The organism is Acinetobacter towneri DSM 14962 = CIP 107472 (assembly GCF_000368785.1).
Taxonomy (GTDB): Bacteria; Pseudomonadota; Gammaproteobacteria; order Pseudomonadales; family Moraxellaceae; genus Acinetobacter; species Acinetobacter towneri.
The window spans coordinates 547,123-598,171 of the sequence record NZ_KB849690.1 but is presented as its reverse complement, the minus strand read 5'-3'; the positions used below and the strand labels follow the sequence as shown (position 1 = coordinate 598,171).

The following is a 51,049-nucleotide window of genomic DNA, read 5'->3' as shown; positions in this document are numbered from 1 at the left end:
GGCTCCCACTGCTTGTATGCATGCGGTTTCAGGATCTATTTCACTCCCCTCACAGGGGTTCTTTTCGCCTTTCCCTCACGGTACTGGTTCACTATCGGTCAGTCAGGAGTATTTAGCCTTGGAGGATGGTCCCCCCATATTCAGACAAGGTTTCACGTGCCTCGCCCTACTCGTCATCATTATGTGTGCCCTTTCGTGTACAGGACTATCACCCACTATGGTTGCACTTCCCAGAGCATTCCACTAAAACACACATAACTTAATGGGCTTTTCCCCTTTCGCTCGCCGCTACTGAGGGAATCTCAATTGATTTCTTTTCCTACGGGTACTGAGATGTTTCACTTCCCCGCGTTCGCTTCGTATGACTATGTATTCATCATACGATACCTACCTTAAGGTAGGTGGGTTTCCCCATTCAGAAATCTCCGGATCAAAGGATATTTGCCGCCTCCCCGGAGCTTTTCGCAGGCTATCACGTCTTTCATCGCCTCTGACTGCCAAGGCATCCACCACATGCACTTAATTACTTGACTATACAACCCCAAACAGTCGTTAACACTTACAAGTGAGTGTAACAACAGGCTTGCGCCCACAGTTTGTTGCTTCGTGCACTTAATCACTGTACAGCTTCAATCTAAATTCATATACCAAAACGCTTGATTCAGTTAATTTGCTAGTTCTCATTTCAATTCGTAATTAAACCGTAACACCGAAGCATTATTGTCAATCTTGAATTAAATGAGTTGAACAATTTATTTCAGACTCAATTTTTGCCAATCTGTTAATGAATTAATGCGTCTTCGTCAGACCGCACTAAATACTGTGATATTTAAATCACAGAACTTAATAAACCATCAAATCTAATTATTCGATCTTTTATTAAGTTCTGCAATCTTTAGCTTAAAGCTCCAGTATATGTGTGCCTGCGCACAGCATAGCTGTTTGCTTAAATTTTAAGGAAAAGCAGTGCTTTTCTGATCTTAAAATTTGGTGGAGACTAGGAGAGTCGAACTCCTGACCTCCTGCGTGCAAAGCAGGCGCTCTACCAACTAAGCTAAGTCCCCAGCTTATCATCTGTGATTCGATGTATCGTAAACTGTGTTAAGGCGAATGCTTAACTCGAGCATAGCTCTCGTCTTGCGCTCGGGCGAAACATGTTTCGCTGACCCTCGCTCATGGTGGGTCTGACAAGACTTGAACTTGTGACCCCACGCTTATCAAGCGTGTGCTCTAACCAACTGAGCTACAGACCCTCAGATACATCAATGAAGAACAACTTGTTGTGGATTCTTACCAATCGTCAATCTTTCGTTAAGGAGGTGATCCAGCCGCAGGTTCCCCTACGGCTACCTTGTTACGACTTCACCCCAGTCATCGGCCACACCGTGGTAAGCGTCCTCCTTGCGGTTAGACTACCTACTTCTGGTGCAACAAACTCCCATGGTGTGACGGGCGGTGTGTACAAGGCCCGGGAACGTATTCACCGCGGCATTCTGATCCGCGATTACTAGCGATTCCGACTTCACGCAGTCGAGTTGCAGACTGCGATCCGGACTACGATCGGCTTTTTGAGATTAGCATCACATCGCTGTGTAGCAACCCTTTGTACCGACCATTGTAGCACGTGTGTAGCCCTGGCCGTAAGGGCCATGATGACTTGACGTCGTCCCCGCCTTCCTCCAGTTTGTCACTGGCAGTATCCTTAAAGTTCCCATCCGAAATGCTGGCAAGTAAGGAAAAGGGTTGCGCTCGTTGCGGGACTTAACCCAACATCTCACGACACGAGCTGACGACAGCCATGCAGCACCTGTATGTAGATTCCCGAAGGCACCAATCCATCTCTGGAAAGTCTCTACTATGTCAAGGCCAGGTAAGGTTCTTCGCGTTGCATCGAATTAAACCACATGCTCCACCGCTTGTGCGGGCCCCCGTCAATTCATTTGAGTTTTAGTCTTGCGACCGTACTCCCCAGGCGGTCTACTTATCGCGTTAGCTGCGCCACTAAAGGATCAAATCCCCCAACGGCTAGTAGACATCGTTTACGGCATGGACTACCAGGGTATCTAATCCTGTTTGCTCCCCATGCTTTCGCACCTCAGTGTCAGTATTAGGCCAGATGGCTGCCTTCGCCATCGGTATTCCTCCAGATCTCTACGCATTTCACCGCTACACCTGGAATTCTACCATCCTCTCCCATACTCTAGCCAACCAGTATCGAATGCAATTCCCAAGTTAAGCTCGGGGATTTCACATTTGACTTAATTAGCCACCTACGCGCGCTTTACGCCCAGTAAATCCGATTAACGCTCGCACCCTCTGTATTACCGCGGCTGCTGGCACAGAGTTAGCCGGTGCTTATTCTGTGGGTAACGTCCACTTAGCCCAGGTATTAACCAGGTAAGCCTCCTCCCCACTTAAAGTGCTTTACAACCAAAAGGCCTTCTTCACACACGCGGCATGGCTGGATCAGGGTTCCCCCCATTGTCCAATATTCCCCACTGCTGCCTCCCGTAGGAGTCTGGGCCGTGTCTCAGTCCCAGTGTGGCGGATCATCCTCTCAGACCCGCTACAGATCGTCGCCTTGGTAGGCCTTTACCCCACCAACTAGCTAATCCGACTTAGGCTCATCTATTAGCGCAAGGTCATAAAGAGCCCCTGCTTTCTCCCGTAGGACGTATGCGGTATTAGCATCCCTTTCGGAATGTTGTCCCCCACTAATAGGCAGATTCCTAAGCATTACTCACCCGTCCGCCGCTAGCTCAGTTACCGAAGCAACCTCGCCCGCTCGACTTGCATGTGTTAAGCCTGCCGCCAGCGTTCAATCTGAGCCATGATCAAACTCTTCAGTTAAAATCATTTTGAAGTTTTAATCTAAACTTCCAAATCTGGCTCATCAATTTTCTGACTTAAATTTCGCTCAAATAAACTTCGAGTAATTTAAACCAATCAATCAATGAAATATGTTCGATCAATCAATCAGTAAAAATCCACACAAGTTGTTCTTCATAATCTCTTAATGATCTTCTCGATGCTTCGTCAGCATCAAGCTAGGTCGGCTATATTACGCTTTATTTCTAAAGTGTCAACTGGTAATTTAAATTATTTTAAACTTCCTTTCTAAAACCCAACTCAATCATTCTTAACCAAGTCATTGTTTTATCAGAAGTTTTAATCTTCATCACCGCCAATGGATGTGCATTATAGGTGAAATATTTTGCCTTGCAAGACTTTTTGCAAAAGAAATATATCAGGTGTTTATTTTTTGTTCATTTTTGCTTTTTCTACACACATTTTGAGCAAATTTGCTTTAATACATCGTTTCAATTAACTGTTACTATATACCCATCGGCGATATAACAGCTTTTGCTTACTCAGATTTAAGCGCTAGGATTCTTTATGTATCAACAAAAATATCTTTGGGTGTGCCTTGTTTCTTTAGGATTCATCACCTCAACACATGCGACAACGCCTTCTACTGAAGCAGCTGCTCAAGAAGAAACTGCTGAAGTTATTGCAGCAAATTCATCTTCTGAAACTAAAAGTAGTCGTTTGGATGCGCTTAAAGAATTAAAAAATGTAAAAGCCAAAGATTTAAAAGTGAATGCAAATGCTGCACAACCCGATGAAGTCAAAGACCCACTACAACCTTTGAACCGTCAGATTTATGCATTCAATGATATGTTAGATCGTAATATCGCGCGTCCACTTGCTGTTCAATATACAAAGAAAGTCCCAGGTGAAGTGCGCGGGTCATATCGTCAATTCCGAAAAAACTTGGGCGAACCTTGGAATGCGGTTAACCAATTGATTCAAGGCCGCCCTTTACGTGCCGCAAAAACTTTAGGTCGTTTTAGTTTAAATACGATTACTACTTTAGGCATGGCTGACCCTGCACGTCGTTTAGGTTTAGACACGGAAGAAGAAAATTTTGGTACAACCTTGGGCTACTACGGTGTCCCTTCAGGGCCTTATGTCATGCTACCAATTTACGGCCCAAGTACTTTCCGTGATGGTTTCGGCACACTTGTAGATGGTCAGGCACGTCCACAAAAATACATTTTAGATGGCAATGACCGTTTATATTGGTCGGAGCAAGTTATGCGCGGCCTAGATACGCGCTCGCAACTCCTAGATGTAGAACAAGTATTACAGGGCGATAAATATGCCGCGATTCGGGATATTTACTTGCAACGTAAAAACTTTGAAATTGCGGAAAAGAAAGGACTCGATGCAGATAGTATTTCTTTTGTAGATGATGAAAGCGAAGAACTTTTTGATGATCAAGAAGAAATAAACCCGCCTGAAGAAAGCAAAGAATAATTTGTAAAACATTTTACTCAAGGTGAGTTTTTACTTTCCTTGAGTATTCAGGCATTGTTATAGTAACGCTTTGTTTAGGTTCAGGGTCAACACAAAACTCTATGTATTTCATTCAACCCACACGTGATATTCCATATCTAGAACAGGTGCTCGACACACTTCCTAGTGTGCAAATGATTCACATAGATGACATCAGCTTGTATGACCCAACCATTATTGCAATTGCCGATGTGCAAGATTATTTAACACATCAATGGAATTTACCCACGATTGTATTGGCCTTTGAAGATGAAGGCACAGCATTGGTGCAAGCATGGGAACAAGGCGCTTTAGCAGGTTGGTTGTGGAGTCGTTTACCAGAAAATCCACCACAAGCCTTACGCAAAATAGACGCACAATATAAACGCAATCAAGACAGCCGCGACTTACCTTCAGCTGCTGAACTACAAAAAAAATTACTGCCCAATCCTATCGAACTGTGCAACTACCGTGTAGATACGTTATTTAAGCCTTCGGCTTATTTGTCGGGCGATTGGTTTGATTACTGGAAAATCAGTGATAAAGAAATCATGTTCTATTTAGCCGATGTCTCTGGGCATGGTGTAACTAGTAGTTTACTAACGTCTTGGATGGCTGCATTTCATGGTCGCTCCAAAACACCACGCGAACTGATTAAGAAGCTGAATGGCATGTTGGTTCAAGAAAATATTGAAAAGCATATCACCATGATTAGTGGGATTTTAAATATTGAAACCCACGAACTGCGTTGGTCGAGTGCGGGGCATTATCCACCTGCCATTATTATCGAACCCAATCAAGCACCTAAAATTTTAAATACCAGTAGTTTTCCTTTGGGACTGACTGAAGATTTAGACGTTGAGGAATTTGAGTGCGTATTAAATAAACAGGCGCGGTTTATTATCTGCTCCGATGGTGCGTTAGAACCTTATAGTGGTGGTTTGAATGAACAGTTTGAACAATTGGTCTTTCACTTGCAAAATCAATCATTCCAAGCCCCCGATCATGTAGCAGATGATATTGCGATCTTGAGTTTGTGTCGAACAAAATAACCAATAAATCAGCCAGTTAACTTCTAAACCCAAGATATACGACTGTAAGCCACTTGAGTCTATATAGTCGCTATGGGATAATTATCTAATCCTTCTCTGCAAATGGCATTTATATGTCAACAGGTCATGTTGAATATGCAAGTTTGAATGGAACGCATATCTTTAAGCTTTTTGGCGAAGTGCGTGCCCAATCTTGTATTAGTCTAGACAAACTACTCAGTAAAATTGAACAGCAATCTAATGTGGTGGGTGCAATTGTAGATTTAACCCAAACTACATTTATTGACAGTACAGTTTTAGGTGTATTGGCTAAGCTAGGCTTAAAACTGAAACAAATCCATAACATTCAAGCAGTTATGCTCTCTACTAATCCAGACATTACTACGCTCGCCAATAGCATGGGCTTAGGACAGGTGTTTGTGATTTTAAATTACTGTGGTGACCCAACTGTCTGCACGCGTGAGCTGGTAGAAGAACACGTCACGCATAGCAATATGCTCACTACGGTATTAGATGCCCATAAAACCCTCATGAAGCTGAATGAAAACAACCAAAATATGTTCGAACCTTTGGTGAAACAGCTACAAAAAGAACAAGATAATCTCGATCAATGTGCTGAGCAAAATCAGCAGAACGCTTGATCTTCACTCAGGAATGCTTTGATGACTTTACTTTCTGTTGCTCAAATGAACTCACAAAATGATATTGAGGAAAACTTCAAAATCATTGAAACATTGATTCAACAAAGTAAAGCCGATGGTGCAGAACTGATCGTTTTTCCAGAAAACTTTGTTTGCTTTGCAGCAGGCAAACAATGCGAAACCGCGGCACAGTTTGAAAGTATTCAACAGCGTTTGGAACAGCTTGCACATCAATATCAAATCTGGATTGTGGCGGGTACATTGCCCTGCCCATATCGCCCTGATGGTTCAACAATTGCAGATGGTCGTGTGCGTACGGTCAGTTTATGTATTAGCCCAGAAAAAACTGAAGCACGTTATGACAAAATTCATTTGTTTGATGTGCAAGTTGGTGACTCTGTTGGTGGTTATCAGGAATCTAAGTTTTTTGAACCCGGCTCTGAAGTCGTTGTGGCGAAAACACCGTTTGGCAACATTGGCTTAATGGTGTGTTATGACTTGCGCTTTCCTGAATTGGCCTTAACTTTACGTGCGCAAGGCGCCAATATTTTAACTGCGCCATCGGCTTTTACTTACACCACAGGTCAAATGCATTGGCAATTGCTCTTGCAGGCGCGTGGCATGGACAGTCAATGTCAGGTTTTAGGTGCAGCCCAACAAGGTTGGCATGGTGAAAAACGTCAGACTTGGGGACATTCAGGCGCTGCCAATTCACGCGGACAGTTATTGTCAATGGTGCAAGACGAAGGTACGCAACTGATTACAGTGCCCTTTGATTTAGATGAACAAAGCAAAATTCGAGAGTCGATGCCGTTAATGCAGCATCGTCGTTTATTGCAATTTTAAAATTGAATTTCAATAAAAAGGGTTGATCAACAATATAGTGATCAACTCTTTGTATTTCTTATCTTAACCTTACTTTTTAGCTATTCAGCCGCTTCATTGGTCACGCGCAGCACTTCTTCCAAAGTGGTTTTACCTGCCAATACCTTACGCAATCCATCTTCACGAATCGAACCTGATTGCTGTCGTGCATAATCTTCCAGTTCATATTCCGCGGCATTGCCATGAATCAAACGGCGCATTGCTTCATCCACAGGGACAATTTCATAAATTGCAGTCCGCCCAGTAAAACCTGTATGTGAGCAATGTTCACAGCCTTTCGGTTGCGGAAGTTTTAAATCGCTTGCATCGGTCACACTTTTAAAGAGTTCTTGTTCAAAGTCATCTGCAGCATGCCATGTGGCGCAGTGCGAACATAAGGTGCGCACTAAACGCTGCGCGATCACCCCAATTAATGAACTTGACAGCAAGAACGGCTCGATGCCCATATCTTTTAAACGGGTGACTGCACCAATGGCCGTATTGGTATGTAGGGTAGACAGTACCAAGTGACCAGTTAAGGAAGCCTGCACTGCAATTTCGGCGGTTTCTAAGTCACGAATCTCCCCCACCATCACCACATCTGGGTCTTGGCGCAGCATGGCTTTTAAAGCACGAGCGAAGGTCATATCCACTTTGGTATTGACCTGTGTTTGCCCAATCCCTTCAAGTTGATATTCAATCGGGTCTTCTGCAGTCAAAATATTTTTAGAACCGTCATTCAGGTCTGACAAAGCTGCATATAAGGTCGTAGTTTTACCCGAACCTGTCGGCCCTGTAACCAAAATAATCCCGTGTGGTCGATGTACCAGTTGCTTTAAGCGCTCATAATCATTTTGCATCAGCCCCAAGTGCGTCATGTTTAAACGACCTGCTTGCTTATCCAGCAAACGCATTACCACCCGCTCACCATGCGAAGATGGCAGCGTTGACACACGTACATCGACCTCACGACCTGCTAGTCTGAGCGAAATACGACCATCTTGAGGGATACGTTTTTCGGCAATATCCAGTTTTGCCATGACTTTAATACGTGACACCAATAAAGGCGCAAGTTCACGGCGCGGTTGCACGATTTCACGTAACTGACCATCGACCCGCAAACGGACTGACAGTTTTTTCTCAAAAGATTCGATATGAATATCCGATGCGCCAACCCGAATCGCTTCAGACAGTAAAGCATTGATTAAACGTACAATCGGTGCATCATCTTCCTGATCCATCAGGTCTTCTGCTTCAGGAACTGAATCTGCCAAACTAAGCAAGTCAGGGTGATCTTCCAATCCCGCAGCGACTTGCTGCGACTCGCCTGTATCACCTGCAAAACTGCTGCTTAATAATTGGTGAAATTCCTGATCGCTACAAAGTTGATGCTGTGCAGGATGCCCCAAAAAACGACGCGCCTCCTGAATGGCAAGCATCGGCGTATTTTCACGACGTACAATAAAGGCATGATCGCCCTCATAACGAATTAACACCCCATGGCGTTTGGCAAAGCTATACGGTATTTGTAATTGTTTCAGTACTTGCATCAGCGATTATAATAATGATGAAAAAATTTAATTTGAGTGTACTCTAAGCGTATGACAGCGTGAAGTCTGTTTTCGCTGATTTATCAAGAAAGGGATAGGCCATTGTCACAAAATCATGAGATTTCAGAAACTGATTCGGCTAAATTAAAATGGTGGGGTGACTATGAGTTTGAGCTCAATCGTCCTAAAACGTGGCAATTTGGCTCACTCTTAGTACGTTTGACCCGTGGTATGCAAGAATGGCGTTTGGAATATTATCGCCCGCAGGTTCAATACGATTATGAACAGCAATGGCATAACATTGATGATCCTGAATTTGCCTTTCCACAACCTGTGAAAATTGAACGCTATATGTTCAAATCTACACAAAGTAAATTACAGCTCATGCCTCGTTTGGCAGACCGTTCAGTGGTGATTAAACCTGTCGATCCAATTTATATTCCTGCGGGGCAACGCGGCACCTTGTATATCAGCACACCGTTGTGGATGTCTGCCTTTGTCGATGGTCAACGTGAACCCATTTTTGATTTGCCGATTATTCGCCCGAAAGATACTTGGTTTGGCCCCAATCATCGTACAGGTGAAATTTGCTATGCCACAGCAGTCGATGGCCGTACCGAATTACATCAATTAAAACCACGTGCATTTCGTGCCGTCACGCCGATTGAATTTCACAACACCAGCAATCAACAATTGCGTTTTGACCGAATGAATGTGCCTGTGCCTGCGCTGCCTTTATTTTTCAGCGAAAGTACAGGTCGTTTATGGACTTCACAAATTAAAGTGATGCATGAAGGTTTAGACCGCCCGCCACGAATTCGGATTGAAAATCGCACCCCGCCACATGCAGGTGAAGTGACCTATTTGCAACCACCGCGTGAAACGGCAGGTGCTTTATTTAATATGTTTGATTCATTTTTCTAAGAGGATGTTATGGCAGATTCCAATATTTCCAAAGAAATCACCAACAGCCTCAAAGGAATTTTTACCAGTATCAATACAGATCGTCTGACCGAAATTTTGGTCGCAATTGTATTGTCTTTGATTGGTTTCTTAATTGCACGTTTTGTTTCCAATACTTTTGTACGCACTATTGGCGCACGTTTTAATGCGCATCAACGCTTAGTTTGGCGACGCGGGATTTTTTACTTTATTTTCCTGCTGTTTGTGATGGCGAGCCTGAAAGAAGCAGGCTTTAAACTCAGCGTGTTTTTAGGTGCAGCGGGTATTTTAACCGTGGCTTTGGGTTTTGCCTCACAGACATCAGCATCCAATTTAATTAGTGGTATGTTCCTGATTGGTGAAGGCTCTTTTGAGGTGGGTGATACCATTCAAATTACCCTGATTCGTGGGCATACCATTGAAGGCGAAGTGATTTCAATTGACCTGCTTTCAGTGAAATTACTGACCCAAGACAATATTTATGTGCGTTTGCCCAATGAACAATTAATTCGTGCCCCTGTACATAACCTGTCCAAATTTCCAATACGGCGTGTTCCAATTACGCTCGCCATTAATTTCCATGAAGATATTATTAAAGTACGTGAAGTCTTGCTGAGTGTCGCCAATCAATATCCGCTAGTTTTATCTGACCCAAAACCAGCAGTGACGGTTACAGCTTTCCGAGAGTCTTCAATTGAATTGTTATTTGCAGTGTGGTGTCAGCAAGAAAACTTCTTAAAAGTACGTGATGAAATGCAAGAACGTATTCGTAATGGTTTCTTGGACAATTGCATTGAAATTCCTGTACCAAAAATGGGTTTTGTTGATCATCCATTATCACGCCCCTTGAGCAATGACGAACTTGATCAGTACGCCAATGCTAAAGAACTCAAACGAGAACCTGACTTAAAGTAATCGTTTTGAATCACACCCACTTCGTCATAAATACAACCTGAGCGCCATCTTAAGTTTTAGAAGATGGCGAACTGTTGTTTTTAGCAAGATCAGGTTCAGGAATTGGAGCAATATAGGCAATCAGCAGCATACCCAGTCCTGCCGCAAAGAATGAGAGTACCCGCATAAGAGTGCCAATATTGGATAAATCCAAAAGTACCAGTTTCAAGGTCACCATCACCAAAATACTGCTACCTAGAATCCATAAGGCACGTAATTGCTTGAAACTGGCAATCCACATTGCAATACATGCCAAACTGACCCAAAGTACAGTCAGGCTTAACTGTACGGTGGCATCTTGCCAAACGGCAATTTCGTTGATTGGCGTACCTAAATACAAATGCAAGGCACGCAAAAGAACATAACTACTTAGCCACAGTAAACTCAAGACCATAATTACCGCTGCCAAGCCTTGGTCTAAATGGGTTTTGCGTTGCAGATTCAACATCCACAAAATAGCCACCAACATGGCTATACTAACCAAATCAAATGGATTCAAAATAGGCAGTACATAGCCGTAAAATGCGTGTTCAGTCAACAGTTGTGAACATAGCATCCACATCAACATGAAGATTAAATTGCTACGCGCATACCAAAATTTGCGCCAATCTGAATCCAGTTGTTGCCACCAACACCACGCCGCAAAGAGCAATGGTAAAATCACCACGCTGCTATACGGATGCTGTGGTAACAGCGTTAAACTCGCCATCGCCAAAATGGGTAACAGTCCTAAACTCAGCCATTCTTTGTCGCTGCGGACAGTCCATAAAGGACGCAACCACAACACACTGAGCACGCCTGCAAACAAGGCAAATAGCAGACGTTCAGTACCCGAAACCCAATGCACCGCTCCATCATAGCTACGGCTGAATAATAAACCTGCTGCAGTGAGCGAAACTGGCGTTAGACCTAACCATTTGGGCAATAGCCATGACCATGTCGCTTGACGAGAAAGTAGTACTTCGTTGATAAGTAAATAAATGACCACCACCGCCAAAAGCGTCTGTACGGTTGCAAGTTCTCCATCAAAGTAATCTAAACCTAACCATAGCCATAAACTGGTTGCAGACAACATCATTAAACACAGTACGCTCGTGGTTGCTGTGCTCAGTTGTTGTCTGAAAGCTGCACGGCTGTTGGAAAACACCACAACTGTGGCATAACTTAGGCTCAGTACCCAATAAATACTGCGCTCGAAATAAGGCAACTCGACTAAATAATACAGCCCAGATAAGCCCGCTACGGCAAACAAACCTAGTGCCAAATAACGGCTAATTTTAGAATATTGAATAAAGGCAAAAATAAACACAGCCACGCCTTGTAATGCCCAACCAATGACACTCCATTGTTCAGGCAGTAAAATAGGTGGAATCAACACACTAAAAATCAGCATCAAACTGAAATAACTTTGTGCAATAAATTGTGTCTGCCGATGCTGTTTGGTCAGCCAATACAAACCTGCAAAAACCACCGCAAATAACAAACTAAAGGCTGCCTGCTCTGCTGTTTCTTCAAAATACATCAGATATAAACAGGCATAACCGACAATGGGTGCGCCAAAAATCAAGGCAAGGTCTAAAATAGGTTTCAGCTGAAACGTGGCGACATCTTCCTGTGCCAAAAGCTGACTAAAGCGAAAACCCAACCAAATAAAAATAGCCGCATGCGCCAAAACTAAAAGCGTTAGCACCTGCCGTTCAAAGATATAACCATGATAAAAGGCATAGCTGCCACCCACCACAACCGTCATTAAAAACGCAATTTGATTTAAATATTTCCACGGACGTAAACTACTTAAAATGGCAACCGAAATATTAATCAGCAAATAATAGGCAATAAATTCAATGGCTGTTGCATTACGAACAGGTAAAGTAAACGGTGCGAAATACGCAATCAGCATTGCCATGAGGGCAAGTTCGACTGAATGTTGTTTTAAACTCAGCCAGAGCGTGAGCAACATCACCACAATAAAACACAGACTGGCGATAGCTAAATTTGGAATGACCAAATTGTAATAGGCAAAAAATAAGGTCAGACACAGCCCAGCCAACCCCAAACCTTGCACACCCAAAGCAAAGCTGCGATTTTTGTTGCGTAACAGATAACCGAATACTGTCACTGCTGCACTCACGCCAGCAACGAACAAAAGTTTCACTGCCAAACTAAATTGCCAATGTTCAGTAGCAAAACGTAGCAGTAACACCACGCCTATGAGTAACACTACAATTGCTGCTTTTAATACAGGATTACCATGTATCAGCCATGATTGAGCTTGTTGCAATAAACTGTTACTTGATGAGCGCGACTGAGTTGCAAAAGGTGCAACAGACCTTGAGGATTTGGCTAAATCTGGAGCTGAATATTCTTGATGTAGATACTCTTGGTCTTGATATGGATAAGAAACTTGAGCTGCTTGTTCCCGAACAGAATTCGGCTCGCTCGATAATGTGGAATCAGATTGAATAGCGATGGTTTCAGGTTGAGAAGCGGTTGATATAACACCATCATCCACATTTGCCTTAACTGATGAAAGACTTGCATCAACTTCAGATGTATTGGCTAAAATATGCTCTGCGAATTGCGTTTGAACCTTTTTCTCTTGAGCATTGGTCTTTTGAGGATAGCTCTTTTGAGCATGCGCCTGAAGCTTAGCGGCACTTTGTAATTGCTGTAATTGATACAGTCCTTGCTCCAAACGCTGCAACCATCGCAACAACATAAAAATCCATGCACTTAAAGCAATAGATGTCAGTAAATACCAATCCAGCAATATTCCTAAAAAAGCAATAAAAGCGGCGATATATAAAGGAGTTTTAGAGCTTTGGCGTTGTACTTGTGACTGTGCATCCACAACCTGTTCCAGTGAGTTCTGCACTCGTCCCACAAAAAACATCACGCTGACCACCGCAGCAACTGCACAGATATAACTCAGCATCGGCACACCGAGCCACCATGCGCCAATTGAAATTATGATTAATAGCATGAACCAAATGATTCGAATTTCATTCTGCCCTGTCTGCATTGCTCTTCATTTTATTGATATTGTCATGGCTCCGATCATACAACAGACAGCACGATTCTGAATCAGGATTCATCAGCAATTCGGTAACTGTGCGTCTGCAACACTTGCCTTAAAAATCAGTTTCTGCGACAACTGCAAAAATCACGTACAATAAACTGCTTATTTGCAGAAGGAATCAATCCATGCCACCATTTGTCTTGGTCGATGGCTCATATTTTCTATTTCGTGCCTTTCACGCACTACCACCATTAACCACGTCAACTGGTTTACATACCAATGCTATTCGTGGCGCGATCTCTGCGATTCAAAAGTTGATGCGTCGTACTCAGCCTACTCACATGGCGGTAATTTTTGATACGCCTGAGCCGACTTTCCGTCACGAACTATCGCCAATTTATAAAGGTGACCGCCCAAGTATGCCTGAGGAACTTTCTCAGCAAATTCCATACTTACATGCTTTAATTCGTGCTTTGGGTATTCCACTTTACATGCTACCAGGCGCAGAAGCCGATGATATTATTGGAACTTTAGCCAAACGTGCCGAAGCCGAAGGACAGCAAGTACTGATTTCTACGGGCGATAAAGACATGGCGCAGTTGGTGACTGAAAAAGTTACCCTTGAAGACAGCTTCAAAGAAAAGCCAATGGATATTCAGGCTGTATTTGACAAGTTTGGCGTATGGCCGCATCAAATTATTGATTATCTGACCCTCATGGGTGATGCTTCCGATGGTATTATGGGCGTGCCCGGCATTGGCGCCAAAACTGCTGCAAAACTACTGACCGAATATGGCTCGATTGGTGCGATTTTAGAAAATGTCGATCATATTAAAGGCAAAGTCGGACAAAATATTAAAGACAATGCCGATGGCATCGCGCTAGATCATCAACTCGCCAGCATTGTTTGTGACCTTGATCTGAACTTTGGTTATGCCGATCTAAAACTACAAGACCCTAATGTTGAAGCCTTACGCAATTTATATACCGAGCTAGAATTCCGTAATCAATTACAATCGCTCGATCATCCAAATAATCCAAATAACAGCAATTATAAACAAGCTGCAAAAACAGTCGCCGCACCGACAGCCAATGAAATTGAAACTGAAGATCAAGCCACGCAAAGCAGTGTTGATGATCAACTCGGTGCAGCAACATACCACACCATTTTAGATCAGGCGCATTGGGATGCTTTGCTGCAACGCTTGCAAACTGCACAGCGTTTTGCCTTTGATACAGAAACCACCAGTCTGGATTATCGCGTTGCAGAAATTGTTGGTTTTTCTATCGCGTTCGATGCCAAAGATGCCTATTACGTACCTTTGGCGCATGATTATGAGGGCGCACCACAGCAGCTCAACCGTGATCAGGTTTTGGCACAAATCAAACCTATTTTAGAAAATAATGCGGTGGATAAAATTGGGCATCATTTAAAATATGATGCGCATGTGCTTGAAAATCACGGTATTCATTTACAAGGTTGGTATTTCGATACCATGTTGGCATCTTATGTGCTTAACTCTGTCGCAACCCGTCACGGCATGGATGATGTGGCACGCTTATATTTAAGCCACCTGACCACATCTTATGAGCAAATTGCAGGCAAAGGCGTCAAGCAAAAAACTTTCAATCAAATTGAAATTGAAACGGCTGCGCACTACGCTGCAGAAGATGCGCATGTTACGTATCGTTTATATGAAGTGCTGTCTGCGAAGCTACAAAAGCATCCTGAATTGGTCAATATTTTGCACAACATTGAAATGCCTGTGGCGCGTGTGCTGACCAGTATGGAAGAAAATGGCATTCAGCTTGATCTGAAATTTTTAGATCAATTGGGTGTCGATTTTTCCCAAACCATGCAAGATTTGGAAAACCAAATTGTAGAATTGGCAGGTGAAAACTTTAATGTCAGCTCACCGAAACAAGTGGGCGAAATCCTGTTTGATAAACTCGGACTCAAAGGCGGCAAGAAAACCGCAACAGGTCAATACAGTACCAGTGAAAGTGTTTTGGAAAAAATTGAGCATCCGATCAGTAGTTTAATTTTAGACTACCGTGGTTTATCTAAACTCAAAAGCACCTATACCGATGGCTTACTGAAACAAGCCAACAACGATACGCATCGAGTGCATACCAGTTATCACCAAGCTTTGACTGCAACAGGGCGTTTATCTTCTACTGATCCAAACTTACAAAACATTCCAATTCGTACCGAAATTGGTCGTCAAATTCGTAAAGCCTTTGTCGCACCTGAAGGTCGCGTGTTGTTGGCAGCCGACTACTCGCAAATCGAATTGCGTTTAATGGCACATTTTTCACAAGATGATGCCCTACTCGATGCCTTTAACCATGGACAAGACGTGCACCGCCGTACTGCGGCAGAAGTCTTGGGTATTGCCTTAGAAGACGTAACCTCAGATCAGCGTCGTCAGGCCAAAGCTGTAAACTTCGGTCTGCTCTACGGCATGTCGGAATTTGGCTTAATTCGTCAGCTTGGGTTTACCCGTGAAGAATCACAAAACTACATCAAGCAATACTTCCAGCGTTATCCGGGCATTTATGAATATATGCAACGTACCCGCCAAGTCGCGCTAGAACAAGGTTTTGTAGAAACTATTTTAGGTCGTCGCCTCTATACGCCAGATATTGCTGCACGTAATATGATGGTACGTAAAGCGGCAGAACGTGCGGCAATTAACGCGCCATTACAAGGCTCTGCAGCTGATATTATTAAAATGGCGATGATTGAAGTCGACAAAATGTTACCGCAAGCGCAAGCCAAAATGTTGCTGCAAGTACACGATGAATTGGTATTTGAAGTCGATGCAGATGCGGCAGATGAACTCGCGCCGAAGTTGGCAGAAGTCATGCAATCTGTGGTGGAAATTTCTGTACCATTGGTGGTGGAAGTCGGAAAAGGCAATAACTGGGATGAAGCGCACTAAAGTCGTTGCGCTCTCTTTTTTCAGCACCTTCCTTCGCCTAGAAGGAGGTCAGGATGCAGGTTATTTGTATTTCTGAAGACTCATTAAGGTCGTCAGCCCAAACTTAAACTACAAAAAAAGGACTCAAATCGAGTCCTTTTTAATGTTTTAGGATAATGCGACTTATAAGCCAGTCAGCAATACAATCGCTACCTGATTCATAATAATTTCAGCAATATATAAAGCCAAAAATGCAATAATTGGCGACAAATCAATCATGCCCATGTTCGGCAATAAACGACGAAATGGTGCTAATAACGGCTCTGCCAACTCTTGAATCACCTCAATATACGGGCCACGAGATTGAGTAAACATCACCACCCAACTCAAAATAATGGTGGCAAAAATCAAATAACGACAGAAACGGATTAAATCCTGAATCATGGTCACAAAAGTCAGAATCAGTAAGTGAATTGGACTATTCGGCATCGCACCATTGAGATACATAACACCAAAAATTTTGAGTAGATACAACACCACCAACAAAGCCAAGGCTGCAGAGTTAACTCGACCTTTGCCAACCGTTGGAAAAATACGTCCAAATACATCTACAATTTTGGTGGCTTTAATGGTTGAAAGCACCACAGGGTTATAAGGACTCACCGCTGCCAATTGCATTAAGAAACGGAAGAATACGAGCAAAATCGCTACGTTAATGATAATGCCAAAAATTAGCGCAGAATTTGCACCCATACTTAAACTTTCCTAAAATTTAAATTCATTGTTTTTCAATAATTAAATACTATCACTCAACTCTTGCGCTAATTCTTGACTACGCGTTTTAGCAGCAGCCAATGCCGCCTGAATATTTTGTGAAATTTGCGCATGATCAAACACTTCAATTGCCGCTTGGGTCGTGCCATTTGGTGAAGTTACATTTTTGCGTAATTCTGCAGGTGTATTCGAGCTGGTAATTGCCATTTGTGCTGCACCCAAAGCAGTTTGTAACGTCAGTGCTGTCGCCACTTTTTCATCTAAACCTAAGTTCTTGCCTGCACGAATCATACTTTCCATCAAATAGAAGAAATATGCTGGCCCTGAACCAGATACTGCAGTCACAGCATCAATTTGCGCCTCAGAGTTTACCCAAATAGTTAAACCTGTCGCTGCCAAAACCTGACTTGCCAATTCACGGTCAGTGCTATTGACCTGTTCGGTTGCATACAAACCATGTGCACCTGTTTGCACCAAAGCAGGCGTATTTGGCATTACCCGCACTACACGTTCTGTACGTAATAACTCAGAAATCGTGGCAGTTTCTGCGCCCGCAACAATCGAAATCACCAGTTTATCTTCAAACTGACCGTGCAATGGACGCAATACTTGTGCCAAAACCTGTGGTTTGACTGCAAATACCACAATATCTGCATCTGCAATCGCGGCCAAATTATCCTCAGTGACATGCACATCTTTTTCTTTTAATAATTCACGCACTTGTTCTACAGGGTCTGAAACTGTAATACGGGTTGGCGGCAAACCTCTGGCAATCAAACCACCAATCAAGGCTTGCGCCATGTTGCCACCGCCAATGAAACTAATATTACAATTCAATACTGCACTCATGATTCACGCTCTTCGTTGAGTTCTTTGTCGTTAAGAGACTAAATTCGGTTGCCATCCATCTGCGACACAATAGTCCGACTGTGCAAGCCAAAAGCCTTTGGGGCTAAAAACGCCTAGCATAACATTATCTAGGCTTAATATTTGAATTGTATGACGCGTCCACGGAAAAATTTGTGCTTCCTGAATGGCTTTTTTCAGTGGCCATGTGCCCACCCGACCATACAAATGAATTTTTTCACCACCCAAACGTGGCCGTAAAGTTAACGGACGATTCAGCAAAGTTGCAGATAAACCGACTTTGGCTTGTTGCAGTTGATAACAGCCAGACCACACTTGAAAAGTCTGATCTGCCTGCAAACATAACACTTGTTCTTCTGCCTCAAAATGTTCTGCAGCTAAATACTCCGCTTTCGGCAAACGAAATAATTGTTGCTGATAACGCAGATAATAATAATCCTGACAATGTAATGCCGCTTGTGCATCGGCTTTGGCTTGAATCACCTCACGTTGCAAGCGTTCGACCATATCAAAACTTGGGCGATATTGTGCCTGTCCTTTCATCCATGCCGATAATAGCTGACGTTGCCGTGACAAAGACAATTGTTGTAACTGAATTAAATTCAACTGCGAGTCTGTGCCACATGCAGCTAAATCCTGCGCCAAAACTTCTGCCAAAATGTTTTCAGTATCTTGCATCAAGTTTGCAGTACGCGTCACAGCTTGCTGCATTTTAGGAAAACGCTGTTGCACGACAGGCCACAATATTTCTCTTGCCCAAGCTCGGTCATAATGCACATCCTGATTGCTTGGGTCTTGCACATAATAGAGCTTTAATTCAGCACTCCATTGGCAAATCTGCTCACGCGAAATATCCAATAACGGACGCCAAATACTGATGTCATCACGCACATCGACAGCTTGCATGGCAGCAAGTCCTTGCACACCTGCGCCTGAAAACAAACGCAGCAATACGGTTTCTGCCTGATCTTGCTGATGATGCGCCAATACTAGAACTTCGTTGCTATCTAAGTGCTGCATATAGGCCTGATAACGCGCCTGACGTGCCTGATTTTCTAAATTACCCTCAGACACACTGACTTTTTGCAGCACACACGGCACATTTAAATTTTGGCAGGTGGCTTGCACCAATGTGCCCCACGCTGCGCTTGGACTTTGCAATTGGTGATCAATATAAATCGCGCGTACTTTTTCAGGGCACAAAAACGACAAAAGATGCAGTAGCAGCATGGAATCCATGCCGCCACTACATCCGATTAAAAATTTTGTCTGTGCAGAAAAAGCCTGTAATTGGCTTAAGACGCTAGACCTAAATTGTCGCTGCCAAACTTCATTAAACGCTGGTAACGTTCTTCGCATCGTTGTGTTGCATCCATCGCTTGCAATTCATCCAAAGCTTCTTTTAACACATTTTTCAGACTGTGCATGACTTGTTCAGGGTTTAAATGCGCACCCTCACCTTCATCAACCACGTATTCTACAATACCAATCTTTTGCAGTTTTTCTGCAGTCAATGCCAATGCTTCACTGGCTTGTTCGGCTTTTTCTGCAGTTTTCCACAGAATAGACGCACAACCTTCTGGTGAAATAACAGAGTAAATACTGTGTGACAACATTACCACACGGTCAGCCACGCCAATACCCAACGCACCGCCTGAACCACCTTCGCCCAATACTGTAGCAATTACAGGTACTTTTAAGTTCGACAATTGCGCTAAGCTAGTCGCAATCGCTTCTGCCTGACCACGTTCCTCTGCACCTACACCTGGGTATGCACCCATCGTATCAACAAAAGTGAAAACTGGCAGATTAAAACGTTCTGCCATATCCATAAGACGCTGTGCCTTACGGTAGCCTTCTGGATTACACATCCCGAAGTTGTGTTGTAATTTTTCGCGGGTACTGCGACCACGATGTTGACCTATCACCATGACAGGCTGACCATCAAAGCGTGCCAATCCACCGATCATTGCACCATCATCACCAAATAAACGATCGCCATGTAAGGCATCAAATTCAGTGAAAATTTCACCCACATAGTCTAGAAATTGCGGACGTTCAGGATGACGTGCAATTTGCACGGTTTTCCATGCTTTAGATTGAGCAGCTTTTTTCATAAGTCGACTGTTATCCCTAAATTAACCAAATCTTAATCGACAAATTGTTCCGACTGAATATTCAATTCAATGTCCCAATTCTTGAATTGCACTTGTTCATCGTGCAATTCAGCGACAAGCAATGGCCATTGTTTGGCATCACCCGACACGCTGAGCTGCCATTGTTGCGCATTGCGGATGCTTAATTCAATGGCAGGAAGCATCGCATCGCTACGACTTGCGTTGACCAAAACTGCAAGGCGAAGCAACAAACTTAAGTAAACAATTTTATTGCCACCCGCTTTCAGTGCTTCTGTTTTCGCGTCTTGGCGCAACTTTCGACGATGGTTACCAACCAAATGCGAGAGATAGTTTTGGTCAATTTGTGAGAAACCAGGAATGTCCGAATGTTGCAATAAATATGCACCATGACGATGATAACTGCTGTGACTGATGGCTAAACCAATTTCATGCAGGTACGCAGCACGACGTAATAAGTCACTATCTTCATTATTTAATTTTAATGATTCTGCCACGCTGTCAAACAAATGTTGCGCAGTTTTCACCACACGTCCTGCCTGTTTCGGGTCTGAGTTATAACGCCCCATTAAGGCCTGTACACTGCGGTCACGAATGTCTTCATGCTGGAAACGTCCCAACAAGTCATACATTACGCCTTCACGCAAAGCCCCATCGGAATACACCAGTTTATCGATATCTAATACATCAAATACCGCATATAAAATTGCCAAACCTGCTGGCAAAACTGCTCGACGGTCTTCTTTTAGACCATCAAATTCCATTTCTGATACGTGTTTAAACTTGAGCAAACGGTCTTTGAGTTTTTCTAAACCTTCACGAGTCAGATTTTCCTGCTCATTGCTCCAGCCCATATTTACCGTAATTTGACGACAGGCTTTAATGGTACCGCTCGAACCTGCAACGGTATCCCAACCTGCTTCTTTATAAGTATTTGCAATCGAATACAGTTCTTTACGCGCTGCAACCACTGCTTTTTCAAAACTGCTCTTGCTAATTTCACCATCGGCAAAATAGGCTTTGGTATAGGCCACACAGCCCATTTGTAAAGATTCGGTATGAATTGGCTCAAATTCTTCGCCAATAATCAACTCTGTCGAACCACCGCCAATGTCAATTACCAAACGACGACCACTATTTGCCATCGTGTGCGATACGCCTAAATAAATTAAACGGGCTTCTTCACGCCCTGCAATAATTTCAATAGGTTTAGGCAAAATTTCTGCGGCTTTTTGAATAAACTCATGTCCATTTTTGGCCTGACGCAATGCGTTGGTTGCCACAATACGCAAACGGTTTGACTGCACCGCAGTTAAACGTCCCACAAAACGCGCCAAACATGCCAAACCACGTTGTTGAGCAGCTTCGGTCAAATTCTTATTTTCATCTAAACCTGCGGCCAACTGTACTTTTTCTGACATTGATGCCACTTTTTTTACTTCACCATGATCCACTCGAGCAATCGCCAAGTGGAAACTATTCGACCCCATATCGATGGCTGCGAGTAACTCTTCATCAATTAAAAAATCAGACATTCTTCAAACAAACCTAGACAGAATTGTGCCTAGAGTAATTCACATACACCTAATTTAAAAGCCATTTATCAGCACAATTTGACGACTATTTAAATTTTCCGCATATATGACAATTGTGTTACAGAATTCGCATTTTCGTTTAGCGTTATCGTCACGATCAATTGGACAAATTTGTATTTTGAATGGAAAATCCACAGATTCCCCTACTTTGTTCAAGATGGCTATGTAATACTAACTAAAGCTATCTTAAAAATTATTTGGAGCGTAATCCATGTCTGGCAACATCGTAAACACCACTGATGCAAACTTCGAAGCAGATGTTCTTCAATCGGATACTCCTGTATTGGTTGACTTCTGGGCTGGCTGGTGTGCGCCATGTAAAGCAATTGCACCTGTACTTGAAGTACTTGCAGACGAATACCAAGGCAAAGTTAAAATTGTAAAAGTTGATGTAACCTCTTGCGAACAAACTGCAGTGAACTACAACATCCGTAATATTCCAGCATTATTGATGTTCAAAAATGGTGAAGTGGTTGCACAGCAAGTCGGTGCAGCACCTAAATCTAAATTGACTGCGTTTATTGACGAAAATATCTAAGTCGATTGATCCATCGTCTATTTATAGAGATGATGAAAAAAAATACGCCACGCATTGGCGTATTTTTTTTGCCTACAAATTGACAAGTAGACGTTTCTCTCTTATATTGCATGCTCAGGAAACGCAGGATCTTTCATCCTCTTTCTGAAAAGACACAACACAAAAATGCCGCTCGGCAACAGAAATTGTTTTTCACATTTTTCAATCAAACAATGAATCAGTGCTCTGAATCGTTATTGTGCAAATACAATTGCTTTCATTTTATTGTATGAATGCGGCTAAATGTTGCTCCCTCTCTAACCTGTACCCCAGAATTTTAATTCTATCAGAACCTCTATGAATTTAACCGAACTCAAGAAAAAACCGATTGGCGAACTCATCAAGATTGCCGAGTTTATGGGCCTTGAAGGAATGGCGCGTAACCGCAAGCAAGACATTATTTTTGCCATCTTAAAGCGCCATGCCATGAATGGTGAAGAGATTTTTGGTGATGGCGTTCTAGAAATTCTCTCTGATGGTTTTGGTTTCTTACGCTCAGCTGCAGGTTCATACCTTGCTGGCCCAGATGATATTTATGTCAGCCCTTCGCAAATTCGTCGCTTTAACCTGCGCACGGGTGACACCATTACAGGTACGATTCGTCCACCAAAAGAAGGCGAACGTTATTTTGCTTTGCTCAAAGTCAATCAAATTAACTATGACACCCCTGAAAATTCACGTAATAAAATCTTATTTGAAAACTTAACCCCGCTTTTCCCAACAGAACAGTTGGTGATGGAGTTAGGTAATGGAACAACTGAAGACTTAACTGCACGTGTGGTAGATTTGGTTGCGCCAATTGGTAAAGGTCAGCGTTCAATTATTGTGGCTCCGCCTAAAGCGGGTAAAACCATGTTGCTACAAAACATCGCTCAGTCGATTGTTCGTAACAACCCAGAAGTGTTCTTGATTGTACTTCTCATTGATGAACGCCCTGAAGAAGTGACTGAAATGGAACGCACCGTGCGCGGTGAAGTGATTGCATCAACATTTGATGAGTCACCTGCTCGTCACGTTCAAGTTGCAGAAATGGTCATTGAAAAAGCCAAGCGTTTAGTTGAACATAAAAAAGACGTGGTGATTTTACTGGATTCGATTACCCGTTTGGCACGCGCCTACAACACTGTCGTACCTTCTTCAGGCAAGGTTTTAACAGGTGGTGTTGATGCGCACGCTTTAGAACGTCCAAAACGCTTCTTTGGTGCTGCACGTAATATTGAAGAAGGTGGTTCACTCACCATTATTTCGACTGCACTGATTGAAACTGGCAGTAAAATGGATGAAGTGATTTACGAAGAGTTTAAAGGTACAGGCAACCAAGAGATTACCTTAGACCGTCGTATTGCAGAAAAACGTGTTTTCCCTGCCATGAACATCAAAAAATCAGGTACACGTCGTGAAGAGCGCTTAATGAGTGAAGATAATTTGCGTAAAGTTTGGATTTTGCGTAAATTGTTACACACTCAAGATGAATTGGCAGCAATGGAATTCTTGCTTGATCGCATGAAAGAAACCAAAACTAATGACGACTTCTTTGATCAAATGAAACGTAAAGCAGCCAATTAAACGGCTATAAATATTAGAACACCTAAAAAAGTCATCTTAAAACGATGGCTTTTTTATTTGGTTGACAAAATTTACATAAAGACACAATTGCACGCGGTATATGTAAACTTATTTTTAAGTAAATGATTATAAAAAAATATTTAGTAAAAACCTTTTAGTTTTTAGCCAGTTACCGTGCAACTCTCCAATCTAAAATGCCAAATTAATTGTTATTTTCTGTTAAAAAAGCACGTATTTTTCGCGTTTTTTTGCCTTTTTTTCAATCAACCTAGTAGCAATTCAAAAAGCGCAGTGATAGCATATTCGCAGACCAGTTAGACTGCGCCTGCGTTGTTAGTGCCTAACAAAATTTAGGAATAATAAAAGCATACAACAGACTAACGTCGGTTTTTTTTAATCTCATATTTTAGAGAGTGATGCCATGTTATTCAAAAAAATCGCTATTGCTGCTGCAGTTGCTACTACTTTAGCTTTCGTTGGTTGTGCTAAAAAAACTGAAGAAGCTGCTGCTGACGCTAACGCTGCTGCATCTGAAGCTGTTGTAGCTGCATCTGAAGCTGAAGCTGCTGCTGACGCTGCTGCTGTAGAAGTTGCTTCTGGCGCTGAAGCTGCTGTAGATGCTGCTGACACTGCTGCTGCTGCTGCAACTGACGCTGCTGATGCTGCTGTAGACGCTGCTGCTGCTGCTTCTGAAGCTGCTGCTCAATAATCGATACGATTATGCAGTACAAAAAGAGAGCCGATGGCTCTCTTTTTTATTTCTGAATATTTTGTCTAAAATTTATTTTACTCAGCACAATATCTCCAAATCGCTCAATCCATCTTTTTCAAGTAGATGATTCAGCATATAAAAGCATTTAACCAAAACACTTAACCCCATTCGGCATTTATTTCGATATAACCTTTTGGTTTCTCATCTCCACGCTCAATTCTTAGGTAGCGTCTTGTTCAGCTCTACAGTGTTTTCATTCATATCCATAGTTTGATTCAAGTCTCTCAATTGCAAGATCAATCACTATGTCTTGCTAAATCACAGCGTCTTTCTAAAATCTCTTATAAAAAGCATAAAAAAAAGCAGATCAATCGATCTGCTCATTTCCCACACGCTGGCGGAATTTCTGCCCTGCGCGGAATGTGACTACACGGCGGGCTGAAATTGGAATTTCTTCGCCTGTTTTCGGGTTGCGACCAGGTCGTTGACGTTTATCACGTAACTCGAAGTTCCCAAACCCTGAAAGTTTAACTTGCTCGCCAGAGATCAGTGCTTGGCTGATCTCATCAAAAAATAACTCGACCATTTGTTTCGCTTCACGGCGGTTTAAACTCGTGAGCTCACTTAAATGATCAGCCATTTCTGCTTTTGTTAATGCTGTCATGAAGCCCTCAATGTCGCTTGGTAAGTGTTTTCCAACACTTGCAGAATGTTATCCATACCAGATTTAATTTCAGCATCTTCAAGTGTACGTGTTGGATGTTGCCATAACAGAGCAAAAGCCAAAGAACGCTTGCCTTGTTCAACACCTTGTCCAGTATACACATCGAATAACCAAGTTGAGTCTAACAGCGCTCCACCCGTTTTTTCAATAAGTTGCTGAATTTCGCTTACATTTATCTTATCACTAATTAAAAGCGCAATATCACGTCTAACCGATGGAAAACGTGATAATTCTGTAAAATTAGATACATAAGTTTGCAAAACTGCTGTTTGATCGAGTTCTGCTACCCAAGCCGTGCCTAAATCCAGCTCATCTTCTAAAGATGGATGTAAACGACCAAAGTAACCAATAGACTGACCATCTACCAAAATTTCAGCAGATTGTCCAGGATGCAACCAAGTACGCTCTGAACGAACATACTCTACCTGCACACGACCTGCAGCTAAAATTTCTTCAATATCGCCTTTAAAATCGAAGAAATCCATAGGCTGAGCTTTAGCATGCCAAGATTCTGCATGTTTAGCACCCACCGCAATCAATGCCAAAGTTGGAATTTGCTTCAAGTCATGAATGCTTGCTGCATGTTGATAATCAAAACGTAAACCCAACTCAAAGAAACGCACACGGTTTTGTTGACGATTCACGTTGTACTGAACGCATGGAATTAAGCTGGATAACAACGTTGAGCGCATTACTGCCAAATCGCTTGAAATTGGATTCGCCAATACCAACGGATTCACTGCAGGGTTTAATTGTTTTTCCAATTTTGCATCGGCAAAGCTAAAACTAATTGCTTCTTGATAACCTAAAGTCACTGCGGTTTGACGTAATTGCGCAACTTCAAACTGATCTTGGTATTTTGCTAATTGCACATCAATCACAGGCAAACTGATTTGAATGTTGTCATAACCGTGAATACGAGCAACTTCTTCAATTAAGTCTTGGTAAATTGCCATATCAAAACGATGTGATGGTGGTACAACGCTCCACTGACCTTCAGCTTGAACAGTAACTTCGCAGCCTAAACGAGTTAAAGCATCGGCAATAAATGTAGCATCAACGTGATAACCCAAGAGCTGATCGACTTGCGCTTGATTTAACGCAATTGCTTCACGTGTTGGCAATTGTGCTGCTTGTTCTGCCACTGTAATTGGACCAAATTCGCCGCCAGCAAATTCTGCAATCAGTTGTGATGCACGGTTCATCGCCAATAATGGCAATTCAAAATCGACACCACGTTCATAACGCTGTGAGGCATCGGTATGCAAACCATAACGACGTGCACGACCTGCGATATGCAATGGTGCAAAGAAAGCGGATTCAAGGAAAATTTCTGTGGTTTCATCACTTACCGCAGAAGATAAACCACCCATGATGCCCGCCATCGCCAATACTTTTGCGTCATCGGCAATCACCATCACATCATCTTGCAGCTCAACTTCTTGCTCGTTTAACAGCACCAATTTTTCTGCTGCAGTCGCTTGACGAACTTGAATGCCACCTTGAATTTTAGCACCATCAAAAGCGTGCATTGGCTGACCCAATTCAATCAAGACATAGTTGGTAATATCAACCAAAATACTGTGCTGACGGATACCTGAACGTGCCAACGCGCGCTCCATCCACTCAGGTGTAGCGGCTTTGGTATTTACATTTTTAATCACACGACCTAAATAACGTGGGCAGCCTTCCGTCAAACTTTGTACAGTTTTTTCATCCTGAATAGTTGCCGCTACTGCCTGAATGTCAGGTGTATTCACTGGCAATTGGTTAATCACCCCAATTTCACGGGCAATACCACGAATACTGAAACAATCACCACGGTTTGGAGTAATACTGATATCAATGACATGGTCATCTAGATCAAGATATTCACGTACATTCACACCTACAGGTGCATCTGCAGGCAGTTCCAATAAACCATCAAGTTTATCTTCAAGGTCAATTTCTGATGCGCCGCAGAGCATCCCTTGTGATTCCACACCACGCAGTTTGCCTTTTTTGATTTTAAAGTCGCCTGGCAATACCGCACCAATGGTTGCCACAGGTGCTTTCATACCTACACGCACGTTTGGCGCACCACACACAATCTGCAACGGCTCACCTGAACCAATATTTACCGTAGTCACACGTAAACGATCTGCATCTGGATGCTGTTCAACCGTTAAGACTTCACCCACCACAACGCCTGTAAATGGCTTTGCTGCTGGTGACATATCATCAACTTCTAAACCCAGCATCGTGAGTTGATTCGATAAAGTATCGCTGTCAATGGCTGGGTTAACCCACGTGCGTAGCCAATTTTCGCTAATTTTCATTGATATAAAACCTATAAATCTAAATTTTGAATCCCCTCTACTCCCTCTTTTCAAAGAAGAAGCATCCTGTGTCATATATGGACACCCCTCTCCTTTTAGGAGAGGTCAGGGAGAGGTATAAATTTGTTTTTAAGCAAACTGGCGCAAGAAACGCACATCATTTTGGTAGAACATACGCAAGTCATTGATGCCATAACGCAACATCGCAAAACGCTCTACCCCTAAACCGAAGGCAAAACCTTTATATTTTTCTGGGTCGATGCCTGAAGCGCGTAACACGTTTGGATGCACCATGCCGCAGCCCAAAACTTCCAACCAGCGACCACGTTCATCCATAATATCCACTTCAGCACTTGGCTCTGTGAATGGGAAATAAGATGGGCGGAAACGTACTTTTAAGTCTTTTTCAAAGAATTCATTTAATAAGTTAATCAACAAACCTTTGAGTTCTGCAAAACTGGTATTTTCTGCGACGTATAAGCCTTCAATTTGATGGAACATTGGTGAGTGTGTTTGGTCTGAGTCGCAGCGATACACACGACCTGGACAAACAATACGAATAGGCGGCTGTTGATTTTCCATGGTGCGAATTTGTACGCCCGACGTGTGGGTACGCAATAAATGATTCACATCAAAATAGAAAGTATCGTGCATGGCACGCGCAGGGTGATGTCCTGGAATATTCAACGCTTCAAAGTTGTGATAGTCATCTTCAACTTCTGGGCCCGTTGCCACGGTAAAACCTGCTTTGGTAAAGAATTGGCAAATACGTTCCTGTACCTGCGTAACTGGGTGAATACTGCCGATGCTTTGACCACGACCTGGCAAAGTAATATCAACGGTTTCATTCGCCAGTTTTTGTGCCAAAGCCGCTTGTTGTAATTCAGTTTGACGCGCAGTTAATGCCGCATTGATTGCTTCACGCACAGCATGAATTTGTGCACCAAATTCTTTACGCTGTTCAGGGTCCATTTTACCCAGTGCTTTGGATTGTTCCGCAAGCTGGCTTTTTTTCCCCGTAAATTGCACTCGCACCTGGTCGAGTGTAGCAAGGTCCTCTGCTGCTGCAATTGCAGCGAGCGCTTCATTGGTCAGGGCTTCCAGTGACATAGTAACTCTCAAAAGCAACAATTTAGAAATAATTTAAAAACCCCGTATTCTAACAGTTTTTAGTCGCTTTGATGAAGCTTCGATGTAATGAAAATTAGATTAGCATCTTGAAATACAAAAAGTATAAGATAAAGCCAATCACCACGAGATCTCAACATTATGGCGCTCGATCAGATTTGGAAACAGCAACTTGCCCTTGTGACTTATGGCAATGAATATTTGGCTCAAGATTTAAGTTTTAATCATTGGCTCAAGCATCAAGTGTTTAACCAGCATCAAATTCAGTTTCGTGATTTATTGTCACAACATTTACTGGCACAACACTTTCAAATCTGGTTAGAGCATCTTAAACAACAAGGTGTGCGACGTTTAAGCCTACATCAGGCAAGTATTTTAAATGATGAAAAAAACCCCAATCCAAATGTAGAGTTATTGCCTTTTGCACACTTTATTGTGAGTCACGAGGCACAGCACAAATCTGCTTGGATTTTCGGAAAAGAGCTTGCAGAATGGTATACCGCAGAACAAGATTATATGGCGCCTGTTTCCCAACAGAGCGAGCTACGTCAAGAAGTCATGTGGCGTTATCAATTAAATCACAAACTTGCCAGACAGCTCGATACAGATTTTGCCTCTCCAAACTGGGATGAAATTGATCGCTTTATTCGCTCCGAGTTATTTTTAAATCCTTGTGCTACAGAGTTTGTTGAACCAGAGCAAAGCGCTAAACCTTATTTCGGTGTAGATCTTACTCAAAACGCAACTGAAAGCATGTACCCAACTTTGGCGTTAATTCCCGCAGACTACCCTGCTGCCTATGCACATCAGATGCTGTATCGTTTAGATGCACTGGATCAACACATTCAGAATAAAATCCAGCATCCTTATCATGCCGATGGCACAGAACTTGAACCAAGCGAACAACTCAATTTACGTCATTTTTCTCAGAAACTTGAAGATTTACACGCCAAATTTATCACCAAGGTTGCGAACCATTATCAGACCGCACAGCTCACGCCAGTGCAAACACCTGATCCTTTTGAATCAACGCCTAGCCAAGTACAAAACATCGCTTCACCACAAATACCAACACCTGCAGCTACGCATAAAGTGGGTACATCTGCCGTGATTAAACTGATTTTAATGACTGTGGTTATTTGTGCAGCTGCCTATTATTTTGGTTTATAAGCTTAGGGGCTGTTGACAATTCGTCTATGTTTGCGACAACGCATATTTTTTAGCTGATATAAGGCATGGGACAGGAAATTTAGTCATTCTAAATGACCGGCACATAACGCAATAGCAGCAAAAAATATGCTTGTCCTTCGCTGCGCCTTCCGCTGCAAACAAAGCAGTGCTTGTTTTTGCTCAGGCTGTGGCTAAAAATTTCTCAGATTGAGTTATGAAACTTGGCAGAGACCCTAAATTTCAGGCATAAAAAAAGACCGCAAATGCGGTCTTTCTTTTAAGTCATAAAGACTTATGCAGCTAATGCATCTTTAGCTTTTGTAGCTAAAGCAGCAAATGCAACTGCGTCATGCATAGCGATGTCAGCAAGTACGCGACGGTCGATAATCACTTGTGCTTTTTTCAAGCCAGCGATCATACGGCTGTACGATAAACCATTTTGACGAGCGCCCGCATTGATACGCGCAATCCATAAAGCACGGAATTGACGTTTCTTTTGACGACGGTCACGGTAAGCGTATTGACCTGCTTTGATTACCGCTTGGAACGCTACGCGATATACGCGTGAACGAGCACCATAGTAACCTTTAGCACGAGCAAGAATTTTTTTATGACGGCGATGAGCCTGTACACCACGTTTTACACGAGCCATTTATAATCTCCTTAGATGTATGGGCACATAGCACGAACAGCAGCAACGTCACTCACGTGAACCATTACACAGCCGCGCAATTGACGGATACGTTTAGCAGATTTTTTGGTCAAAATGTGGCGTTTGAACGCTTGTTTACGCTTGAAACCGTTAGCAGTCGCTTTGAAACGTTTAGCTGCACCACGGCGAGTTTTTAACTTAGCCATAACAACCTCTTTAAACACCTGTTCGGCACGTCTGCACCATTGCAAAAACGACCTGCAGGTAAGGGAGCGAGTATTCTAAAGCATCTTTGCTTAAAACAAAAGCATATTGGCTAAATAAAAAATGATCATTACCTCACTCATTTGCCGTAATTCAACTCAGGAAAAAATACTGGAATTGTGAACACCCACTACAATTCAAAATAAAGCTAAAGCTCTGTCAAAAATTGTGCAGATCAACACCCTAAAAACTTGCAATAAGTTGCGGATTACCCTTGCGATTATCCACAATTCCATCAATACTTCGCCTCGTCTTGTGTGAGATAAAAAAGACCGTAATATGATGAAAACATCTTTATATATAACTCTATTGCTTGGACTCAGTGCGACGCATCTTTTTGCAAAACCACCGCAGCAGAAATCGACACCAAAAGCCACACTCGAAGTACAAAAAAGTGCTGCCTTGCCTGCTCATCTCACCACACGCTTAGCATGGCGCAAGTTTCCACAACCCAAATATAAAAATGAAGATTTAAATCAACAAAACCGAGCTGCAATTGTGCGTATTTATGCAGATGAAACCGGCAAAATCAGTCAAGCCACTATTCAAGAAAGTACAGGGCTGAAAAAATTAGATGATGCCTTATTACAAGCGGTTCGCACTGCTGAAATTCAACCGACCTATGTAGAAGATACTGCCGTACCGACCATTGGTTTTCAAAGCTTTAATTTAAGATTTCAGGATAACCAGCACGAAGATTGCCAGTTTGATTTTCAATCTAAACAATGGTTAGCACAGCAACAACAGCAAAAAGTTCAATTTAAGTATCGTAGTCAACCACAATTAAACTTAAGTGCGGAAGATTTAAAAAATCACTCACGTAAGTTAAAGTTTCAATTCAAAGTAAATAAGCATGGCGAAGTGAAACGTGTGAAATTGACACAAGGTTCGGGACAATACGCACTTGATCAACAAGTTTTAGCTGCAGTGAAAGCTGCTCAAGTAGATGTACCGCGTCAATTTTGGCTGTATAAAAAGTCAAAATTAAAAGATGAAATTTATTTTGATTTAAACACGTGTGATGCTCAAGAACAGTCATAAGTGTCTATAGATAATAGGGGTTGCTTGCTTAAACCCATGTATAAACAAAATAAATAAACAGATAACGCCCGATTTTGGCTAGACTCACCATCAACACAAAACGGGCAAAATGTTCTTTCATTAAACCTGCAATCAGCGTAATTGGATCACCAATAATCGGCACCCAACTGAGCAGTAAAGACCAAAACCCATATTTGGCGTAGGTGTGCTGTGCTTTTTCTAATTGTGTAGCCGAAACAGGAAACCACTTTTTATCTTTATAATGTTCGATCTTGAGTCCCAAATACCAGTTCACACAAGAACCTAAAATATTGCCTAGACTGGCAATGCTAATCAGCCAAATGGGTGCATAGCTGCCTTCATATAACAGCCCCAACAACACAGCTTCGGACTGTAAAGGCAATAAAGTTGCCGCACCAAATGCAGATAAAAATAAACCAAACAGCGTCCAAAGCATAGACGATTTAAAGCCCTAAAGCCTGCTTGGTTTTACGATATTCCCAGTTCGCCCAAACAATACTAAGCAAAATAAGTGCCGCACGTGCCCATGTATAACGCTGAGTAACAGGCTCAATCGCAGCACGTAAAACCTGTTGATCTGTGCTATTTAAAGCCGCAATCATATTCTGCACATGAAATGCTTCGATCACAAATAAGATCAAGCAAGACACAATGCCCAAAATAATGCTCCAATACACTTTGGCATTTTGCTCAACAATCTTGGTAAAGTTTAAAAAAAATTCTTGCATAGCTCATCCAATAAAAAAGCCACCTGAAAAAGTGAGGTATCAGGTGGCTGGCATCTTAGCATAAAAGTAGATTTAAACTTGAATCGCGAGTGCTTTCTGCACTGCAGGGCGCGCAGTCAGCCGTGTAATATAGTCTTGTACATACGGATAATCTTCCAGCGAAATATTTTGCCAGTCATGACGTAACGCCCACGGCAAAATAGCCATATCAGCAATTGAATATTCGCCCGCCACGTACTTTTGCCCCATCAACTGCTTATTTAACACGCCATACAAACGCTTGGATTCATTGATATAGCGTTCAATCGCATAAGGAATTTTCTCTGGTGCATAACGGCTAAAATGATGATTCTGTCCTAACATTGGACCAAAACCACCCATTTGCCACATGAGCCACTGCTCTACTTCAACACGCTCCTGTTCATCGGTAGGATAAAACATGCCAGTTTTGCGCCCTAGATATTGCAAAATTGCACCCGACTCAAACACAGAGATTGGCTCACCACGCGGACCGTTCTGATCGACAATTGCAGGAATTTTATTATTGGGCGAAATTTTTAAAAAATCTGGCTGAAATTGATCATCTTCTGAAATATTGATGGGGAAAATTTGATATTCCAAACCCATTTCTTCAAGTGCAATACTAATTTTATGACCGTTGGGGGTGCCCCAATAATAAAGATCAATCATGTTTTATCCTTCATTACTTTTTTTGCTTTTTGACCAGCATTCTTCTACTGCGGTTTTAGTTATAGCATGTTTTTAAGCGTTTGTTGCGTGTCGCTGCGTAGAGTTTTTTTATCGAATGGCATATCTCATAAACATGAAACATAGATGCTCACTTTCATCACGCAAAAAAAAGCACCGCCAAGGTGCAGTGCTTCTTTTGTTCAGGATGGGATTACTTTTTCTTTTTAGGACCAAGCAACATACCCATTTGACGACCTTCCATTTTTGGTGCTTGTTCAACTACACCATATTCAATTACATCTGCTTCAACTTTTTTCAATTGAGCCAAACCTAACTGTTGGTGAGCCATTTCACGACCACGGAAGCGTAAAGTGATTTTTACCTTGTTCCCTTCTTCAAGGAATTTGATAATTGCACGTAATTTTACGTTGTAATCACCAACATCAGTCGCAGGGCGGAGCTTGATTTCTTTCACCTGTACTTGATGTTGTTTTTTCTTCGCTTCTTTCTGCTTTTGCTTTAGATCAAACAAATGCTTGTTAAAGTCCATGATTTTGCACACCGGTGGTTCGGCATTTGCCACAATTTCCACCAAGTCAAGGTCAACGCTTTCTGCTGCGCGTAATGCATCAGCCAAGCTTACAATACCTTTTTGCTCACCATTTTCGTCTACAAGACGGACTTCTTTTGCACGAATTTCATCATTCAAAGCAGGACGGTTAGATTTTCCGCCCTGTTGATTACGGTCAGGCTGTTTAATCGCTGTTACTCCACAATATACCGGCCGCGTTCTGCGACGGCTGTTTTCACTAGGTCAATGAAAGCATCAATTGACATAGTACCCAAATTTGTTCCTGAGCGAGTACGGACGTTTACCGTTCCTTCTTCCACTTCACGGTCCCCAAGTACCAGTAAGTATGGAATACGCTCTAATGTACGCTCACGAATCTTAAAGCCGATTTTCTCATTTCTCAAGTCAGAAATAGCACGAATACCGTTTTCTTTAAGTTTTGCGACGACCTGTTCACTTGCAGCAGCTTGTGAATCGGTAATATTCATGACACAAGCTTGCACTGGCGCTAACCATGGTGGCATAAAGCCTGCATAGTGCTCAATAAGTATACCAATAAATCGTTCAAAGCTGCCAAGAATTGCGCGGTGCAACATTACAGGCTGATCACGATCATTGTCTTCAGTGACATAAGATGCCTCTAAACGCTCAGGCAAGTTAAAGTCACACTGAATTGTACCACATTGCCACACACGACCTAAGCAGTCTTTCAGTGAGAATTCAATTTTCGGGCCGTAGAACGCACCTTCACCCGGTTGTAACTCCCATTCCAGACCTGCAGCATCCAAAGCATCTGCCAAAGATTTTTCTGCCATATCCCAAAGTGCATCATCTCCCACACGTTTTTCAGGACGTGTAGACAGTTTCATTTGCACCTCTTCAAAACCGAAATCTTTATAAACATCTAAAGTCAGTTTGATGAAGTCTGCAACTTCTGGCCCAATTTGTTCTTTGGTACAGAAAATGTGGGCATCGTCTTGAGTAAAGCCACGTACGCGCATAATGCCGTGCAGTGAACCTGATGGCTCGTTACGGTGACATGAACCAAATTCTGCCAGACGAATTGGCAAATCACGATATGACTTTAGCCCTTGGTTAAAGACTTGTACGTGACATGGGCAGTTCATTGGTTTTACTGCATAGTTACGGTTTTCAGAATGGGTGGTAAACATATTGTCTGCGTAGTTGGCAGCATGTCCTGATTTTTCCCATAGCGTGAAATCGACCACTTGCGGGGTACGAATTTCTAGGTAACCGTTGTCTTGTTGTACTTTACGCATGTATTGCTCAAGTACTTGGTAAATCGTCCAACCATTTGGATGCCAAAACACCATGCCTGGTGCTTCTTCTTGCATATGGAACAAGTCCAAAGCTTTACCAATTTTACGGTGGTCACGCTTTTCTGCTTCTTCAATACGTTTGATATACGCCGCGAGCTGTTTTTTGTCCGCCCAAGCCGTACCATAAATACGTTGTAACTGTTCGTTTTTCGCATCACCGCGCCAATAAGCGCCTGAAATTTTGGTGAGTTTGAACGACTTTAAGAATTTAGTGTTTGGAACGTGTGGACCACGACACATATCCAAATAGTCTTGATGATAGTACAAGCCCATTTGGGTTTCGTTTGGCATGTCTGCAATCAAACGTAATTTATATTCTTCGCCACGCGCTGTAAATTCTGCAATCACTTCATCACGCGGGGTCATTTTTTTTACAACATCATAATCTTGGTCGATGAGCTTTTTCATGCGCTCTTCGATTGCTGCCAAGTCATCTAACGTAAATGGACGTGGCATCCAAATGTCATAGTAGAAACCTTCTTCAATGACAGGACCAATCACCATTTTCGCTTCAGGAAAAAGCTGTTTTACCGCATGCCCCACCAAGTGCGCACATGAGTGACGGATAATCTCTACGCCTTCTTCATCTTTAGGCGTAATAATTTGTAGGGTTGCGTCTTCGGTAATTAAATCGCAGGCATCGACCAAACGATCATTCACACGTCCAGCAACTGTATTTTTGGCAAGACCCGGACCGATGCTTTGAGCAACTTCCATCACAGATACGGCTTGATCAAACTGTTTTTGATCGCCATTTGGCAAAGTGATAATAGGCATAGATAAAAATCCTTAAGGAGTGATGCCCCGTACCATGGAGCATATCACCGCGAGATTATGATTAAGGGAGACCCTCAAAAGATAAAAACGGTGTATAAATAAAAAGCGCCTTAAATTTTACACGGCTTGCGTACAGGTTTAAACCTTTGTGTACTAAAAAAGCCAAAGAATCGGCATTTCAGCTGTTTTTATTCCCTAAAGGTTGCCCACGGCGTGAATTGTCCATGTTGATAGGCATACACCGCTTCAAACTGTGGCAACACCGCCTCACTCTGTTGCGGGCGTAAAAATACATAATCATCTATTTGGATACGATGCTGTTTGGGTACTTGAATCAACTCTTGATTGCTACTGCGTCCGTATAAAGCATGTGGATGACTGCTCTCAGGATAAACATAATCTGCCATCCAATAGCCACCATAAACAAAAACGGCTTGATTGGATTGTGGCAAATAGGACTGCAAACGATCTAAGCCTGGCACTAGTACCCCAGCCAATACCTTTAAAACAGGTGTTGCAATCCACAAAGCCGATTGCAAATCTGACAAGATTTTTAAATCAAAATCACTGGGTTTAAGCAACATCGAACCAAAAGCCAGATCATTACATTCACTGTGCTGACAATGCTGCATAAATGTCAGGCTACCACCACCGTTAAAACACAAGTCATCCTGCCACAACTTTGGAAAATGATGCTGAATCAGTTGTTTATAATTTCTATATTGCTGCTGTGAGTGTTGATAGGCTTTGGCTTGTGCATGAAATACATTTGGTAATTTCACCACATGCGCATCGTACCCCATCAAACCTGACAGTTTTAAATGTTGTGGATGCTGCTGAATCAATTCCAGCATTTGCATAAATCCAGCATGATCTTGCGCCCCACCACGATGCAAACCGATATCAATTTCAAGATTAATATTCAAACAAAGCTGGCGTTGTTGTGCCAAATGTAAATACTGTTGTAAACGTGCAGGTTGATCAACCAACCATTGTAAATGCAATTGGATATTCTCAGCAGACGCCATCACCTGCTGATAAAAAGCATCTACCGCACGTATTGGCATTGGCTTGCCAAACAGTACATCTGCTTGTGGAAAGTGCTGCATCACTTCATACAAATGTGGCAGATGAAACAACATAAAACGCTGCGTATTCAGACTTTGGCTTGCGTGTTGCAATATCTCCAAACACGCTAGCGATTTCACCACCAGTCGTGGTTGCAACCGTGCAGGCAAATGGGCTGCAACATAATCCAAGTTATGCTGAAAACGTGCCATATCCACAATCAGTTGCGGTGTTCCTGTACCCTGTTGCTGCAAACTGTGGGTGAGTTGCTGAAAATAATCACTTTGCATGTCACGCTCCCTAATTGAATGCTCTTATTTTGCGATTGCTTGAGTTGTTTATTGAACATCACGCTGCACTCAAACTTGGAATCGTGAAAATTTGTCTTAAATATGGATTAATCCATTTTTGCTGTGGATCAAGCTGCTCACGAAGTTGCATAAAATCATCCCATTTTGGATATAACTCACGTAATTGATCCGCTTGCATACTGTGCAATTTGCCCCAATGTGGACGTCCCTGATATTTTTGTAAAATCGGTTCAACCCATTTAAAAATATGTTGGCAATCTTGTTTATAAAATTGGTGGATTGAAATAGACACCGAATCCCGTCCATAAAAAGGACTCAGCCAAATATCATCGCCTTTGACATAGCGAAACTCGATTGGGAAAAACATGGCGACACGCTGTTGTTTCAAAACCGCCAATAATTCTTCTAAACACGCCAAACCTTGCTCGGCAGGCAATTGGTATTCCATTTCGTTAAATTTGGTATTGCGTGGCGTTGGGAAAATTTGACTCGACCAATCGACATGAGTACTCGGTTTGATAAACACGCCCAACAAAGATTGTAAATACGGATTTAACTGTGGAAAAACACGGGTTATTTCCGAACAAAAATTTAATAAACGGTCTTCTGATAACCAATATTGCGGACGAGGATCCGTCAATCCTCGGCTCTCATCTAAGGTTTTTAAAATCACCTGATCACTGTGTAAAAATGCCCAAAACTCAATATGGCGATGTTGATGCTTCCAACGGTCTAAATATTGATAAATATCACTCAAGGCACATAAACGTAGCTGCTCTTTGAGTTTATAGCGCGAACGGTTTTGTAAAGTGATTTTGGTCATCACCCCAAAACTGCCCAGCGCGACCCGACCTGCCTGAAAAATTTCAGCATTGTGTTCAGGTGAACATTGCAACACCTCACCCTCTGCTGTGAGCAGTTCAAAATCAGTCACCAAAGCCGATAGACAAGGTAAATCCACACCTGTGCCATGTGTTCCTGTTGCAACCACACCTGCCAAACTCTGATGATCAATATCGCCCTGATTTTGCAGCGCCTGATGAATCGGAGCTAGACATTCACCCAGTTTGTACAGCCGAGTCCCTGCATGTAAGGTGCATTGCTGCTTTTGTGCATTAAATTGATGCACCCCCTGAATATGATCTAAATTCACCATCACATCATCGGTTGTGGCTAAGGGGCTAAAGGAATGCCCTGCTCCGACCATTCTAATTTTGTCGTGCTTTCGCACAATTTTTTTCAGTTCATCTACATTTTTCGGCTGTAAAAAGTCTGGATAGGCTGTTTGCTTTCCAGACCAGTTACTCCAACGCTGTTTCATAATCCTTCCTTTTTCTGCGTGGCATTTATTTTTATTGCAGTTTGTTTTGCGTTACTTTTTAAAGTACCGCATTAAAAAAATAGAGACACATGGATGAGATAAATGACCTCTCTATCCATATTGATTTAGATTAACCTCCTGACTAGTACATGATTTAGAATATGTTTCACATGGAACAATGTATAAAAAAACTACAATTCATTTAGCGCATTAGCTTTCAAACTGTCACGATATGTTCTTTTTTCTAATTCATCCAAAGGTACAGCGGGCGGTAATAACGATGCTGTATCGCGTTGTGGAATAGGCAAATTCAATTGCTCTGCGAAATATTGAAATTTAGTTTGCAACGCTGCCAAAGTCCACTGTCCATATAAAGTGTGACCACCTTCATAGGCTTGTTGTTGATATTCCTCGAAGGTGGTCACATAGCCCATATAATCATTGCAATATGAAGCCAACCATACTTTTTGAATCGATTCCAATTCTTGTTGTACGGTTACTTTGAGCCGCTTAGCTGCAACAGTAGTAATTTCCCCAGGACAGCACAGCAAGGTTAAGTCGCCAATTTTAATTAATTGTAATGGCACTACATTCGGTACCAACAAGCTATGATCAATTGCGCCTACACTGGCCTGCTTGTTCATTTCTGCAATCAGTTTGTCTAAAAATTTAGGATAATGATTCAGTGGCTTGCCAAAAATGGTTTTAGAACCACATTCCAGCACAATATCTTTGGGGCCTTGTGAGGCATATAGCTGTTGATAATAGGTATAATCTGCGGCTTGAGGATTACTCAACTTTTTCTTTTTCACTCGCTGCGCTAACCATTGCATACCTTTAAAAATCGGTTGTGCCACACCTGCACCATCTACAGGTGTTCCTGCAAAAAATGCTGCACCATGACAGGCTGCACTGGTTTTTGCATCTGTTTGCCCCATCGCAAATTCAACTGGAATTTCAATATTGCTTAAATCGACATAATGGCACACAGCATCTAAAGCTCCCATTAACGGCGTACCTCTATGTGCCAAAGCTTTCAGTGCCAATTCACTTTGATAGCGACCATTTTGCTGTGTATATTCGTATTCTTTTTCATCGCGCATTGCAGCACGTACCTGTGACTGCTCAGGGCCATGATAATGTGGAGAAACATCACCCGCTGCGGCTTGGGCAAAAATTGCCACAGGATTTTTGACCCCACGTTGTTGCAGTGCACGCTCGGTACAAAGTGCGGCATAACCTTTGTTATCACCATCATGAGCGCTTAAACGACTGCTTAAACAGGTAGCATGCACCCCAAATAAAGAAAAAACTGCCTGTAAATTACCTTCGCGATAAAAACCAAGCAATTGCATATCACGATCTAAGGCCAAATGTGCCTGTTCCAGCGTTCTACGAGATACATCAGGATTACGGTTATACGCTGTTAAAGAGCGATTCCATGCCACTGGCGTTTCTTCTGCAAAACGACCATTGCTCATATAAATATCGGTTTTTTCTGGGTCGCCAAAGCTTTGAGCACACTGCCCACAATCGCATCGACCACTGCATTTAAATGTTCAGGCACAAAACCAGGTGTGGGCATATTGTACAACGCTTCATGTGCACAACCACCAGGTGCAGAATGAGTATGCGTTGCCATCAATACCAAACGCTGCGGCTGAAAACGCTCCCCCAGTTTACGCTGTAAACGCTGTATCGCTAAATGACGCATGGCATAGGTCACACACCCCATATCCAGACAGCAAAAAATTAATAAGTCATTGTCTAAGGTTTGAATACAAATACTGCGGGCAAATAAAGCTGTTCGTTGTTCATAGGCACGATGTTTCCAGTTGCCATAACCAAACATGGCAAGCCCTTTTGGCTGAATATGAATTTCCTGTTTATCCCAACCCACCAAATACATTGCAATCGTATTCCTTTTCATCTATACAATCAGTCATGACGCTGATCAACGCCATTAAACAAAATTGCATCACGGCAAATAAGGGTCAAAGCGACAATGGCATGGGGGGATAATCGGACTTATGTCAGCAACTTCAAACTACTTGCTGCAGCACGTGCCGCCTGCCTTATTGTCAGGTCTGATTCATTACGCCAAAGAACAACAGATCCCCTATCAACCATGGTTTCAGGGAATTTCTCAAGATCTTGATCAAATCGTCCAAGGCAATGGTTTTGTTTCATTTCAAGATATTTGCAAAGTGGTGACACGCGCCCTGCAAGACACTCAATGTGCACATTTAGGCTTAGAAATTGGACGTGACAAGGGGCTGATTTCCATGGGCATGCTCGGTTTTGCCATGGTGTCCAGTCAAAATGTTGTAGAAGCCTTACAGACAGGACTGCAGTACCATCCCATTTCAGGCAGTGTGATGGATTTGGAGTACGATTTTTCCTCGACCTCTCCTACACTGGTGATGAAAGAGCGTTATCCCACGGGGAACTTACTGCGCTTTTTTTGCGATGAAGTCCTCTCCAGTATTGTTAGCTGCTTAGACGTCATGCTTGGCAATCATCAAGATTTGGTCGAAGTGCATTTTAGTTTTGCCCAACCCGACTATTTAGAGGCTTATCAGGTGCATTATCAATGTCCTCTGCACTTTTCATCATACATGAATGCTTTGGTGTTCCGACCAGAGATTTTAGGACGCCAAATTAAAACCTCTAGTGCCGCCAATTACAGCACCGCCCTGCGTGTCTGCCAACAAGCGTATCAGGATATGCAGGCGATTAATCAACAGCAATATGCACACGTGTTGAGTTATCTAATCGAACAGCATTTACCTCAGCACTTTGATATGCACCAAGCGGCACAACATTTTCAAATGAGCGAAAGACATTTACGCAGACAATTACTTGCCGAAGGCTGCAACTTCCAAAACCTGCGCCAACACGTTTTGGAAAATAAAGCCAAACAACTGCTACAACAGCCTTTGAGCATGACTGAAATTAGCCAACAACTTGGCTTTAGTGAATTACGCGAATTTCGACGTGCATTTAAGCGTTGGACAGGTCTCAGCCCATCACTCTATAAAAGCCAAATGACAGAATAAGTTAATATTTTCCAATAAGCTACTATTTTTATTGAATAAAAAATAGTAGCTAAATTTTACTTAAACTATTTTTTAAATTTACTTACAAGCGATTCAAAACAAAAACAACAGATTTTCGACTAAAGCATAACTGCAAAGCTGTCATAAAATCCCTATCTTTTTAAGTTGGATAAAATAACGACACATATTATGGAGAATAACAATGGTCAGCGCATACGATGAATTACCGCGTACCCCTGCGAACTTTGTCGCCTTGTCCCCGTTACGTTACTTAGAACGGGCAGCTTATATTTACCCGCACCAAAACGCGATTATTCACGGTTCACGTCAAATTACCTGGCGCGAAACTTATTTGCGCTGCTGCCAATTTGCACATCAACTTCAAAATTTAGGCATCAGCAAAAATGACACTGTTTCGGTGCTGCTTCCGAATGTTCCTGCCATGCTAGAAGCACACTTTGCTGTGCCAATGGCGGGTGCAGTGCTGAACACACTAAACACTCGTTTAGATGCCAAAACACTGGCGTTTATGCTCGATCATGCAGAATCCAAAGTGCTTTTGGTTGACCCTGAATTTGCGGCTTTGGCACAAGAAGCCTTAGCGATGGTCAATCATGAAATTTACGTGATTGATGTCAACGATGCAGAATATGAGCATGCTGCCAATGCCCTTAGCATCGGACAGATTGAATACGAAACTTGGCTGGCTGAAGGTGACCCAAATTTTGAATGGCATTTGCCACAAGATGAATGGGATGCAATTAGCCTGAACTATACGTCTGGCACGACAGGCAACCCGAAAGGCGTGGTCTATCATCATCGCGGTGCCTACATTAATGCAGCCAGTAATATTATTGCCTGCGGGATGACCCCACGTGCAACCTACCTATGGACACTGCCCCTATTCCACTGTAATGGCTGGTGCTTTGCATGGACGATGGCAGCCAACGGTGGCACCAATATCTGCTTACGTAAAGTCGACCCTGAACTGATTTTTAAATTAATTGCAGAGCACAAAGTCGATTATTTCTGCGGTGCGCCAATTGTCTTGTCGATGCTCATCAACACCCCTGAGGAGAAAAAGACCCAGTTTGATCACCGTGTTGAAGTGATGGTTGCGGGTGCTGCACCGCCAGCAGCAATTATTGAAGGTATGCGCAATATTGGCATTAACGTAACTCACGTTTATGGCTTAACTGAAACCTATGGCCCATCTGCGCTGTGTGCTTCTCAAGCAGGCTGGAGCGACCTATCCATTCAAGAACAAGCACAATTACATTCGCGTCAAGGCGTGCCTTATCCGCTGCAAGATGGCATGAAAGTTTTAGACCCAGAAACCATGCAACCTGTACCAAAAGACGGCAAAACCATGGGCGAAATTATGTTCCGTGGCAATATCGTGATGAAAGGCTATTTGAAAAACTCAAAAGCTACCGCAGAAGCATTTGCAGGCGGTTGGTTTCATACAGGTGATTTAGCCGTCTGCCAACCCGATGGCTACGCCAAAATTACTGACCGTTCTAAAGATGTGATTATTTCAGGGGGTGAAAATATTTCGTCACTCGAAGTGGAGGAGGTGCTGTATCAACATCCTGCAGTTTTGACAGCCGCAGTGGTGGCAAAACCAGATCCACGTTGGCAGGAAGTCCCGTGTGCCTTTATTGAACTGAAAGAAGGCAAGCAGGTCAGCCCTGAAGAAATTATTGCCTATTGCAGTCAACATTTGGCGCGTTTTAAAGTACCAAAGGATGTGGTGATTACTGAAATTCCAAAAACATCGACAGGTAAATTACAAAAATTTGTACTGCGTGAATGGGCCAAAGAGCGTTCAGTCGGTGAGTTTGGCTAAAATTTGAAAATCTCTATATTAAGACCAAATAAAAACGACTCGTCATGAGTCGTTTTTTTGTGCAATCATCAGCTCACGCTATCTATCTTCTTAGATAAGGTACGCTAATCTAGCTTTCTGACAATAAAGCCACTTGCTGCACATAGTTAAACAACTTGAGCTTAGATGCTTCAAGTTCTTCCGCAGACACTTCCTGTTTCATATCACGGTGGATACGCAACACATGCTGACGCAGTGTATGACGTTCAGCCGCTTTATAGGTTTTACTAAAATCATTAATCACAGGGTCGCCGTCTTTAATAATTCGTTCCACCCAACGCTGTAACTGTGCGGTTTTTTTCGCACCTTGTTGCGGTGTCAAATAAGACAAAATTACGCTTTCATCTTCATTACGCAACAATTTACCAATACGCTGACACTGACGACGACGTGCTTCATGTGAAGTAATGCTTTGCAATTCCAGTAAAGCATCAATTAAACGCTCTTCTACTGGAAGTTTCTGAATTTGTTTGGCGCTTAACTGCGCCAATTGTTCGCCCAGTGCAGCCATACGTTGTACGGCTTTTTTCTGTTCGGTTTTACTTGCACGCCCTTCTAAAGATTCAAAGTCATCTTCGGTAAAACGTTGCGGTCGACGTGCCACGATTAATCTGCCTCGTAAAATTTTGCTGCAAACAGTGCTTGAATATCAGATAAAGCTTTTTCTTCATCTGCACCATCAATCACCAAGCGTAAAGTAGTTCCCTTGCCTGCACCTAACATGAGCAAGGACATAATATTTTTGGCATCAACCAATTTGTCGCCTTTACCAATTTGGATTGACGAACGGAATTTGGTGGTCACTTCAATCAGTTTCCCAGATGCCCGTGCATGTAAACCTAGTTTATTAATTACGTCAACAGTTGTGTCAATCATGACCAGTGCTTCATTTCTCGGTGTAAGACTTGAATAGACCATTTTGCCTCAAGTGCTTTTTTTAGTCTATCTACGATATAAACGGAACGGTGTTGCCCACCCGTACAGCCAATTGAAATGGTGATGTAGTGACGATGCCCTTCGGCAAAGGCTGGCAACCATTTTTCTAAAAACTGGTGGATGTCCTGAAACATTTCATGGGTTTGCGGACTTTGTTGCAAGAATTCCTGCACAGGTGCATCTAAGCCTGAATGTTTTCTTAGCTCCAAATCCCAATGGGGATTGGGCAAATGACGCACATCAAACACATAATCGGCATCTAAGGGAATTCCGTGCTTATAGCCAAAGGATTGTAAAATCACAATCAGGTTGTCGGTTTGCCCAAGTTTAGACAACAACACATGTTTTAAATCATGCACGCTTTTGTCCGTGGTATCAATATGCACCGTAGAGCGGAACTGAATCGGCATCAACAAGTTTTTTTCTTCTTGAATACATTCATTCAAGCTTTTAAAACGGCTAGAGAGTGGATGCGGACGGCGTGATGCGCTAAAACGGGCAATCAATTCCTGATCTTGCGTGGTCAGATAAATAATATCGACTGAACCATGCTTTTGCAGTTGCTCAAATACCAAATCAAACTCTTGCAAGTCGGCACGGGTGCTGCGTACATCTACCCCCAATGCCAACTGCTCCAAGTTATTTTCCTGATCCAGTTTATCCACAATTTCGGGGAGCAATGCCAAAGGTAAATTATCAATACAGTAATAACCCAAATCTTCCAACACTTGTAATGCCGAAGATTTTCCTGAACCCGATTGACCTGTCACGATCAAAATACGTTTCATGGCATGCAACCCTTCTATTGCCAGCTATGCAGAATGTTTGACCTGCAAATTATCAATTAAACGTGTATTGCCCAATTTTGCTGCAACGAACAACACCAGATCTTCACTAAATGCTTCAATTTTCTGCAATTCTGTTGTACGCGCCTCTACATAGTCCACAACAAAGCCTGCTGCTGTCAATGTTGCTTTAATATTCGCTAACACTTGTGACAAAGTTTCACCTTGCTGTAATGCTTGTGCAGCGGCCTTTAAACTTTGATAGATTGTCGGTGCAATTTGACGCTGTTCAGCGCTCAAATACCCATTGCGTGAACTAAGTGCCAAACCATCTGCTGCACGTACAATTGGCACACCAATCACTTCTAGCGGAATATTCAAGTCACGTACAAACTGACGAATGACTGCCAGTTGTTGATAGTCTTTTTCACCAAAGAAAGCATAGTTTGGCTGTACCATATTGAATAACTTGGTCACGACCACCGCAACACCATCAAAGTGTCCAGGACGCTGCAAGCCACATAAGTCTGCCGTAATCTCGCTCACTGAAATATTGGTCAAACGTGGTTTGCTGCCATACATTTGCTCAACTGAAGGCGCAAAAATAATGTCACAACCGACTTCTGCCAACAATTGACTGTCTTGGTCTAAAGTTCGCGGATAACTGTCAAAGTCTTCATTAGGGCCAAATTGAATTGGATTGACAAAAATACTGACCACCACCACATCACATATTTTTTTCGCTTCGCGCACCAAGGTCAAATGCCCTTCGTGCAAATTGCCCATGGTCGGAACAAAACCAATGGTTTTACGCGCAGCGCGTGCAGGCTGTAATGAAGCCGCTAAGCCTTGAATTGTGGTTTCAGTTTTCATATTACAACTCGACTTGGAAAGTTTGTTCACGTGCAGGGAAAGAACCATCTTGAACTGCGGCATGATAGGCTTTAAATGCATCTAAAATAGCAGTTTCACCCGCTTGTTCTTTCATAAAGTTACGTACAAATTTTGCGACACGACCAAAAGTCAGCCCCAGCATGTCTTGCACCACTAGTACCTGACCGTCAGTGTCTGCACCTGCACCAATCCCAATCACTGGAATTTCAGGGAACAAGGCAGAAATTTCTTGACCTAGCTGTGCTGGCACACATTCTAGTAACAGAATCGCCGCGCCTGCTTCTACCACAGCTTTACAGTCAGCAATCAGTTTATCTGCAGCTTCGCGGGTACGTGCCTGTAATTTATAACCGCCAAATACATGCACCGATTGTGGCGTTAAACCTAAATGTACACAGACAGGAATACCATTACGGGTCAGTGTTGCAACGGTTTCGCTGAGCCATGCACCACCTTCCATTTTGACCATTTGTGCACCCGCTTGCATCACCTCTTTCGAGCTTTGCAATGCATCATTTAAGGTGGCATAACTCATAAATGGCAAGTCAGTCAAAATAAAAGCATGTTGATTACCACGACGCACCGCCGCAGTATGATAAGCCATATCCGCCACGCTGACAGGCAAGGTTGAGTCACGCCCCTGAATGGACATCCCCAAAGAATCGCCAATTAAAATCGTATCAATTTCAGCAATTTCCATTGCTTTCGCCATGCTTGCATCATAGCAAGTCAGGCAGGAGAATTTTCGACCTTCCGCTTTAAATTTTCTTAGGTCACTTAAACTAATCATGAAAATATTCCTCTATGGAAAAAGCATCACGCATGCTTAATTTAAAACTTTATAGCCCTGCCCAATTGCTGGCATCTACAACAGTTAAGCTCGGATGTTCAAGCAATGGCGAGTGTTTTAATAATTGTCCCTTAACGCTTAAGTTAGCATCCAAATCTAACAACGGGATGACGACAAAATCACGTTCTAACACCCCCACATGCGGTACAGTCAGACGTTCATTTTGAATGTTGGCATCAGCATAAATCAACAAGTCTAAATCTAGCGTACGCTCACCCCAATGACGTAAACGCACCCGACCCGACTCTTGTTCAAAACGCTGTAATTCATCTAACAATGCCAAGGCTTCAAGTTCGGTATCTAAACGTACCACAGCATTCAAATAATTAGGCTGATCTTGTGGCCCCATTGGTGGGCTTTGATACAGTTTAGAAGTCTGCACTTGCCCCAAAGTTGCCAGTTTTTGCACCGCTTCAGTCAAAATTTGACGCGAATCGCCCAAATTACTGCCTAAACCAATATAGGTGATGTTGCTCATTGTGTTGGCCCAAAAATCACTTGGCTTAAATCACGTTGCACACGTTTACGTTTTAAAATCGGATGATCTGCACCAATACCTGAACCGTTTGCTGTAGCAGTCAATTGCGCCCGATTTTCTTCATACTGTTTGGCTTTACGCGCACGTCGACTACGAGGCTCAGGCTCATTCACCAAGGGTTCAATCTGCATATCGGCAGCATGTGTTGCTGGTGCCACATCAACAGGTTCTTGCGCTGTTTTACGGCGGCTCTTGGCACGTAATCGGTTATATTGGGCAATCGCACGTTCTTTTTCATCGGTGCTCATAAGTTGGTAGGCATCCCACCACTGACCCATTCCTAAAGTCGAGCTATCGCCTGCTTTTTCACGCAGTAATAAAAAGTCAAAACCTGCACGGAAACGCGCATGCCCAGACAATGCTTCAATTTGCTGTGGTTTCGGTTGCAATAAACGGGTTTGCATTTCCCAAACTTCACGAATAAAAGTTTCAGAAAAACGAGGAATAATGGTACGTGTCGCCTGACGTTTCAGTACATCTAAACCTGCTTGGGCTCGCGCTTCGGCTGCCACCACACCTTTAGAAAGATAAAAGTCACAACGCTCTAAAAACGGTTGCCACAACAGCACCGCATAGAAAAATGCAGGGTTGATGGTTTTACCAATCGCAATCCGTTGATCGGTATTTTTTGCTGCACGTTCAATAAATGAGTTGATGTCTGGCTTGATGTCGGCAAATAACTGACGCCAAATACCAAACTCAATCAACATCGGCAGGACTTTATTTAAATGTCCCATCGTAAAGAGTTTTTGCGACTCATCATATAAACGGTGTGGCGATACATCACGCAATAACTGCGTCAGTTCAGGCGTAAAAATTTTAAGAATTTTTGGATCAATATTGAAATTTAATTTGGCAGCAAAACGCAAAGTACGCAGCATACGCACTGGGTCTTCTTCAAAACGTAAAGTTGGATCGCCCAATAAACGCAAGTTTCTGTGCTTTATATCATCTACGGCATTGCAAAAATCTAACACGATGCCTTTGCGTGGCTGGTAATACAACGCATTGATTGAAAAGTCACGACGGGCAAAATCTTGCTCGATTGTGCCCCAGTTATTATCGCGCAGAATCATCCCCGCCGCAGAAGTCACAGCTTTTTTCGGTGGCGCACGGAAAGTGGCCACTTCAATTAGTTCACGCCCTGCATAGACATGCGCCAGCTCAAAACGTCGTCCAATAATTCGGCAACGTCGTCCGAAAACTTCTTTCACTTGTGAGGGTGTGGCATTGGTTACGGCATCAAAATCCTTCGGATTTAGCCCTAACATTAAGTCACGAACTCCACCACCGACGATATAAGCTTCATAGCCTGCTTTGGTTAAAGCATCTAGAACATCTAAAATGGAAGAAGGTAATTGAGCGGTAGATAAACCACATTTTGACGCGCGCAAAGTTTGCAAAAGACGCTGTCTCCTACGTCTGAACGTAAAACAGATAAGATGTCGCTAATCATATCTCTAACACAATCAAAGGGCAATTTGATTCACACGCTAATTTTGCAATGTGCAGTGCTAAAATTCTGCTTGCAGCTACAATGCCAACTTGTGTTTATTCTTGGCAAATAAGGCAGGGCCAATCCCTTTGACTTGCTGAAGTTCTTCAATACTTTGAAATTTTCCATTTTGTTTTCGGTATTCCACAATCGCTTGTGCTTTTTTCCTACCCACCCCAGACAATTGCTGCAATTGTTCTAACGAAGCACTATTTAAACGCACTTGATTTGTAGGCGCACTTTGCTGAGTGGGACGCGCTAAATAATGTTCTGCGCTTGATGATGCGGTTTGAGCCGCACTTAAACGCTGATCTTGCGCGGCTTGCTGTGCTTTCCATTTTAAATAGTTTTGATCATAGCTATGCCCATTCACCTGAGCAGGCTTGGACTGCACATTTTGTGCTGTACTCCATACACTGATACTGCATAACAGCAATGCAAGCCAGTACTGCCATCCAAAAGAAAAAAAGCGAAAAGAAACTTTTAATTGCTGCGATATATTCATGCTGCCGCAAAACCTGTCATTTTAATTGTTGTTTTGCCTGCTCCCAAAGTTGATCCATTTCTTCTAAAGTCATATCTTCTATTGTTTTTTGTTGTAATTCGGCCTGATCTTCAATGTAAGCAAAGCGTGTTCTAAATTTATGAATTGTGCCCAATAATGCCAACTCACTGGACACGCCAAGTTTACGCCCAACATTGATTAAAGAAAACAAACAATCCCCTAACTCATCCTGTATTTCATCGGATTGTTGCTGTTGAATCGCCTGTTGTAATTCTTGCAATTCTTCTTCTAACTTGCCATACGCATCTTGCACGGTATGAAAGTCAAAGCCCAATTGTGCCGCATGCTGCTGAATTTGCTGTGCCTGCACCAAAGCGGGTGCATGTTTCACCTCATCTAAACGTGACTTTGCTTTACCCTGTTTTTCTTGTTGTTTGATGGTTTTCCATAAGGCAGCGACATCTTCTGCGCTAAGCTGCGCAAACTGTTCTGCCTGAAACACATGTGGATGCCGACGAATTAATTTATCGCAAATGGCTTGTACCACATCTTGAAAATCAAATGCACCTTGCTCGCTATACATTTGTGCCTGAAACACCACTTGCAACAACAAATCACCCAGCTCATCACGTACATCATCTACCTTGCCTGAACGCACTGCCGCTTCAACTTCATAAGCTTCTTCAATCGCGTATTGAGTCAAACTTTCTGGGGTTTGTTTTTGATCCCACGGGCATTGTTGACGTAACTGTTGCATGATTGAAAGCAATTGCTGCATGGGTTGTTCCTTATTTCAATTTATTGCACGAATGCACCATTTTTTTGTTATGCTCAGACGGCAAGGACGATATGCACAACAAAAATAACATCAGGGAGCAAGTTCAAATGCACAGTATCTTGATTAGTGGCGCTGCACAAGGCATTGGTGCGGCAATCGCACAATTGTTTTATCGGCAAGGTTACCGTGTCGGTATTTATGATATTCATCTCACACAAGCACAGCAATTGGCAGAACAATTGGGTGAGCGTGCGCATGCAGGTTTGCTTGATGTAGCAGACTATGCCAGTTGGCAAGCTGCATTATCCGATTTTTGCCAATGGGCAGGTGAATTGAATATTTTGGTGAATAATGCAGGAATTCTCTACTCAGGCGCATTTGAAGACACACCCATAGAAGCGCATCATCGGACTATGGCAGTGAATGTGAATGGTGTATTAAACGGTTGTCATGCGGCTTTGCCTTATTTAAAACAAGCAAGTTTTGCACGGGTGATTAACCTGTCTTCGGCATCTGCGATTTATGGACAAGCCGATTTAATTTCTTATTCTGCTTCCAAATTTGCAGTACGTGGCATTACGGAAGGTTTAGATATAGAGTGGCAAAAATACGGCACTCGGGTCTTAGATGTCATGCCGCTATTTGTACAAACTGCAATGGTGAAAGATATGGATGCAGCCACCATTC

At 42.7% G+C, this 51,049-nt stretch carries 43 protein-coding genes, 2 tRNA genes, 2 rRNA genes and 1 pseudogene (2 of these 48 running past the window's edge); 15 read left to right on the top strand and 33 right to left on the bottom strand.

Annotated features, from left to right (window positions below):
- The 4 genes from F947_RS10090 to F947_RS10075 all read right to left on the bottom strand — a co-directional run.
- Positions 1 to 533 (bottom strand): 23S ribosomal RNA (locus tag F947_RS10090) (it extends 2,377 nt beyond the left edge of the window).
- 455 nt (positions 534 to 988) lie between these two features.
- Positions 989 to 1,064, bottom strand: a tRNA-Ala gene (locus F947_RS10085).
- A 112-nt stretch (positions 1,065 to 1,176) separates the two neighbouring features.
- A tRNA-Ile gene (locus F947_RS10080) sits at positions 1,177 to 1,253 on the bottom strand.
- 59 nt (positions 1,254 to 1,312) lie between these two features.
- Positions 1,313 to 2,850, bottom strand: a 16S ribosomal RNA gene (locus F947_RS10075).
- Together the 16S and 23S rRNA genes with 2 tRNA genes alongside form the textbook arrangement of a ribosomal RNA operon.
- Before the next feature lie 546 nt (positions 2,851 to 3,396).
- On the opposite strand from F947_RS10075, the gene F947_RS10070 reads away from it, so the two are divergent.
- The 4 genes from F947_RS10070 to F947_RS10055 all read left to right on the top strand — a co-directional run bounded on the left by F947_RS10070 (position 3,397) and on the right by F947_RS10055 (position 6,877).
- Positions 3,397 to 4,320, top strand: a complete 924-nt coding sequence (locus F947_RS10070; protein ID WP_004975192.1) for an MlaA family lipoprotein — start codon at positions 3,397 to 3,399, stop codon at positions 4,318 to 4,320.
- 101 nt (positions 4,321 to 4,421) lie between these two features.
- On the top strand, positions 4,422 to 5,390 hold the full coding sequence (gene gigA, locus F947_RS10065; RefSeq protein ID WP_004975190.1) for an RsbU family protein phosphatase GigA: 969 nt from the start codon (positions 4,422 to 4,424) through the stop codon (positions 5,388 to 5,390).
- 113 nt (positions 5,391 to 5,503) lie between these two features.
- On the top strand, positions 5,504 to 6,031 hold the full coding sequence (gene gigB / locus F947_RS10060; protein WP_004975187.1) for an anti-anti-sigma factor GigB: 528 nt from the start codon (positions 5,504 to 5,506) through the stop codon (positions 6,029 to 6,031).
- A gap of 21 nt (positions 6,032 to 6,052) precedes the next feature.
- The gene (locus F947_RS10055) at positions 6,053 to 6,877 is read left to right on the top strand and encodes a carbon-nitrogen hydrolase family protein (RefSeq protein ID WP_004975186.1); all 825 of its coding nucleotides are present in this window, start codon (positions 6,053 to 6,055) and stop codon (positions 6,875 to 6,877) included.
- An 80-nt stretch (positions 6,878 to 6,957) separates the two neighbouring features.
- On the opposite strand, the gene gspE is transcribed toward F947_RS10055, so the two are convergent.
- On the bottom strand, positions 6,958 to 8,445 hold the full coding sequence (gene gspE, locus F947_RS10050; protein ID WP_004975184.1) for a type II secretion system ATPase GspE: 1,488 nt from the start codon (positions 8,443 to 8,445) through the stop codon (positions 6,958 to 6,960).
- Between the two features lie 102 nt (positions 8,446 to 8,547).
- Here gspE and F947_RS10045 point away from each other — a divergent pair, with 102 nt between their 5' ends.
- Complete coding sequence (locus tag F947_RS10045; protein ID WP_004975182.1) at positions 8,548 to 9,369, top strand: hypothetical protein; 822 nt, start codon at positions 8,548 to 8,550, stop codon at positions 9,367 to 9,369.
- Between the two features lie 9 nt (positions 9,370 to 9,378).
- Complete coding sequence (locus tag F947_RS10040) at positions 9,379 to 10,302, top strand: mechanosensitive ion channel family protein (RefSeq protein ID WP_004975180.1); 924 nt, start codon at positions 9,379 to 9,381, stop codon at positions 10,300 to 10,302.
- Between the two features lie 49 nt (positions 10,303 to 10,351).
- Here the strand turns inward: F947_RS10040 and F947_RS10035 are convergent, their stop codons facing one another.
- Positions 10,352 to 13,363 carry a DUF2339 domain-containing protein gene (locus tag F947_RS10035; protein WP_004975179.1) on the bottom strand — a complete coding sequence of 1,004 codons (3,012 nt, stop codon included), beginning with the start codon at positions 13,361 to 13,363 and terminating at the stop codon, positions 10,352 to 10,354.
- Between the two features lie 182 nt (positions 13,364 to 13,545).
- On the opposite strand from F947_RS10035, the gene polA reads away from it, so the two are divergent.
- Complete coding sequence (polA, locus tag F947_RS10030) at positions 13,546 to 16,305, top strand: DNA polymerase I (protein WP_004975176.1); 2,760 nt, start codon at positions 13,546 to 13,548, stop codon at positions 16,303 to 16,305.
- A gap of 162 nt (positions 16,306 to 16,467) precedes the next feature.
- On the opposite strand, the gene F947_RS10025 is transcribed toward polA, so the two are convergent.
- The 5 genes from F947_RS10025 to ppx are packed head-to-tail and all read right to left on the bottom strand — an operon-like array spanning position 16,468 to position 21,595.
- On the bottom strand, positions 16,468 to 17,037 hold the full coding sequence (locus tag F947_RS10025; protein WP_004975174.1) for a YggT family protein: 570 nt from the start codon (positions 17,035 to 17,037) through the stop codon (positions 16,468 to 16,470).
- 42 nt (positions 17,038 to 17,079) lie between these two features.
- The gene (gene proC, locus F947_RS10020; protein ID WP_004975173.1) at positions 17,080 to 17,907 is read right to left on the bottom strand and encodes a pyrroline-5-carboxylate reductase; all 828 of its coding nucleotides are present in this window, start codon (positions 17,905 to 17,907) and stop codon (positions 17,080 to 17,082) included.
- Positions 17,908 to 17,937: 30 nt separating this feature from the next.
- Positions 17,938 to 19,284, bottom strand: a complete 1,347-nt coding sequence (gene tilS / locus F947_RS10015; protein ID WP_081402480.1) for a tRNA lysidine(34) synthetase TilS — start codon at positions 19,282 to 19,284, stop codon at positions 17,938 to 17,940.
- Positions 19,221 to 20,042, bottom strand: a complete 822-nt coding sequence (locus F947_RS10010) for an acetyl-CoA carboxylase carboxyltransferase subunit alpha (protein ID WP_004975170.1) — start codon at positions 20,040 to 20,042, stop codon at positions 19,221 to 19,223. The genes tilS and F947_RS10010 overlap by 64 nt, the downstream gene beginning before the upstream one ends.
- A 32-nt stretch (positions 20,043 to 20,074) precedes the next feature.
- A complete protein-coding gene (gene ppx, locus F947_RS10005; RefSeq protein ID WP_004975167.1) occupies positions 20,075 to 21,595 on the bottom strand; it encodes an exopolyphosphatase in 1,521 nt (506 codons plus the stop codon).
- 271 nt (positions 21,596 to 21,866) lie between these two features.
- Between ppx and trxA the strand changes: the two genes are divergently transcribed.
- From trxA to F947_RS09990, 3 genes are all read left to right on the top strand, one after another.
- A complete protein-coding gene (gene trxA / locus F947_RS10000; protein WP_004975164.1) occupies positions 21,867 to 22,193 on the top strand; it encodes a thioredoxin in 327 nt (108 codons plus the stop codon).
- A 336-nt stretch (positions 22,194 to 22,529) separates the two neighbouring features.
- Positions 22,530 to 23,798 carry a transcription termination factor Rho gene (gene rho, locus F947_RS09995; RefSeq protein ID WP_004975162.1) on the top strand — a complete coding sequence of 423 codons (1,269 nt, stop codon included), beginning with the start codon at positions 22,530 to 22,532 and terminating at the stop codon, positions 23,796 to 23,798.
- Positions 23,799 to 24,219: 421 nt separating this feature from the next.
- A complete protein-coding gene (locus F947_RS09990) occupies positions 24,220 to 24,507 on the top strand; it encodes a hypothetical protein (RefSeq protein ID WP_004975160.1) in 288 nt (95 codons plus the stop codon).
- Between the two features lie 370 nt (positions 24,508 to 24,877).
- Here the strand turns inward: F947_RS09990 and F947_RS09985 are convergent, their stop codons facing one another.
- The 3 genes from F947_RS09985 to pheS all read right to left on the bottom strand — a co-directional run bounded on the left by F947_RS09985 (position 24,878) and on the right by pheS (position 28,662).
- Positions 24,878 to 25,174, bottom strand: a complete 297-nt coding sequence (locus F947_RS09985) for an integration host factor subunit alpha (RefSeq protein ID WP_004649746.1) — start codon at positions 25,172 to 25,174, stop codon at positions 24,878 to 24,880.
- Positions 25,171 to 27,552 carry a phenylalanine--tRNA ligase subunit beta gene (gene pheT / locus F947_RS09980; RefSeq protein ID WP_004975159.1) on the bottom strand — a complete coding sequence of 794 codons (2,382 nt, stop codon included), beginning with the start codon at positions 27,550 to 27,552 and terminating at the stop codon, positions 25,171 to 25,173. The genes F947_RS09985 and pheT overlap by 4 nt, the downstream gene beginning before the upstream one ends.
- A gap of 129 nt (positions 27,553 to 27,681) precedes the next feature.
- Positions 27,682 to 28,662, bottom strand: coding sequence for a phenylalanine--tRNA ligase subunit alpha (pheS, locus tag F947_RS09975; protein ID WP_004975156.1), 981 nt, complete (start codon positions 28,660 to 28,662; stop codon positions 27,682 to 27,684).
- Positions 28,663 to 28,821: 159 nt separating this feature from the next.
- Between pheS and F947_RS09970 the strand changes: the two genes are divergently transcribed.
- Positions 28,822 to 29,850, top strand: a complete 1,029-nt coding sequence (locus F947_RS09970; RefSeq protein ID WP_004975155.1) for a hypothetical protein — start codon at positions 28,822 to 28,824, stop codon at positions 29,848 to 29,850.
- Positions 29,851 to 30,142: 292 nt separating this feature from the next.
- On the opposite strand, the gene rplT is transcribed toward F947_RS09970, so the two are convergent.
- The gene (gene rplT, locus F947_RS09965; protein WP_004975153.1) at positions 30,143 to 30,502 is read right to left on the bottom strand and encodes a 50S ribosomal protein L20; all 360 of its coding nucleotides are present in this window, start codon (positions 30,500 to 30,502) and stop codon (positions 30,143 to 30,145) included.
- Between the two features lie 11 nt (positions 30,503 to 30,513).
- Positions 30,514 to 30,708 (bottom strand): 50S ribosomal protein L35, encoded by a 195-nt coding sequence (rpmI, locus tag F947_RS09960; RefSeq protein ID WP_004975152.1) that lies wholly within the window; start codon positions 30,706 to 30,708, stop codon positions 30,514 to 30,516.
- 340 nt (positions 30,709 to 31,048) lie between these two features.
- On the opposite strand from rpmI, the gene F947_RS09955 reads away from it, so the two are divergent.
- Entirely contained in the window at positions 31,049 to 31,807 is a 759-nt protein-coding gene (locus F947_RS09955) for an energy transducer TonB (RefSeq protein ID WP_026438356.1), read from the top strand.
- 28 nt (positions 31,808 to 31,835) lie between these two features.
- Here F947_RS09955 and F947_RS09950 read toward each other — a convergent pair whose 3' ends face one another.
- From F947_RS09950 to F947_RS09915, 8 genes and pseudogenes are all read right to left on the bottom strand, one after another.
- On the bottom strand, positions 31,836 to 32,264 hold the full coding sequence (locus tag F947_RS09950) for a YqaA family protein (protein ID WP_004975149.1): 429 nt from the start codon (positions 32,262 to 32,264) through the stop codon (positions 31,836 to 31,838).
- 7 nt (positions 32,265 to 32,271) lie between these two features.
- Positions 32,272 to 32,556, bottom strand: a complete 285-nt coding sequence (locus F947_RS09945; protein ID WP_004975148.1) for a hypothetical protein — start codon at positions 32,554 to 32,556, stop codon at positions 32,272 to 32,274.
- Between the two features lie 72 nt (positions 32,557 to 32,628).
- Positions 32,629 to 33,246, bottom strand: a complete 618-nt coding sequence (locus F947_RS09940) for a glutathione S-transferase N-terminal domain-containing protein (RefSeq protein WP_004975146.1) — start codon at positions 33,244 to 33,246, stop codon at positions 32,629 to 32,631.
- A gap of 211 nt (positions 33,247 to 33,457) precedes the next feature.
- Positions 33,458 to 34,006, bottom strand: a complete 549-nt coding sequence (infC, locus tag F947_RS09935; protein ID WP_081402479.1) for a translation initiation factor IF-3 — start codon at positions 34,004 to 34,006, stop codon at positions 33,458 to 33,460.
- Between the two features lie 5 nt (positions 34,007 to 34,011).
- Positions 34,012 to 35,934 carry a threonine--tRNA ligase gene (thrS, locus tag F947_RS09930; protein ID WP_004975142.1) on the bottom strand — a complete coding sequence of 641 codons (1,923 nt, stop codon included), beginning with the start codon at positions 35,932 to 35,934 and terminating at the stop codon, positions 34,012 to 34,014.
- A 188-nt stretch (positions 35,935 to 36,122) separates the two neighbouring features.
- Positions 36,123 to 37,292, bottom strand: a complete 1,170-nt coding sequence (locus F947_RS09925; RefSeq protein WP_004975141.1) for an alanine racemase — start codon at positions 37,290 to 37,292, stop codon at positions 36,123 to 36,125.
- Between the two features lie 58 nt (positions 37,293 to 37,350).
- Positions 37,351 to 38,634 carry a D-arabinono-1,4-lactone oxidase gene (locus F947_RS09920; protein WP_004975140.1) on the bottom strand — a complete coding sequence of 428 codons (1,284 nt, stop codon included), beginning with the start codon at positions 38,632 to 38,634 and terminating at the stop codon, positions 37,351 to 37,353.
- Positions 38,635 to 38,825: 191 nt separating this feature from the next.
- Positions 38,826 to 40,543, bottom strand: a pseudogene (locus tag F947_RS09915) (neutral/alkaline non-lysosomal ceramidase N-terminal domain-containing protein).
- A gap of 121 nt (positions 40,544 to 40,664) precedes the next feature.
- On the opposite strand from F947_RS09915, the gene F947_RS09910 reads away from it, so the two are divergent.
- Complete coding sequence (locus tag F947_RS09910) at positions 40,665 to 41,693, top strand: AraC family transcriptional regulator (RefSeq protein WP_004975134.1); 1,029 nt, start codon at positions 40,665 to 40,667, stop codon at positions 41,691 to 41,693.
- Between the two features lie 202 nt (positions 41,694 to 41,895).
- A complete protein-coding gene (locus F947_RS09905) occupies positions 41,896 to 43,542 on the top strand; it encodes an acyl-CoA synthetase (protein ID WP_004975133.1) in 1,647 nt (548 codons plus the stop codon).
- Positions 43,543 to 43,651: 109 nt separating this feature from the next.
- Here the strand turns inward: F947_RS09905 and yjgA are convergent, their stop codons facing one another.
- From yjgA to mazG, 9 genes are all read right to left on the bottom strand, one after another.
- Entirely contained in the window at positions 43,652 to 44,185 is a 534-nt protein-coding gene (gene yjgA / locus F947_RS09900; RefSeq protein WP_004975130.1) for a ribosome biogenesis factor YjgA, read from the bottom strand.
- Positions 44,186 to 44,187: 2 nt separating this feature from the next.
- The gene (locus tag F947_RS09895; protein ID WP_026438354.1) at positions 44,188 to 44,457 is read right to left on the bottom strand and encodes an HPr family phosphocarrier protein; all 270 of its coding nucleotides are present in this window, start codon (positions 44,455 to 44,457) and stop codon (positions 44,188 to 44,190) included.
- Positions 44,454 to 45,305: an RNase adapter RapZ gene (gene rapZ, locus F947_RS09890; RefSeq protein ID WP_004975124.1), complete on the bottom strand. Its 852-nt coding sequence runs from the start codon at positions 45,303 to 45,305 to the stop codon at positions 44,454 to 44,456. Before rapZ ends, F947_RS09895 begins: the two co-directional genes overlap by 4 nt.
- A gap of 24 nt (positions 45,306 to 45,329) precedes the next feature.
- The gene (panC, locus tag F947_RS09885; protein ID WP_004975122.1) at positions 45,330 to 46,175 is read right to left on the bottom strand and encodes a pantoate--beta-alanine ligase; all 846 of its coding nucleotides are present in this window, start codon (positions 46,173 to 46,175) and stop codon (positions 45,330 to 45,332) included.
- 1 nt (position 46,176) lies between these two features.
- Complete coding sequence (gene panB, locus F947_RS09880; RefSeq protein WP_004975120.1) at positions 46,177 to 46,986, bottom strand: 3-methyl-2-oxobutanoate hydroxymethyltransferase; 810 nt, start codon at positions 46,984 to 46,986, stop codon at positions 46,177 to 46,179.
- A 49-nt stretch (positions 46,987 to 47,035) separates the two neighbouring features.
- The gene (gene folK, locus F947_RS09875; protein WP_004975118.1) at positions 47,036 to 47,524 is read right to left on the bottom strand and encodes a 2-amino-4-hydroxy-6-hydroxymethyldihydropteridine diphosphokinase; all 489 of its coding nucleotides are present in this window, start codon (positions 47,522 to 47,524) and stop codon (positions 47,036 to 47,038) included.
- Positions 47,521 to 48,987, bottom strand: coding sequence for a polynucleotide adenylyltransferase PcnB (gene pcnB, locus F947_RS09870; RefSeq protein WP_004975116.1), 1,467 nt, complete (start codon positions 48,985 to 48,987; stop codon positions 47,521 to 47,523). The genes folK and pcnB overlap by 4 nt, the downstream gene beginning before the upstream one ends.
- 129 nt (positions 48,988 to 49,116) lie before the next feature.
- Complete coding sequence (locus F947_RS09865; RefSeq protein WP_004975114.1) at positions 49,117 to 49,584, bottom strand: ComEA family DNA-binding protein; 468 nt, start codon at positions 49,582 to 49,584, stop codon at positions 49,117 to 49,119.
- A 16-nt stretch (positions 49,585 to 49,600) separates the two neighbouring features.
- Positions 49,601 to 50,362, bottom strand: coding sequence for a nucleoside triphosphate pyrophosphohydrolase (gene mazG, locus F947_RS09860; protein WP_004975111.1), 762 nt, complete (start codon positions 50,360 to 50,362; stop codon positions 49,601 to 49,603).
- 107 nt (positions 50,363 to 50,469) lie between these two features.
- Between mazG and F947_RS09855 the strand changes: the two genes are divergently transcribed.
- Positions 50,470 to 51,049, top strand: the 5' portion of a protein-coding gene (locus F947_RS09855) for an SDR family oxidoreductase (RefSeq protein ID WP_004975109.1). Its footprint extends 194 nt past the window's final position; the window shows 580 of its 774 coding nt (coding positions 1-580); the start codon lies at positions 50,470 to 50,472; the stop codon falls past the right edge of the window.

What these genes read in the sequence shown, in the direction of transcription:
- F947_RS10040 (WP_004975180.1), top strand. Translation starts at nt 9,379, where the DNA reads ATGGCAGATTCCAATATTTCCAAAGAAATCACCAACAGCCTCAAAGGA.
- rpmI (WP_004975152.1), bottom strand. Translation starts at nt 30,708, where the DNA reads ATGGCTAAGTTAAAAACTCGCCGTGGTGCAGCTAAACGTTTCAAAGCG.
- trxA (WP_004975164.1), top strand. Translation starts at nt 21,867, where the DNA reads ATGTCTGGCAACATCGTAAACACCACTGATGCAAACTTCGAAGCAGAT.
- F947_RS09910 (WP_004975134.1), top strand. Translation starts at nt 40,665, where the DNA reads ATGTCAGCAACTTCAAACTACTTGCTGCAGCACGTGCCGCCTGCCTTA.
- F947_RS09920 (WP_004975140.1), bottom strand. Translation starts at nt 38,634, where the DNA reads ATGAAACAGCGTTGGAGTAACTGGTCTGGAAAGCAAACAGCCTATCCA.
- F947_RS10055 (WP_004975186.1), top strand. Translation starts at nt 6,053, where the DNA reads ATGACTTTACTTTCTGTTGCTCAAATGAACTCACAAAATGATATTGAG.
- folK (WP_004975118.1), bottom strand. Translation starts at nt 47,524, where the DNA reads ATGAGCAACATCACCTATATTGGTTTAGGCAGTAATTTGGGCGATTCG.
- pheT (WP_004975159.1), bottom strand. Translation starts at nt 27,552, where the DNA reads ATGAAAATTAGCGAAAATTGGCTACGCACGTGGGTTAACCCAGCCATT.
- tilS (WP_081402480.1), bottom strand. Translation starts at nt 19,284, where the DNA reads ATGCGAAGAACGTTACCAGCGTTTAATGAAGTTTGGCAGCGACAATTT.
- gspE (WP_004975184.1), bottom strand. Translation starts at nt 8,445, where the DNA reads ATGCAAGTACTGAAACAATTACAAATACCGTATAGCTTTGCCAAACGC.
- F947_RS09940 (WP_004975146.1), bottom strand. Translation starts at nt 33,246, where the DNA reads ATGATTGATCTTTATTATTGGGGCACCCCCAACGGTCATAAAATTAGT.
- F947_RS09950 (WP_004975149.1), bottom strand. Translation starts at nt 32,264, where the DNA reads ATGCTTTGGACGCTGTTTGGTTTATTTTTATCTGCATTTGGTGCGGCA.
- mazG (WP_004975111.1), bottom strand. Translation starts at nt 50,362, where the DNA reads ATGCAGCAATTGCTTTCAATCATGCAACAGTTACGTCAACAATGCCCG.
- panB (WP_004975120.1), bottom strand. Translation starts at nt 46,986, where the DNA reads ATGATTAGTTTAAGTGACCTAAGAAAATTTAAAGCGGAAGGTCGAAAA.
- thrS (WP_004975142.1), bottom strand. Translation starts at nt 35,934, where the DNA reads ATGCCTATTATCACTTTGCCAAATGGCGATCAAAAACAGTTTGATCAA.
- pheS (WP_004975156.1), bottom strand. Translation starts at nt 28,662, where the DNA reads ATGTCACTGGAAGCCCTGACCAATGAAGCGCTCGCTGCAATTGCAGCA.
- rapZ (WP_004975124.1), bottom strand. Translation starts at nt 45,305, where the DNA reads ATGAAACGTATTTTGATCGTGACAGGTCAATCGGGTTCAGGAAAATCT.
- panC (WP_004975122.1), bottom strand. Translation starts at nt 46,175, where the DNA reads ATGAAAACTGAAACCACAATTCAAGGCTTAGCGGCTTCATTACAGCCT.
- F947_RS09895 (WP_026438354.1), bottom strand. Translation starts at nt 44,457, where the DNA reads ATGATTGACACAACTGTTGACGTAATTAATAAACTAGGTTTACATGCA.
- rho (WP_004975162.1), top strand. Translation starts at nt 22,530, where the DNA reads ATGAATTTAACCGAACTCAAGAAAAAACCGATTGGCGAACTCATCAAG.
- F947_RS10035 (WP_004975179.1), bottom strand. Translation starts at nt 13,363, where the DNA reads ATGCAGACAGGGCAGAATGAAATTCGAATCATTTGGTTCATGCTATTA.
- F947_RS10070 (WP_004975192.1), top strand. Translation starts at nt 3,397, where the DNA reads ATGTATCAACAAAAATATCTTTGGGTGTGCCTTGTTTCTTTAGGATTC.
- ppx (WP_004975167.1), bottom strand. Translation starts at nt 21,595, where the DNA reads ATGTCTGATTTTTTAATTGATGAAGAGTTACTCGCAGCCATCGATATG.
- F947_RS09925 (WP_004975141.1), bottom strand. Translation starts at nt 37,292, where the DNA reads ATGCAAAGTGATTATTTTCAGCAACTCACCCACAGTTTGCAGCAACAG.
- proC (WP_004975173.1), bottom strand. Translation starts at nt 17,907, where the DNA reads ATGAGTGCAGTATTGAATTGTAATATTAGTTTCATTGGCGGTGGCAAC.
- F947_RS09865 (WP_004975114.1), bottom strand. Translation starts at nt 49,584, where the DNA reads ATGAATATATCGCAGCAATTAAAAGTTTCTTTTCGCTTTTTTTCTTTT.
- F947_RS10025 (WP_004975174.1), bottom strand. Translation starts at nt 17,037, where the DNA reads ATGGGTGCAAATTCTGCGCTAATTTTTGGCATTATCATTAACGTAGCG.
- gigB (WP_004975187.1), top strand. Translation starts at nt 5,504, where the DNA reads ATGTCAACAGGTCATGTTGAATATGCAAGTTTGAATGGAACGCATATC.
- rplT (WP_004975153.1), bottom strand. Translation starts at nt 30,502, where the DNA reads ATGGCTCGTGTAAAACGTGGTGTACAGGCTCATCGCCGTCATAAAAAA.
- F947_RS09905 (WP_004975133.1), top strand. Translation starts at nt 41,896, where the DNA reads ATGGTCAGCGCATACGATGAATTACCGCGTACCCCTGCGAACTTTGTC.
- F947_RS09990 (WP_004975160.1), top strand. Translation starts at nt 24,220, where the DNA reads ATGTTATTCAAAAAAATCGCTATTGCTGCTGCAGTTGCTACTACTTTA.
- F947_RS09945 (WP_004975148.1), bottom strand. Translation starts at nt 32,556, where the DNA reads ATGCAAGAATTTTTTTTAAACTTTACCAAGATTGTTGAGCAAAATGCC.
- F947_RS09970 (WP_004975155.1), top strand. Translation starts at nt 28,822, where the DNA reads ATGGCGCTCGATCAGATTTGGAAACAGCAACTTGCCCTTGTGACTTAT.
- polA (WP_004975176.1), top strand. Translation starts at nt 13,546, where the DNA reads ATGCCACCATTTGTCTTGGTCGATGGCTCATATTTTCTATTTCGTGCC.
- gigA (WP_004975190.1), top strand. Translation starts at nt 4,422, where the DNA reads ATGTATTTCATTCAACCCACACGTGATATTCCATATCTAGAACAGGTG.
- F947_RS09985 (WP_004649746.1), bottom strand. Translation starts at nt 25,174, where the DNA reads ATGACAGCATTAACAAAAGCAGAAATGGCTGATCATTTAAGTGAGCTC.
- F947_RS09955 (WP_026438356.1), top strand. Translation starts at nt 31,049, where the DNA reads ATGAAAACATCTTTATATATAACTCTATTGCTTGGACTCAGTGCGACG.
- F947_RS10010 (WP_004975170.1), bottom strand. Translation starts at nt 20,042, where the DNA reads ATGAAAAAAGCTGCTCAATCTAAAGCATGGAAAACCGTGCAAATTGCA.